A 57,251-nucleotide genomic window follows, 5' to 3' on the forward strand; every position below is an offset into this window, starting at 1 on the left:
GCGAGAATAAAATGCCATGCATTTTATTCTAATTGCTTATGCAATAAGGAAATAACATGACCAATCGGTCATGTTATTTCTGCGCGGGTCCTAAGGTTCTTCCGCCGATTTTTGTCCATAGGAGATAATGATGAAAAAGCTGTTCGTTTTGCTGTATTTTGCGTTGACGGTGTTCACGGCGGCGTCCCTCTTTTTTGGTATTGCTGCCGGTCCTCCCGTCAGAGTTCCGGGTCCGGTTACCACCACCGAGGCTTCCGCCGGGACGGATCAAAGAGAAGCCCAGACAGACCCCGCCGGAACGGCCCGGGAGGAAAAACGGACGACCCCCGCTAGGGTTCCTGCCTGGGTGAATCAGAACGAAGCCCAGGAGGACTCTGCCGGAGGAGCTCAGGAGGAAAAAAAGACAACCACCGCCTCGGTTCCTGCCTGGGTGGATCGGCGGGAAAACCAGGCGGTTGCCGAGGCTGCCGCCGCGAAGGGGTACTATGATCGGGGTAGCGCCTATGCTCACCAAGGGGCTCTGGATCAGGCGATAAGGGATTTTGATGAGGCGATCAGAATCAAGGCCGATTATACCGAGGCCTATGTTGACCGGGGTGTCGCCTACGCTCTCAAAGGAGATCCGGACCGGGCAATAATTGAATTTACCGAAGCGATTAGGATAGCCCCCGATCATTTCACGGCCTACTATAACCGGGCTTATATCTATCTCTACCATAAAAAAGGGGAGCTTGACCAGGCAATAACGGACCTTACCGAGGCGCTCAGGATAAACCCTAATTTCGCCGCAGCCTACTATGACCGGGGTAATGCCCGCCGTGAAAAAGGGCAACCGGAGGAGGCGATAGCGGACTTCACTGAGGCAATCCGGCTCAAATCCGATTATGTGGACGCCTACGTTAACCGGGGTATCGCCTATGCTTCCAAGGGAGAGACGGACGGGGCAATAACGGATTACAATATGGCGATCAGCATCAACCCCAATGACGCTATTGCGTACCATAACCGGGGCCATGCTTACTATGCCAAAAAGGACTATACCCGCGCCCGGGCGGATTGGGAAAAGGCTGTCCAGAAGGGCTATGCCTATGCGCAGCACAACCTTGAAGAATTACGGCAGATGGGGTACTAAACAGGTGTGGGGATCTTCTCAAAAACGGATGTATTTTTGAAATATGCCATGCCGGGATTGAGGAATAAGCCGCAAATGTCCCCGGGTCATTAACACTCCCGGCATCCCATGGTATACTTAGGTAAATGGTAACTATTGCTGGCATCAAGGTTCATTATTTTGACATCGGTTCCGGGGAAACGGTCCTTTTTTTACATGGCTGGGGGACCGATTTTTTGTCCTTCAAACCTTTTTTGGAGGCCCTAACCCCCTATTACCGGGTCTGCACCCTGGATATGCCCGGGTTTGGGCAAAGCGATGAACCTCCGGCGGCCTGGGCGGTGGACGATTATGGGGATTTTATAGTGAATTTTATGGCCCACCGGGGGATAAGCCGGGTGATCCTTATCGGTCATTCCTTTGGGGGAAGGATCATCATCAAACTCGCGGCGAGAAGGGAGCCGCCGGTAACCATTACCAAGATCATCCTGGTAAACAGCGCGGGGATCCGGCCCCGAAAAACCGTCCGGCAAAAGGTCAGGCTCCTCCTCTACCGGGGAGTAAAACGGATTATCTCCCTTGGGGGGATAAAAAAACAATTTCCCGGGCTTTTGGACCGGTGGCGTAAAAAACATAGTTCCCCGGATTATCTGAATGCCAGCCCCCGGATGCGGGAGTGTTTTATCCGGATAATTAACGAAGACCTCACCCCCTGCCTTCCCCGGATATCCTGTCCAACTCTGTTGATATGGGGAACGGAGGATCAGGATACCCCCCTGAGCGACGGGAAGCTCATGGAAGAGCTTATCCCCGAGGCGGGCCTTGTGACCCTGGAAAAGGCGGGGCATTATTCATTTTTGGATCAGCCCTTTATCTTCGGCAGGGTCCTCGACTCGTTTTTAAATATCAAGAGATGATTATGCTGTTTATTGTACGATTAATACCCATCACGGTTTTTTTATGTTGTTATATACCGGCGGTCCTCTATGACTACCACATATTTCAGCTCAACTCCTACGATATAGGTACCCAGCTAAAATGGCTGGCCCGGAATGGGATGCGGGGGTACCTCCTCAGGCATATTTTTGTCCTCTACCATTGTTTTAAGCCCTACAAAGTGAAAAAGCCCCTGGTTTACACCAGCCGTCTTAAACGGATGCTCGTTACCAACGGGATCCTTGTGGTTGCCGGGATTACCCTTTCCTGCTTCCGGAGCTTTGCCGTCGGGGCGCTGCTCCTCGCGGCGATCTTCTTCCTCAGCCCGGTGCTGGTGATGCTTTCCAACATCATCAACGCTCCCCTGGAACGGGCCATTAACCGTTGGTACATCGCCGATGCCCGAAAGATATTACAAAAAATGCCCCGGTTAATCGTCATCGGTATTACCGGCAGCTACGGAAAAACCAGTACCAAATATTTTCTATACCGGCTCCTCTCGCCCAAGTACAATGTACTCATGACCCCCGAAAGTTATAATACCCCCATGGGGGTGGTCAAAACCATCCGGGGACAGCTTAAACCCATCCATGAAATTTTTATCTGCGAAATGGGGGCAAAAAAAACCGGGGAAATAAAAGAACTCTGCGACATCGTTCATCCAAAATACGGTATCATAAGTTCCATCGGTCCCCAGCATCTGGAAACTTTTAAATCCCTGGATAATATTATCAAAACAAAATTTGAACTTGCCCGGGCCCTGGGCGGGGGGGGTGTTATTTTTCTCAATTATGAGAACGAGTATATCCGGAATACTCCCTGCGCCCAAAAAAAAGTTTCCTACGGCAGAACAATGGTGGGCTGCGACTATTTGTCCCGGAACATCAGGGTTTCCGGCGCCGGTTCCGCCTTTGATATCACCCTATCCGACGGCGGGGAATACCATTTTGAAACCAAGCTCATCGGCCTCCACCAGGTGGAAAACATTACCGGCGCCATCGCCGCGGCCGATTACCTGGGGGTGAAGCCCGAAGATCTGGTGGTCGCGGTCCGCCGCCTGCAGAGCGTTCCCCACCGGCTTGAGTTACTAAGCCGAAGGGGGATAACCATCATTGACGATTCCTATAACGCCAATGTCAGCGGGACCAAGGCTGCCCTGCAGGTCCTGGGGATGTTCGACGCCTTTAAAATTCTCGTAACCCCCGGTATGATTGAACTGGGGGATAAGGAGGATGAGTACAACCGGCAGTTCGGCATAGAGGCGGCAGCGGTTTGTGATTATGTGATCCTCGCCGGAGCCCGGCAGGCGAGGAGTATTTTGGCGGGGCTTAAAAGCGTTGGGTATCCGGAGGAAAAAATATACATCGCGGAAAATTTGGAAGAGGTCTTTACAAAAATTGACGCCATTCCGGCGGGGAGAGCATCCAAGGTGGTGCTTTTGGAAAACGATCTGCCGGATAATTATTAGGGGGAACTATGGGAATACGGGTCGGTGTTTTTTTCGGCGGCAGAAGCGTGGAGCACGAAATTTCAATTATTTCCGCCATTCAGGCAATCAACGCCCTGGACAAAACCAAATACGATAGTATACCGGTGTACATCACCCGGGAGGATGCCCTGTATACCGGGGAGGATATCGCTAGGATAGAAGCATACCGGAATATCCCGGAACTTTTAAAAAAAAGCCAACGGGTCCTCTGCGTTCCCCGGGGAGGGGTCTGTGATTTATTGAAGTACCCCTTTAAGCGCTTCGGTAATCCCCGCTACGCTTCTCTGGACATCGCCTTTCCCATTGTCCACGGTACCAATGTCGAAGACGGGGGCTTGCAGGGTTTTCTCAAGACCCTATCCATCCCCTTTGTAGGATGTGACGTTACCGCCTCCGCAGTGGGAATGGACAAGTATATTCAAAAGACGGTTCTTAAAGACAACAACATCCCCGTATTGGACTGCCGCCGGTTTTTTGTAAAAACCTATTTTCAAGATACCCGGAGAATCCTCGCGGAAATTGAAGGGGCCCTCCCCTACCCCCTCATCGTGAAGCCCCTGAATCTAGGTTCCAGCATCGGGATTAGTAAGGCCAATACTACCGGGGAACTGCAAAGCGCCTTGGAGTATACCTTTCAATTTACCAATACCGCCCTGGTTGAAAAAGCGGTTTCCAACTTAAAAGAAATCAACTGCGCGGTCCTGGGGGATGGGGATGCCGCGGAGGCCTCGGAGTGTGAGGAACCCCAAAGCAACGGCGCTATCCTGAGTTACCAAGACAAGTATGTATCAGGACCCAAAGGCGCGGGGGGAACCAAGGGAATGAGCGGGGCCAAGCGGAAACTTCCCGCGGATATCAGCGGGGAACAGCGGGAAACCATCCGGGAACTGGCAAAAAAAACTTTTCAGGTTTTGGGCTGCCACGGGGTGGTCCGGGTTGATTTTCTTTTGGACATGGCGGCCAATCAGATCTGGGTGAACGAGGTAAACACGATCCCCGGCTCCCTGGCCTTTTATCTATGGGAACCCCTGGGCATCCCCTACCGGGAACTCCTGGACCGCCTCATCACCCTGGCCTTTAAACGGGAACGGGAGAACGCGAATCTTTCCTATTCCTATAAAACGGATATTCTGTCGAATTTTATTTCCGGCGGGGCCAAGGGATCAAAAGGGTAACCCCTAACCTAAGGGACTAGAGACTGGGGCCCGGGCCGCCCTACCCTAATCCAGGTGAAACACTTCGACAAGATCCCCGCTTACCGGCGATTCGTCAGGATTGGTGTCCATAAGATCCTTCATCATGTGCCACCATTTCTTTACGATCTCCTGCTGGGCCAGTTCCCCGTCGGTAGCGTCGTCCGCAAGGTATTGAAAGGCAAAAAGGGTATTCGTCTCCCGGTCAAGGAAGATCGAGTAATTGGAAACCCCGGCCTTACGGAGTTCGGCTTTCAGTTCCGGCCAAATCTCGTCGTGCCGTCTCTTGTATTCCGCCTCGCACCCCGGGTGCAGATGCATGACAAAGGCTTTCCGTTTCATATACTCCCCTCCGGTTGTCCCCCGGCAAAGCCGGGGTTATCGAATTAACAAAACCCTCTGAAAACTGAAATTTTCAGAGGGTTTCTTCTCTTAATACACGCTCTTCCAGTCGTTGATGTTGGCAGGTTCAAACTTAAAGGGAGGACCGAGGAGTACTTCGGTGCCGCCGTCGGGGGCCTTTACAATGGTGTATTCGCCCAGCCGTCCCGCGGAGAATTTCTCTCCCTCTTTGCCGGTAATTTTGCCGGAAGTGAGGCCCGTAGCCACATAAGCGCCGAGATAGCCCACGTCAATCGGATTCCACAGGTACATATAGGGGCAGGCGCCATTGTCGATGTATTCGGCCATTTCCGAGGGAAGTCCAAGACCGGTAAGTTTTACCTTACCGACGAGTCCCCTGTCCGTGATCACTTTTCCCGCCGCGGCAATACCAACGGTGGTAGGCGCGATGATTACCTTCAGGTTCGGATAGCTCAGCAGCAACCCTTCCGTCTCGGAAACCGACTTGTCCCGAAGATCGTCGCCATAGGCGATCTTCACCAGGTTCAGGCCGGAATATTTCGGTTTTGCCAACTCCTTCTTCATATAATCGATCCAGAGGTTCTGGTTCGATGCCTGGCTTGTGGCGGAAAGGATGGCGATCTCGCCACTGCCGCCGGCCAGATCGTAGGCCGCTTCCACCAGGGTAACGCCGATCTTCTCGGAGTCCGCCTGGTTAACATGGGTCAGGCGGCTTGCGGGATTTACCGAGGAATCCAGGGAATAGACCTTGATCCCCGCGTTTTTGGCTTTGGTTAGAACCGGTTGAAGGGCGTCAAAGTCATTACCAACAATACAAATTGAGGCGACCTTCTGGGCGATAAGCTGATCGACCATCTGAATCTGGGCTTCCGCGGTGGGAAGATCCGGAGCGCGCAGTATCGACGTCCCGCCCTGTTCCTTGATTCCGGTCTCAAAACCGCTCATCTGCCGTTCACCATAGGGGTTTCCCGTACTCTTGAATACAAAGGCATGGGTATTGCTCCCACCCGCCGCCTGGCTGCCACTCGCGAACAGGGTCCCCGCGAATACCAGCGCCATTACCACCGAAAGTAACAATACTTTCTTTGCACTGTTTTTCATCTCTTGCCTCCTAAAAAAACTACTTTATAAAGCCCGCCATCTAACGGACAGACTTTTCATCCGGATCAACAATTTTGTGAGAAACTTTCGTTTCCCCAAAAATTCCGCTAAAAACACCCCTTTCCATCAGCGCTTTCTCAGGTTCATCACCAGTACCGAAAGCACCAGGAGCAGTCCTAAAATGATCAGTATTACCTGGGCGGATACGTTGATAAGCCCCAGGCCATAGTTTAAAAACCCGATAATAAATATCGCGAGGAGGGGTCCCGCGATCCGGCCGGTTCCACCGGAAGTGCTTACCCCGCCCAGAACCACCATCGCTATCACGTCAAGCTCATAGCCCGTTGCCACATTGGGCCGGGTACTCCCCATCCGGGAGGTGAGGAAGATCGCACAGAGGGCGGACATAAATCCGGTTAAAAGAAAAACTATCATAAGGATCCGGTCGGTTTTTACCCCCGAATAGCGGCAGGCAAGCAGGTTACTCCCCATACCGTAGACCGAACGTCCAAAGGATGTTTTGTGCAGCAACAAGCCGAAGATAACCGCCGCGATAATAAACACTATCAATATGAAGGGAACAGGCCCCACATAACCCCAGGCAAAGAACGAAAACCATGGAGGAAACCCGCCCGAGGCATGGTCTTCCAGGATCACATAGGCAATGCCGCGGTAGATCGTCATGGTTGACAGGGTTACTATCATCGCCGGAAGTTCCTTGAATTTTACCAGCAGTAAACCGTTTATGCCCCCACAGATGGTCCCGATAACCAGGGCAGAGACCATGGCCAGGGGCATGGGAAGACCGACGTTGTAGAGGACCCCCATCATCACCGCGCTGAGGGCCACGTTGGAAGACACGGAAATATCAATGTTTCCCAGGATGATCACCAGCATCATGGGCAGGACGATGAACGCCTTGTCCAGAAAATTCATCGGCCCGCTGAGGAAGGTGTTCGCCGACAGGTACCAGGGGGACAGGAAGCTGTTGATGATATGAATAAGGACAAAGATTACTACCAAGAGCCATTCCCACTGGAAGAAAAACCGTTTCCAGTCCCAGGGCTTTTCAATAGCCAGCGTTCTTTCGCTCATGACGCGCTCCTCGCTTCATTTTCCGTCCCCGCGGCGGACGCCCGGTCCCTGGACCGCAGCACGGCCCGGTCATTGTTCCGTTTTATCAACACATTGCTGATGATCGCCGCGAGGATCACCAAGCCCTGTATGGCCTGCTGCCAGAAGGGGGATACATTTATCAGGGGCAGGGCATTGGCCAGGATGCCGAAGAGGATCACCCCCAGGAGGAGACCCGCTACCTTTCCCCGGCCGCCCGAGACGCTTACGCCGCCAAGCACACAGGCGGCGATAACGTTCATCTCATAGCCCGCGGCGGTGTCCCCCTGGGCCGAGGCGAACTTCGCCACCCAGAGTACCCCGGAAAGGCCGGCCAGGGCGCCCATCAGCACATAGACCAGGGTTACGATCCGTTTCCGGGGAAGCCCCGTAATTTCCGCGGCTTCGGGATTGGAACCGACGGCGTAAATACGCCTGCCCGTGCGGGTATAGGTAATAAAATAGTAGAATAGCAAATAGATGATTATCGCAATCACCACTAAATTATTCACCCCCAGAATCCTGCCCGTCGCCAAAGCCTTAAAGCCCTCCGACATTTGATAGGCGCTGACCCATTGGCCTCCGCTCACCATATAGGTAAGGCCCCGGATCACGTTCATAAGCCCGAGGCTGGCGATGATCGGCAGTATGGAAAAGCGGGCGATGAGGAAGCCGGTGACAAACCCAACGGCCGCTCCTATCACCGTTCCCTCAAGTACCAATATTACCGGCGGAATACCGGGATTACCCCATACCGTCAGGGCCGTAACCATGCCGGAAAAAGCCATGATAGCGCCGATGGAAAGATCGATGCCCCCGGTGAGCAGGACCATCATCATGCCGGCGGACAGAATGCCCAAAATCGCCGTATTGGTGAGGATCTGCCCAATGTTCAAAACCGTGAGGAATTCGTGATTACGGGCCTGTACCGCGGCGCTCACCACCACAATGAATATCACCAGGCCCAGCTCGCGGAATTTTTCGACTACATTGGACGGTGACCCCTTCAAACCTTTTGCGTTCACTGCTTCCATGATCACTCCCCCATAGCCGCTTTGAGGATACTTTCCTGGGTAGCCTCCGCGGTATCCATGATCGCCATTACGGCCCCTTCCCGCATAACCACCACCCGGTCGCTCATGCCCAACACTTCGGGCAGTTCAGAAGAAATCATAATGATCCCGTATCCTGAGGCCGCCAGATCGTTCATAATGGAGTAGATTGCCGTCTTTGCCCCCACATCCACGCCCTTGGTCGGCTCGTCCAGGATGATCACCTTCATATCCGAATTGAGCATCTTGCCCACGATCACCTTCTGCTGGTTTCCGCCGGAAAGGGTAGAAACCAGGTCGTGTACACTTGCCGCCTTTACCGCGAGTTTGTCCGCCACTTCCCCGGCTTTTTCATTTTCCCGCCGGGTGTCAAGCCAGCCAAAACGGGTAAATTTATCCAGCACCGCAAGGCTGATGTTCTTGGCGATTTCCCAGCGGAGTACTAGGCCCTGCTTCAGCCGGTCTTCGGGGAGAAAGCCGATGCCTTCCGCGATGGCCAGGGTAGGGATAAGGCGGTTTAGTTTCCGGCCCTCCAGGGTAACGGTCCCCGAGTCATAAGCCGAAATCCCGTAGATAGCCTCGCAGACTTCGGTACGCCGAGCCCCCACCAGGCCGGTTATCGCCAATACTTCTCCCCGGCGCACGGAAAAACCCACATCCCGGAAGAAACCCAGTCGGGAAAGCCCCTCGACTTTGAGGACCTCCTCCCCGATTTTGACATCCCGCTTGGGGAAGAACTGAACGATTTCCCTGCCCACCATGGCGGTTACCATGGTATGATTATCAACTTCCCCGATATCCCAGGTATTGATATACTTTCCGTCCCGCAGCACCGTTACCCGATCCGCAAGACGATACATATCCTCAAAACGGTGGGATATAAAAATGACGGACACACCTTTTTGTTTTAAATTTCCAGTAATATGGTAGAGATCCTCGCTTTCCCGGTTGGAAAGGGGCGCCGTGGGCTCATCCATGATGATGATCCGGGCATTGGTGGAAAGGGCCTTGGCAATCTCGACAATCTGCTGCTGCGCCACGGAAAGAGTTCCCATGACGGAACGGGCGTCGAATTTCGCGTCAAGCTGGGACAGTAATTCCGACGCTTCCCGGTTCATGGTCTTCCAGTCGATGCGCTTAAAGGGGGACTTGGTCTTTTCGTGGCCCATGAAAATATTTTCGGCCACCGTTATATCCGGAAAGCAGGTAACGTGCTGATAGATCGCCGCGATGCCCAGGGCTTGGGCGTCAAGCGGGCCCCGAACATTCGCCGGCTTGCCGTCAACCAGAAAATCTCCCTGATCGGACAGGTACACCCCGGTGATGATCTTGATAAAGGTGGACTTGCCCGCACCATTTTCCCCCATAAGGGCATGGATCTCTCCCCTTTTTAGGGTAAAATGTACATCATCCAGGGCCTTAACGCCGGGAAAGGTTTTTGAAATATGCCGTAGTTCCAGGATATAATCTGTTTTTTCTTCCGCCACACCTGCCCCCTATGCTATTTTCCTGCATTCTATTCCGAAAAGCCGCGCCAGCTTTTCTATCTTTCCGGCAATATGTCCAACCCCGATGGCACAATGATGGGCCGGTCCGGCTTTTGACCACCGGTTGATAAATTCCCGGGCGGAAACGGAAAAGCGGTAACGGCTGTTGGTATTGCCGATCTCCAAAACCGGACCGGGAACGGACTCCCCTTCGGCGCAGAGCAGGAAAGTTGATCCTTCCGGCCCCTGAACCACCGCAAGAAAAGTGACCGGTCCGTGCTTGACACTCATCTGAATTGAAAGCCCCTTACCGGGTTTACCATGATACACCGGAAGCGGCACCAACGCTACCCTTCCTTCGGCAATCACCGGATGCGCCGGCCCGTCATGTCCCCAGAGAACCACATCATCGTTAAAGTCCATGGCGTATAATTCGGAGAAGGAACCGCCGGCGCTAAAGCAATCCATAATTTTCATGGCGACCACGTTCTTGACTTCGCATTCCCCGGCCACCGGTACCCCGGCAGCGGTAAGCAGGGTGTTCCCGGCAATAACCGAAGTGACGATGTTTTCATGGTCGCTCTCCGGGCTGCCTTCGTAATAGTACGCCATAGCCCCGAGCCGTTTTTCCTCAACGAGCCGGTCCAGGGCAAAAGAGGTCCGGGCGGCACGGTTGAGTTCATACTCATCACATTCGGGCGAAACGGCAAACTGATTTTCAAAACGCTTCCGCTGTTCGGCGATTTCCCCATCTCCCGCGGAATCCCAAATCGTTTTAAGGGTATCCATTTCCAGAAGCTCAAAATGACTCCCAAAAACCGCGGCCAGCCGGGTTACATCGGTATAGACATCAAGCATACCGCAGTAATAGTGTCCCAAAATCCCGATCCGCGTATTTTGCACCAGAGCCTTGACCCGTACCGCTTCGCACCATGCGCCAATCTCATTCCAAGCAGCATCCTCTCCAAGCCAGCCGGTAATGATGTCATAGGAAATGTGCGCATTGTTAAAAACCGAAGCGATCTCCGGCACTGAACAAGCCTGACAATGGGCAAGCCATTCCCCGGTCATGCGGCCCCGATCTCCCAGGGCGTTAAATGTTTTGTAGTCGATGGCGGGAACCGGCTGGAGGTTCAGTATAATAAACGGTACCCCCAGCCCCATCGCCACGGGAAGCACCGTATGGGAAAGGGCATAGGTTGAAATGTAGAGGAAAACTAATTCTACCCGTTTTTCCCGAAACAGTTCCGCTGTCTGCCGCGCCGTGTCCGGCTTATCCACCAGTCCCGCATTGACAATTTCCACACCAAAGGCAGCCATTTTTTCCGCAATCTGCGTTTGGTACCCCAAAAGCCGTTCTTTAAGTCCCGCAAACTGATCCCAATACGTATCAAGCCCTATGCCAAAGAGGCCAACCCTGATACTTTTCCCGAATCCGCTCGTTTCGCCGCTTTTCATTAGATCAGTATCAGGCTAAATTTCCCGGCCGTAAATGGAGAAAACAAGCGAATTCATGGAGAAAATCCCAAATGGCGGTTTTAAGACCCGGTTGGTTTTTTAGCGCTGCTCCCCACTATTGCTGCCAGGGGAACAATGGCGATACCTTCAGCCTTAAAGCGGGCGTTTATTTTTTGCACAAAGGCCAGCGCCTGATTTCCGTCACCGTGGACGCATACCGAATCCGCGGTGAGGGTTATCTCTTTTCCGGTGATGGCCGTGACCCGCCCTTCCTTTACCATTCCCACCACCCGGCGCAGGGCCTCGTCCTCGTCGGTGATCAGGGCCCCCCGTTTGCTCCGGGCAACCAGGGAACCATCCTCTTCGTAGGCCCGGTCGGCAAAGACCTCCCGGGCAACGGCCAGTCCCTGCCGCTCCGCGGCCCGGATCATCTCGCTCCCCGCCAGGGCAAGCAAAATAAGGCCGGGGTCCACTTCCGCAATAGCCCGGCAGATCGCTTCGGCGAGGACCGGGTCCCGGGCGGCCATATTGTACAGGGCCCCGTGGGGCTTAACATGGGCGAGGGGCACCTTCTGGGCGTCGCAAAAGGCCTTGAGGGCGCCGATTTGGTACTGTATATAGGCCTTGGCCTCCTCGCCGCTGACCTTCATGTCCCGCCGGCCAAAGCCGGACAAGTCGGGAAACCCCGGATGGGCCCCCACCGCCACCCCGTGCTCCCGGGCGGCCTTTACGGTCTTCGCCATGACCAGAGGGTCCCCGGCATGGAACCCGCAGGCGATATTGGCGGAGGATATGAGGGGGATAATCTCAGCGTCCAGCCCCATGGTCCAGGGTCCGAAACTCTCACCCAGGTCGCAGTTCAGATCGATTTTCGTGATCTTCATCGTCTTTTCCCTCGTTTACCCCCGGACAAAACCGGTTAATTTTTAAGGGCGGTATTTTTAATGTCCGTAATCAGCATGTGTCCCGGCGCGTGGGTAATGGCGATCCGGGGTTTCGCGGTCATAATTACCGATTGGGGCGTAACCCCGCAGGCCCAAAAGACCGGGATCTCCCCGGCGCGGATGGTAACCCGGTCCCCAAAGTCGGGTTTGTCGATGTCCCGGATGCCGATAAAGGCGGGATCCCCGATATGCACCGGCGCGCCGTGGACCCGGGGCATGGAGGCGGTAATGGTCACCGCCTTTATCACCTGCTCCGGCGGAAGGGGCCGCATGCTGACCACCATCTTTCCGTGAAAAACACCTGCGGGTACGCAATCGATATTGGTGATATACATGGGAACATTCCGGTTTTCCTCAATATGCCGGACGCTCACATCCGCGGCGAGGAGCTCCGATTCAAAGGAGAAACTGCAGCCGATAAGGAAACTCACCAGGTCGTCCTGCCAAAAGGCGGACATGTCGGTGTTCTCTTCCTCCAATACCCCCTCCCGGTAGAGGCGGTATTTGGGAATGTCCCGGGCGATGTCCGCGCCGGGGGCGATCAGGGGAAGCTGCCGGCTTCCCCGGTCACTTACCTCCAAAACCGGGCAGGATTTGGGATTTCGCTGGGTAAAAAGTAGAAAATCGTAGGCGTATTCCGCGGGTAGCACCGCGAGGTTTGCCTGGGCATACCCCGCGCACATCCCCGAGGTCTGATCGGTATAGGCCCCTTCCCGGATCAGCCTTCGGGCTTCCCGGGGGCTCATATGCACATAGTCCATAGGATTTTATATCACCCCCCGATTTTTTTTTTCAAGCCCCTCAATTCCTTAAGCCGCCGAAAATACATCCCCTCGGCCCGGCGGAGGGAGATTCTTTTAAACCGCACCGGCATACCGGGAAAAAGCTGGGCGAGAAAGGCGAGATCCGCCCCGGCAACGGTACCGATCTTCGCGTAGCCCCCGATGGTCTGGCGATCCCGCATGAGGACCAACGGCTGCCCCGAATTGGGAATCTGTACCGCCCCGGCGGCGATACCGTCGGAGACAATATCCGTTCCCCGCTTCGATTCCACCGGCGGACCGGTAAAGCGGATTCCCATCCGGTCCGAATCCGGGGACAGGGTATACACCGAAGTATAAAAGGTCCGGATCCCCCCAGGAGAGAACCGGTCCTCCTGAACGCCGGGGACCACATGCAAAACCAGGGGACCCGGCCCGGCCGCCGGGGGCTCATAGACCCGCCGATCCATGTCCGGCAGCGCGGAACAGGGGGCGCGGAAGGGGAGATAATCCCCATCTTGCAGCTTCCGCCCATCAAGGCCGCCGATTCCCACCTTCAGGTTGGTGGAGCGGCTCCCCAGGACCAGGGGCAGATCCAGGCCCCCGGCCACGGCCAAATAGCTCCGGCAGCCGCCCCGGGCAAAGGCGGAGGAGAAAACACTCCCCTCCCCGACAACCAGGGCCCGGTTCATGGCCGCCGGTTTCCCGTCAATCGCGGGGCTTATATCCGCCCCGGTCAGGGCAATCACCGCAGGACCGTCAAAAACCGCGGAAATACCGGCCATGGTTATCTCCAGGACCGCCTCCCCCTCGTCGTTCCCCGCAAGAATATTGGCCAGGGAAAGGGAAAAATCGTCCATGGCCCCGGAGGGGGAAAAACCCATGGCCATAAACCCCAACCGTCCCCGATCCTGCACCGTGGTCAGGGGACCGGCCCCGATGATCTTCATTCCCATGGGGGACCCTCCTCCTGGGGGGTATAGGCCTCCCGCCTCACCTCATAGCTGCCGGCTTCGACCTGTTTTTCGATTTCCGCGTATTTCTCCCGGTCTATCGGAAAAAAGGCGATAAAATCTCCGGTTTTGTACAACACCGGTTCCTCCCGGTGGCTGTCATAGGGTCTTACCGGGGTCCTGCCGATAAGCTGCCATCCCCCGGGGGAAACCAGGGGATAGATGCCGGTCTGGTTCCCGCCGATTCCCACGGCGCCCCGGGGCACCGCGGTCCGGGGGCTTTTACGCCGGGGGGTTTCCAGCCGGGGATCAAGCCCCCCCAGATAGGGAAAGCCCGGTAAAAACCCCAGCATAAAAATACGGTACCGGGGCGCGGTATGCCGCCGGATGATTTCCTCAGGACTCAGGCCGGTGTGGGAAACCACTTCCCCCAGGTCCTCGGCGAATTCCCCCGCATAACAGACGGGGATAAAAAAAAGGGTTCTGACCGGGACGCTCCCCCCCCCGCCTTGGGCAATCCGGCGCCGGAGCAGTCCCCGGAGTTTACGGTAGCGGACCCGGCAAAGATCAAAATACACGAGGAGGGAGCCATAGGCGGGGACCGTTTCCACGATCCCAGGAACCGGGTCCGCGGCAAGATTTTTCGCCAGGGCGTGAACCCTATCGTTGACCGCGGCGGAAATTACCGGGGCAAATTCCACCAGCAGGGCGCTTTCACCGCAGGGGGTAATCCGGGGGAATTTCCCCGGGGTATAGGGGCTCTCCATGATCATCCCGGGTTTTCAAAAAACCCAAGCGCTATGGTTTTGGCAAACCAGGTTTTACATTTTTCCTCATGGGTCCGGGCGTTGGTAACACATTCGCCCATCAGGGTGATTATGGACTTAATAATGGTACTGTTTAAGCCGTCCACCGCGGGAATGGCTTCGCCGTACATATCCACCAGCCCCCTTTCCGCCGCCACGGCCAGGAGACGGTCCTCAAGCTCCGGGGTATGGAGCAGGTCGGGCCTCCCCAAAAGGTAGCCCAGGGCGGCGGTAATCCCGTAGGCGGCCCAGTTGGAGACCGTGGCGGTGATCACCGCCTCCGCCGAGGTGGAAGCGGCAATGCCCCCGCCGCATCCGCAGGAACATCCCCCGGGCGCCGCATAGGGGACGTACCGGGTAAGGGTATCCCTCAGGGCGCCCATACCGCACTCGTTCCCCAGGTCGCCGATAGCAAGGCTCGGGGTTTCCGCCTTTTGCAGGGCCGCGAAAAGGACGTCGCTTTTTGCCTCCAGGGCGCTCACATCCCGGCCCAGGGCGTTGTGGTATACCCCCCCCTCGTTTGCCCCCGGGGCCTCAATGGCGATGACATAGGAAGGTCTCCCCCGGGCCAGGAGTTTTTCCGCCTCGGAGGCGGCTTTCTGGGGGTCCTTGGTAAAGGTATGGATCGCCGCCCCCGGGGGGGAGTGTTTCAGTTCCTCCACATCCGCCCGATAAGGGATTCCCGCTACTTCGAGAAGCGCCCCCATGGCCGCCGCCGCTTCTTCGGGACAAATGAGCAGGGGCTTGGCGTCAAAGCCCCGGACCAGGGCCCGGGCCAGGACCAGGGCGCCCGGCGGGCCGTCGGTTTCCGCCCGGTTATACGGGTGAAGTACAAACCCGGTGATGATATAAACCAAACTTCCCGGCATTATATGGGTAATCATGTGCCGGGCCCCATAGACGGACAGGGGCATCCCCGCCCGTTTATAGGCCCCGTGATACAGGATATTACACACCCCGTATCCCCGGGGGTCCAGGTGCATCAGGGAGTCCAGACTTTTCCCCAAATTATATTCGGTAAGCTCCTGTTGGGTCATGGCGGGTCAGGCCGTCCAGCCCGTGGCGGCACAGAATTCCCCAAAAACTTCGTCCTGAAGTTTTTTAAGTAATTCTGGCGCCTTACCCCCCGCGGGTTTGCCGTCCACCGCCTCGGCGCTGAGCCCCATGGTACTGGTACTGGAAAGGAAGATCTCATCGGCGTTAACCAACTCCGCCAGGGTAAAGGGCCGCTCCTCCACCGGCACCCCTTGCTTTTTACAGGCCGCGAGCAGATGGGAACGGGCAATGCCCCGAAGGATCAGGTTGTCCGCCGGATGGGTGATAAAGACCCCTCCCTTCAAAATATGCACATTACTATGGGCGCCCTCGGTTACGATGTCCCCCCGGTGGAACACCGCCTCCTTACAGCCCTGCTCCTTGGCCCGCTGGGCTGCCAGTACATTGGGTATTAAATTGAGGGTTTTAATATTACAATGAAGAAAACGGGTGTCTTCACAGGTGATCAAGCGAATTTTCCGGTAAATATCGGGAACGGAAATCGGTTTGAAGGTTATCAAAAGATTCGCCGGCCCTGACGGAAAGGTATGATCCCGCCGGGAAGTACCCCGGGTCCATTGCCAGTAGGCCAGCAGCGGAATATTATCAACCTTTTGAACCAGATCGCAGAGCAGCGCTTTAAGCTCCTCCTTTGAACAGGAGGGTTTAATCTCCAACAGTCCGGCGCTGGTAAAAAACCGGTCGATGTGTTCATCCAGGGTAAAAATGACCCGGTTGACACAAACCGCCGCATCGTATACCCCGTCACCAAAATAGAGCCCCCGATCATTTATCGGCACGGTCATATCATCCAGAGGACCCCATTTTCCGTTATAATATCCTAATGCATCCATAAAAAGTACCTCCGACAAAAAGAGGGTAATAAATTTGGAAAAAAATGTATAGCCGGAATAGGGAAAAAACAGCTGCGCTTGTCCCGGATAGCTTGTCCGTTTTTTTACCGGATCCTTGACAAAATTTTTATGTCGTGTTTACCTGAATTGGCGGTTTTGTGATCGCTTAGCAAGCAATAAAGGAGATGTGCGTATGAGTACCTTAGTACAGGCAAACGATACCTGGGTTTTATGGGCAATATTATTTCTCTTTGCTACCATCTCGATTTTTCTGGAGCAGCGTCATAAGTGGGCCGAAAGATTATCCGGTCCGGTTATAGGCCTTATTCTTGCGATTTTAGCGGTCAATTTTCGGATTATTCCTACCGCTTCGGGGGTTTATGACGCGGTATGGGATTATTTTATTCCCCTTTCGGTGGCGATGCTGCTCTTCCGGGCAAATATTAAAAGCATTATCAAAGATACGGGAAAGATGTTTTTGTGTTTCAACATCAGCGCCATAGGGACCCTGATCGGGGTCATCATCGCCTTTTTCCTGCTCAAGAATTTTATCCCCGAACTGGATAAAATGGCGGGGATCCTTACCGGTTCCTATATCGGCGGCGGGGTAAACCTCTTTGCCGTGGCAAGTTCCACCCAGATCTCCGAGACCATGCTCAGCGCCGAGGTTATTGCCGACAATTTTGTGATGGCCCTGGTTATCTTTGTTTTGTTGTGGATCCCCAGCAGTGCCTTCTTCAAAAAACGGTATAACCATCCTTTCCAGACCCAAATTGAGGAGCGGGGTAAGGATGATACGGCCAAAACCATGTCGGCGGCTTTCTGGGGCAGAAAGGATATTTCCCTGCTGGATATCGCCATCACCGTGGCAACCGCCTTTGTAATTGTGACGGTGGCGACCAAAATCGCCGCCGGATTCAAGGGGGTGCTGACCCCCGGGGAAGGGGCGGGCTTCTGGGCCGGACTTCCCGCCCTGATCTTGGGCAACCAATACGTGATGCTCACCGTGGTATCGGTAGTGGCTACTTCCCTTTTCCCCAAATTTTTTGAAAACCTCAAGGGCGCCCAGGAAATCGGCACCTATCTTATCTATGTGTTTTTTGTGGTCATCGGCTGCCCGGCGGACCTGAAGGACGTTATCTTTAACGCGCCGCTGCTCTTTGTTTTCTGCGGCTTGATTGCCTTTATCAACATCGCCTGGACCCTCCTCATCGGAAAATTGTTTAAGCAAAATATTGAGGAACTGACCATTGCCGCCAACGCCAATATCGGGGGGCCCTCCACCGCGGCGGCCATGGCGGTAGCCAAGGGGTACGATATGCTGGTAGTTTCGGCCATCCTGGTCGGTCTCTGGGGTTACATCATCGGTACTCCCCTGGGGCTTATTATTTCCCGGTGGTTCAGTGCCTTTGTTCCATAAGCCCCCCCAACGAGTATATCAGGGGGTGTAAAAATGAATATCAGTACCAGCGGTATACCTAAAGAGGGGCTTCCCGAAGGATTTGTTTATATTGACGATTTGATCGAGGATTGTATCGTCGATCAAAAGTATGGGGGTACGGATAATTTTGTGGGCTGCCGGATAGACGGTTATGAGCGCCCCCTGGTGGTCATGACCGTTGAAGCCGCCCGGGGTGCGGTAAAAGCCGCGGATATTCTACGGGAACGGGGGTTTTTTGTTAAATTTTTCGACGCCTACCGTCCCCAGCGGGCGGTAAATCACTTTATGCGCTGGGGCGCGGATCCCCAGGATATGCGCCGGAAGCCCATCCACTACCCCTATATTGATAAAGCGCGGGTCTTTGAACTGGGGTATGTGGCGGAAAAGTCCGCCCATACCCGGGGTACCGCGGTGGATCTCACCCTGGTTGATAAACAGACCTATCAGGAACTAGACATGGGGACGATCTTTGATTTTATGGATCCCCGTTCCCACGCGGTAACCCAGGGTTTAAGCCCCCAACAGGAACAAAACCGCGCTATTTTACGGGAAGCCATGGAAAAGTCCGGTTTTACGCAATATCCCTACGAATGGTGGCATTATAATCTCGTCCGGGAACCCTATCCCGATATCTATTTTGATTTTCCCGTCCGTTAATTTGACAGTGATAATTTTTGATTTTATACTATATTGAAGTACCCTTAGATTTAGAGGGAAAAGGCGGCCTGGGGGCCGCTTTTTCCAAAGCCTTTCCATGGACCGGCTTCAAAATTCCGGTGAGTTTTGAAACCGGCCTTGTCTTTCAAAATCCGCCGGTTCTTGCGGATCGGTGGATTTTGAAACAGTCTTACATTATAGTTATTGGAGGTGAGTATGGACGGAAAAAGTTCGGCAAAAAAATGGTATAGTTGGTACTTTGACTTTAACCTATTATACCGGATTTTGATTGGGCTGGTGTTGGGTATTATTCTGGGGCTGATCTTTAAGGAAAAAATCCTATGGATACAGCCTTTGGGGGACCTTTTTGTGCGGCTGCTCAAGATGATTATGATGCCAATCATTGTGTCTACCTTGATTGTCGGCGCCTCGTCGGTCAGTCCGGCTAACCTTGGCAAGGTGGGTATCCGGGTCATCGTCTTTTACCTGGTAACCTCGGCGGTGGCCGTGATCATAGGCCTGGTGATGGGGGGGCTGTTCCGTCCCTCCGCGGAGCTTGCCAATGTGGCGGATGCCGCCGCCCGGGACGTCACGGCCCCCAAGCTTTCGGCGACCCTGCTGGCCATCGTCCCCACCAGTATCATGCAGGCCATCGTCAACGAGACGGTACTGGCGGTGATCTTCGCGGCGCTGCTCGTCGGTATTGCCATCTCTTACCTCCGCATCTCCGGCGACGAACGCAAGCAGAAAATTGCCTCGGTTTTATATAATTTCTTTGACGGCATCGCCGAGGTAATGATGTTGATCATCAAGGGCATTATGCAATACGCCCCTATCGGCGTCCTTTCCCTGGTCGCCGTCGTTTTTGCCACCAACGGCCCCAAGGTGGTGGGCAGCCTCGGCATTGTGACCGCGGCCTGCTTTATCGGTTATGCGCTGCACGTAATCATCGTATATGGCGGTCTGGTAAAATTTTATGCCAGGCTGCCCATTAAACGGTACTTCCGGGACGCCAAGGACCCCTTTATCACGGCCTTTGTTACCCGCAGTTCCAACGGTACCCTGCCGGTAACCATGGAGGCGGCGGAGAACCTGGGGGTCCCCAAGGATATCTATTCCTTCTCCCTCCCCCTGGGAGCCACGATTAACATGGACGGTACCGCCATCTACCAGGGGGTCTGCGCCACCTTTATCGCCCTCTCGGTTTGGGGGCACGGTTTTTCCCTTCCTCAGATGGGTATCATTGTGGTTACCGCCACCCTGGCCAGCATCGGCACCGCCGGCGTTCCCGGAGCGGGGGCCATCATGCTGCTCCTCGTCCTCGATTCGGTGGGCCTGCCCGTCACCGCGGGCAGCATCGTAGCCGGGGCCTACGCGATGATCCTTGGTATCGACGCCCTGCTTGATATGGGCCGTACCGCCCTGAATGTCACCGGCGACCTGGCCTGTACCACCGTCGTAGCCAAAAAAATGAAGGAGCTGGATCTGAATAAATGGGATTAGTCCCCCGATCCCGGCGGTTTGCTGCACCGGCGCAAAACCGCCGTTCGTGAAGGTATTTAGGAGAAAATCGCATGACACTAACCATTTTTTTTAACGCACGAGCGATTTTTGTCTTGAGGAGTAAAAAATATGGAACATGAATTAGCCCAGGAATTAAATAGGGTATTGGAGGACACCACCCCCGGGGCCCTGCTTTCCGCTATGGGAAGACGGCTTTATTTCCCGAAGGGGATAATCGCCCAGGGCGCCGAGGCCAAACAGTTCAGCAGTTTAGCGGACGGTACCCTGGGTATCGCGGTCAAACAAAAAACGCCCCTGATGCTGCCGGCCTTGGGGAAACAACTGCCCGGGATGAATGCCGGTGAAATTGTTGCCTATGCCCCCACGGCGGGGCTCCCGGTCTTGCGGGATATTTGGGCCGCCGAAATACGGCGTAAAAATCCTGCCCTGGGAAATTCCGCCATTTCTTTGCCGGTGGTAACCCCCGGATTAACGGCGGGGGTAAGCATCCTGGGGGATCTGTTTTTAGATGAAGGACAAACCCTTATGGCGGCAAATCCCTCCTGGGATAATTATATACTAATGGCGGAGGCAAGGCACAATGCCCGCCTGCGGCCGGTGGATATGTTTAACGAGGCCGGCATCGATCTGTCCGCCCTCGGGGCGGCCTTATCCGAGGAAGCGCAAAAAACAGGTTTTGTGCGTATCATTTTGAATTTCCCCCATAATCCCACCGGCTATTCCCCTACCGTGGGGGAAGCAAAAGAAATTTGCGGGATCCTCAGGGGTATCGCGGAAAAGGGCGCCAAAGTGCTGGTAATTTGTGATGATGCCTACTTTGGCCTGCGTTTTGAGGAGGACGTAGAGCCCCAGTCCCTGTTTGCCTATCTGGCGGATATCCATGAAAACGTACTGGCCGCGAAAGTCGACGGTGCTACCAAAGAAGATTTTGCCTGGGGTATGCGCTGCGGTTTTGTTACCTTTGGGGGCAAAAACCTATCCGGCGCCCATTACGATGCCCTTATAAAAAAAACCATGGCCGTTATCCGTTCCACCATCTCCTGCTCGTCCACGGTGGTCCAAAATTTATTGCAAAAAATGTACTCCGCGCCGGGGGATACCCTGCAAAAAGAAAAAACCGCCTACCGCGATATCATAGAAGCCCGCTATAAGAAGGTACGGGCCCTGGTAGATGCCAAAAAAACACACCCCCTGTTACAACCCATGCCGTTTAATTCCGGCTATTTCATGAGTTTCAAATGCAAAAATATTGATGCGGAATCGTTGCGGCAGAAATTACTGTACGGTTACGGAGTGGGAACCATTGCGATAAACGAACAAACCTTACGGGTCGCTTTTTCCGCTCTTGACGACGAGGATATCAATGAAGTATACACCGCTATTTACCGGGCGGCCGAAGAACTGGCCGGATGATCAGCGGACTAATTTTCGCAGCAGCGGGCTTTCTCATTTAAATCTAAAGGTACGGTTTCAAGACCATGGTCCTGGCGGACCGGCATTTTGAAACCGCCTCATATATTTTTTAAGGAGAATACTATATGGCAAACAATTACAATCCCTACGACAACATGCTCCAGGTTCTGGAAACGGCCGCTCAAAAACTTGGTTTATCCCGGAATGATTACGAAGCGATAAAATATCCCGAACGGGAATTAAAAGTTTCTATTCCGGTTAAAATGGACAACGGCGACATCAGGGTTTTTGAAGGCTACCGGGTACAGCATTCGAGCAGCCGGGGGCCCTGTAAGGGAGGTATCCGTTACCACGAGGAAGTGGATATCGACGAAGTAAAAGCCCTGGCGGCATGGATGACCTTTAAATGCGCGGTGGTAAACCTGCCCTATGGCGGCGCCAAAGGCGCGGTCAAGGTGGACCCGAAAAAGCTGTCCCGGGGAGAGCTGGAACGTTTGACCCGGCGTTTTACCACGTCGATCCTGCCGATCATCGGTCCGGAAAAGGATATCCCCGCACCGGATGTGAATACCGACGCGGAGATCATGGGCTGGATCATGGATACCTATAGTATGCTGCACGGGTATGCTGTCCCCGGCGTGGTTACCGGTAAGTCCATCGATATCGGCGGCTCCCTGGGACGGGCCGAAGCAACGGGCCGGGGGGTAAGTGTCGTAACCGGGGAGCTCCTGAAACACTTCAATATACCCGAAAAGGGTACCCGGGTCGCGATACAAGGCATGGGAAACGTGGGCGGAGTCACGGCAAGGCTGCTCTATGAACAGGGCTATAAGATCGTCGGAGTCAGCGATGTATCCGGCGGTGTTTATAAGGCCGATGGCCTGGACATCCCCGACATTCAGGCGTACCTGGATGCCCACAAAAAAACGCTGGAAGGGTATAGCGCCGCCGGGGTCAAAAAAATCTCCAATACGGAACTACTGACCAGTGACTGCGACGTATTGATTCCCTGCGCCCTGCAAAACCAAATCACCGAGGACATCGCCGGTTCGGTGAAGGCCAAATACATTGTGGAGGGGGCCAACGGTCCTACCACCGTGGAGGCGGACGCCGTTCTGAGCAAAAAAGGGATAATCATCCTGCCGGACATCCTCGCCAATGCCGGCGGCGTAATCGTATCCTACTTTGAGTGGGTACAAAACATCCAGGAGCTCACCTGGGAAGAAAGCCAGATCAACGATACCCTGAAGAAGATCCTGATCCGCAGTTTCGGTCAGGTCCTGGAGATCGTAAAGGAACACCAGGTCACGTTCCGTATCGCCGCCTATATGCTGGCTATTTCCAAGCTGGCCAAGGCAAAGAAGATCCGGGGGGTGTTCCCGTAGTTTTTAGGGGAGTCCTGACCGCCTGCTGTTCCCCCGCGAACCAATAAACGCTTCTAAATGAAACGCGCTCCGGAGACCCCGCCGGGGTTTCCGGAGCTTCCCTAAGGTTTTGAAACCGCCGCTGCTTTTTTAAAAATCAGGGACGTATTAATACCGCCAAAGGCAAAATTATTGGACATGATGTAGTCGGTCTCCAGTTCCCGGCCTTCCCCGACGATATAGTCCAGGGGTGCGCACTGGGGATCAATTTCCGTTACATTGATGTTGGGAATGAACCAGCCTTCGTTCATCATATTGATGGAAACCCAGGCCTCAATCGACCCGCAGGCGCCCAGGGTATGACCGATGTAATTTTTCAGGGTACTCACGGGAATCGGGCGGCGGAACACGTCAAAGGTCGCCCAGGTTTCGGCGATGTCCCCGGCAGTGGTACCGGTACCGTGGGTGTTCACATAACCGATGTCCTCGGGACAAAGTCCGGCGTCCTTTAGGGCCAGGGTCATAGCGCCCCCCATGGTAGCCCGATTGGGATTGGTAATGTGGGTTCCGTCGGTATTGGTACCAAAACCCACCAGTTCGGCGTATATCCGCGCCCCCCGGTTTATGGCATGTTCATACTCCTCCAGTATCATCGTGCCCGCCCCTTCCCCAATAACCAGACCGTCCCGTTTGGCATCGTAGGCGGTGGGAGTCAGGCCGGGGGTGTCGTTTTTTACGGAGGCCGCGAAGAGGGTATCGAAAATCGCGGCGTCCGCGGCGCTTAGTTCATCCGCCCCCCCGGCGATCATCAGGTCCTGGATGCCGTTTTGTATGGTTTCGTAGGAGTAACCCAGGGACATGCTGCCGGAGGTACAGGCAGTGTTGGTGGTGATAAGCCGGCCTGTTAATCCGTAAAAAACTTCGATATTCGCCGCGCAGGTCTGGGGCATGGATTTAATATAGGTGGTGGCGTTCATATCCTTTACCTTGTTGGAGATGAGCATACTGTAAAAACCAAGCAGAGAATCAATGCTGCCCATGGAAGAACCGTAGGCAACGCCGCAGCGTCCCTGGGAGAGCTCCGGGGAATCGGCAAAGGACGCCACGGACAGGGCGTTTTCAGTGGCCGCCAGGGCAAGGAGGGCTACCCTGCCCATACTCCGGATTTTTTTTCGGGGATATTCGGGGAACTCAAAATCCACCGGCGCCGCGAGGCGGGTATTCATCCGTTGATATTTATCCCATTCGTCCATCCGGCGGACACAGTTTTTCCCCGCTTTGAGTTTTGCCAAAATAGTCTGCCAATCCGAACCCAGGGCGCTTATCACGCCGCCCCCGGTAACAACCACCCGTTTTTTCATTCCTTCCCCCTTATGGTATTTACACAATCCCGCCATTCACCGAAATAACCTGCCGGGTAATATAGGAAGCGGATTCCGAGAGGAGAAATACCGCCAACGCCGCCACTTCTTCGGGCCTGCCTATACGCCCCAGGGGAATGGCGGGGATGATCATATCCAGGGGCGCGTCCCGGATCATATCGGTTTCGATAATCCCCGGGGCAATACAGTTTACCGTGATGGACCGGCTCGCCAGTTCCATTGCCAGAGCCTTGGTGGCGCCGATAATACCCGCCTTGGATGCGCTGTAATTAACCTGCCCCCGGTTCCCGATGATCCCCGACACCGATGCGAGGGTAATGATCCGTCCCCGCTTTTTTCGGCACAGGGGCATGATCAGGGGATGGAGGACATTAAAAAACCCGTCCAAGTTGGTATGGAGCACCCGATCCCATTCTTCCCCGGACATGGCGGGGAAGGCATTATCCGCATTGATCCCCGCGTTACAGACAATCCCCCAGGGCACGCCTTCGGCTTCGATATACGCCTCGATTTTTTCCCGGCATTCCTCCCGGCGGGCAATATCAAAGGACAATAGGGTTACTTCTCCGCCCCGGGAACGGATTTCCCCGGCCAGGGTTTCCGCGGCCCCCTCGTTTTGGTGATAATGGGCTATCACCCGGTACCCCGCGCCGGAAACCGCCAGGGCGATTGCCCGTCCTATGCCCCGACCGGCGCCGGTGATCAATACAGACTTTTTATTTTCCATCGTAACCATATTATAAATTTTCCCAGCGGGAACTATCACCCGCGTCCATCACCATCATGTTCGCCCTCCCTACGGGATAAGAACCCGAACGGTCCTCTCCGGACATTTCGCACATATACGAAAACACCGCATCCAGCCGGTAATCTTCCCGGACATAGGTCCGCAGGACAGTACCGGAAGACAAAAAAGGAACGGCCAGTTCCAAATTAGAAATACTCATAATAAAACCGGGTTTTGGATTTTTCCCCTCATCCCGGCGGATGATCCCGGACAGGGCGGAAATACTCTGGGCCATACACTCAATACCGACCCAGGAGGGGATTCCCCCGAATTTCGGATCGTAAAAGAGGCAATCAGGACCGATGTCATATTCGGCGGAAAGATGGTGTTTCTTTTTGTCATAGGTTCTGATCCGGCTTAATAAAAACATTTTCCCCCGGTGGGGAAGCAGGGAACAAAGTTCTTCCCCTTCGATAATTCCGGCTATATCCATATCCTGGGACATACCCTAATCCTCCCTTCCGATAATTAAACTGATATTACACCCTCCAAAGGCAAAGGAATTGCTCATACAGATCCGTAAATCCTCCACCATGGTACCCCTGCCGGCAAAACGAAGAAGGGGCAGATCCTCATCGTATACCCCGTCCCAAACATGGACCGGTATCGGCAGCCACTCCCCGGCGGTGGACAAGGCCAGCCAACAGAGGGCCAGCTCCAGGGCCCCCGCCGCGCCGAGGGTGTGCCCGGTGATGGACTTGGTAGAGCTTACCGGGGGACCCGCGGCGGCATCGGGAAAAACCGCCGCCACCGCCAGGGCTTCCATGGCGTCATTGAGGGGTGTTCCGGTACCGTGGAGATTGAGGTACCCCACATCCCCAGGCCCGATACCGGCATCGGCCAGGGCATCCTTCATGGCCCGGATCGCCCCCCCGCCGTCCGGCCGGGGAGCGGTTATGTGAAAGGCGTCGGCGCTTTCCCCGACCCCCAAGAGGGTGATGGGAACCCCCCGGAACTCCCGGGAAAGTACAAAAAAAGCGGCCCCCTCCCCCAGGGTAATCCCGTTCCGGTTCTTGCTAAAGGGATTACAGGGGGCGTCCGATACCGCCTCCAGGGAATCAAAACCAAGCAGCACGGTCTGGGAAACGATGTCGACTCCCCCGGCAATCACCGCGTCGCAAAACCCTCCCCGGATAAGGACCGCCCCCTGGCTGATCGCCCCGGCGCCGGAAGCACAGGCCACGGAAACCGTCAAAACAGGACCGGCCAGGCCGAAGCGGCGGGCAATATACTCCGCGGGATAAGCCGCCCCCTGATAACGAAGTGCATAGTTTTCCGGAAAACGGCCGGTGGTAAAATAGGCCCGGTGAGCCTCCAAGGATAACGCGGAACCGTTATCGCAGGAACCGATACAAACCCCCACCCGGTCCGGACCATAGGCCGCCACAACCTGTTCCACCTCGGGACGGATCTGTTCCAGGGCGGTGTCGGCGATACGGAAGATCCGGGACTCCTCCCGGACATTTCCGGCGGGAGGAAAAAACTCATCGGGGATACGCCCCGCCCAAAAGGACCGTTCCCCGGAGGAATCGGAACCGCCGAAAAGGGGAAAGGGGACCATCCCCCGCCGATCCCCCTGTTGGGCGGCGGCAAAGAACCGGTCCCCCCGGTCACCGGCGCAGCAGAGTAGTCCCGGGGCGGAAAGATACACCGGCGCCTGTTTGGGCATCACCGCACCTCTTCCAGGGTATAGGCGTAACGGCGGAAGTAATTGGTATAGACCACCGTGGAAATCCCCTTTTCTATCCTGATGATACGGGTATTCCCCTCATATATGGTTCGGACTTCTCCGGTCCCGTCCACGGCTTTTTCCACCGTAAAGGTCAATCCCGCCCGTTTCAGGGCCTTTGCCACCGCCTCGGCCCGGTAAAAACAAAACTGAAAATCCGCCAAAATATATTCGGCGCTGATCTGGGGGGGGAGGAAGGCCGATGAAAAAAAAAGCCCCCCTTCATTAAAGGAAAGATCCCCCATGCTGACCCCCAGGGTATTAAAAAAGGCCATGGTTACCCGGTTCTCGTCCGCTTCGGTCCACGCGTCCAGGATGAATTCCTGCTCCCCATAAGTTCCGGTAATATGCTGACCCAGGTCCATGGGGACCTCGATATCACCAGGGGGAAGCAGGGTATACCAGGCCTTTTTGGTGAGGTATACCGGCGCATAGGGAGATTCAGGGGGGGGAGTAACACAGGAAACCAATAAAAATACCAACAAAAGCAAACCGATGCGCATACCATACTACCCCAAAACCAGTATTTGTGAGGTTGTTTCCAGCCTAGGGCAAAACCATACCAGGATATAGAAAAAGCGAGCGGAACCTGGTAAGATAGAATAACCATGACCAAAGCAGGATGCGCTCATTATGGAAACTATAACAGAAATCATCCCCGGAGCGCAAGCACAGTCAACAAAGGTGAATTATCCCAAGGCCGGGATGTCTATTCATCACATGAAAATCTGGTATGAGCTTCATGGCTAAGAAAAGATAGTGGGTTATTTAGTATAAAAATTATGGCTATATTTTACCTGGGATTATCCTATGGGTCAAACCAAAACCCGGAATATAGGGGGCAGAAAGGCCGCCGAATCCTCCGGGAACTTGACCTGCGGGCCGGAAAAAGCAAGGCCCCGGGGCTTGGACAGGAGGAGGTAACCAAGGGAGCGGAAAGCCTTATTTTGACCGAAACCGGGGGCAGGCCCTATTTTGCCGATCGCCACGCGGATTTTAGCATAAGCCACTCGAAACGGGCGGTGGCGGTTTCCTACCTCGGTTCCTTCCCGGGCAGGCGGTTTCGTACCGGCTGCGACATTCAGTACCAACAGCCTAAAAAGGCATACCGTGAAATAGGGGCCCATTTTTTTCATCCCCCGGAACAAGAGGTTCTTGCCGCGGCCGGGGCCGACGGGCTCTGTTTTTTTTACCGGCTCTGGGTATTAAAAGAAGCGTACCTTAAGCTCCGGGGGCTTTCTGTTTTTGATCTATGCCGCTCTCCGGTTTTTAGTTTTGACGGGGAAAGCGGGGGGGAAATCCTGCCGGAAGCGTCCCAAGACCGGGGAGAACCGGGGGAAGCGTATTTTTTCTCCGGAGCATCCGGGGACGGCCGGGACCTGGAGTTTTTTTTATACGAAACCGGGGATCCGGCCGGGAACACCTATTCCCTGGCGGTATGCCGGGAACGAGACGAACTTGACCCCGCTACGGAGCCTGAACTGCGGTGGTTTTCTCGGGAAAAATTGCCGCTCAAAAGCATCGCCAAAATAAAGGCCGCGGAAAGGCCGATAAAAACCGTCAGGCCAAAGATATGAACCGGCGTAAAGGAGCTGAGGCTGAGGGCGCCGAAGGATAGGGCGGTGGTTACAAAGGAGAGGAGAACCGCCAGCGCCGTCAAGGGCCGGCTTGGGGAAGCGGGAGACCCCCGCATATAGAACATATAATCCAGGCCCAGACCGAATACCAAAATTAGGCCGGTCACGGAAAAAAAGCTTAAGGGAATATCCGCCATGGCCAGGAAGCTTACGGTAACCAGGACCACCAGGGCCGCGACCACGCAGATCCGCGCCGTATCCCGGGGGGAATAAAAAACCCGGATCACCAGGGCGACAATAAAAAACGCCGCGGTGAAAAGCAGCAGCATGGTCCGGGTCAGCGCGTCCAGATCCCGGCTGATGTCCTCAACTTTGTTTACCAAAAAAACAAAATCCATCTCCGCGGCGATTGCCCTAAAGCGGTCCTCGTTTTTTATATGCCGGGGCAAAACACAGGAATAATACCGCCCCTCCACCGGGCCTATCCACAAATTGGCGATAAGGTCCGCGAGATAGGGGAGCAGGTCCCCTTCGGGAAAAACAAATTGATCCCGGGCCCGATCAAATTCCTCCCGGAAACCAATCACCGTCTCCGGGGGAAAACCCAGGTACTCAAACTGACGCTCCGCCCAGGGAAGCAAAGCCGCTGCCGCGGCATAGTTTTGCTGTTGGGTCTTGACGGACGGAATAAAGAGGGAGGTAGCCAGATAAGAAGAAAGATTCCCCCCGGCGATTTCCCCGGCAAGGGCGGCGGCAAGGGTTTCTTCATGTTCCAGCACTTCCTCGGGACTTTCCCCGGAAACGATAAAGTACCAGGGGGCCGAACCGTAGTTCAAAACCGAAGCGGCGGTTCTTTCGGATTCCGCCAGATAATCCGGCATGGTATACAATCCGCCGATGTTGTTTTCTACCCGCAGCTTCTCCCGATTGCTCAAGAGCATGGTAAGCGCCGTAAGGGTTATTCCCGCAAGCAGCACTACCCTGGTCAGGGGGGTGATACCGGGGACCCGTAAAAACCGGAAGATAAAACGCTTTTCCCGGGGAGGGTTTTTTAACAAAGGATACAAACAAAAAACCGATAAAAACGAACTGAACAAACCGGTTATCGAAAATACCGCAAACTGCCGGAGTATGGCAAAAGGAGCAAATAGGAGCAGGGCAAAACATATTTCCGAAGAAACCAAACTCATGGTAATACTCCGCCGTATGTGGGAACGGATTAAGGGGCCTGTTTTCAGGGCAAGATTTCCCTTCCGGTGAATAAAATAATGGACCGAATAATCCACCCCCATGCCGATAAGGGTAGTGCCAAATACGAAGGTCAGCACATGGATCTCCCGGAAGAAAAGTAACACCGCCCCGGTGGCGGCCAATAGTGAAAGGCCCACGGACGACAGGGTTACCGCCATGGGCAGAAGGGAGCGGAAGACAAGGGCAAACAGGATAAGAATGATAAGGGAGGTGATGGTACTGATCAGGGATATCTCCCGCTGCGCCCCGGAGGAACTGGCGTAACTATGGAAGGGTACCCCGGAATAGACGAATTCCACAGCGGGATTTTGCCGCCGGATCGCGGCGGCGGCGGCGTATATTTGCTCCACCCCGCTCTTCTCGTTGGTCAGGGATATCCCCCCGGAGGAAAGGCTGCCCCGGATCAGCACATACCAGGTATCCCCCGCTCGGGCGGCAAGCACCTCATCCCGGAGAGAAAGGCCGCCGCTTGAAACCAGGGCCGAGGCGAGGAAGTTTTTCATCCCCCGATCAGCCAAAAGAAAGGGATCCCGGTCAATGGTGTCCAGGCTCGTCAAGGTAAAGGACCCAAAAGCCGAAGCCAGGGCCTCTTCGGCGACGGTTTGGGCCTGGCCGTTCTCCAGAAGCTCCCGGGTCTCCCGGTCCAGGAGAACATAGCGGTACCGGTGGAGGTAGTCTGAAAACTGCGTTAAAAGGGTATCGTCCACATAGAAGGCGATAGTTTCAAAAACCGGGGAATCCGCCAGGTCCTGATACAAACGACGGGCGGCGTCCCTGGCCTCTGCAAAATCCCCGCTCCCCACGAGGATGTAGACCCCCCGGCCGGTCCTGGAGCCCAGGACTTTATCCGCGGCGGCCACAGATTTTAAGGAGGCGGAACCGGGGAGGATGGCAAAAAGATCGGTGTTGACCCCTACCGGCGCGCCTGAAACAAGGGATAGCAGCAGGGCAAGGGCGATACCCAGGTGCAGCAGAAGCCAAAGGCCGGGGAAAAAGGAATGGTTCCCCTTAAAGGGAAAAGAGGGCAATTTCACGGGGATCTAAGGCTCCGGGAAAAATATGACCGGATAACTCATAGTGAATGGTATCTCCGTTTTGTTCGTAGAGGGTGATTTGCCGGATAACCGAATCCCCTTGGAGGATGATCCGCCGGGCAAAGGAACGGAGGTTCTTTTCTCCGGGTACCAATCCCACTGTCCAGGTTCCGTCTGCCTCAATAAAATAATTATCAAACTTATCCAGCAGCTTTTCCGTACTCCCGGAAAAAACAGCGCTGATGGTTTCGGCAAGCTGTAAAAAGGTTTCGTTTCCCCGGGCATCGAGTTTTGTTTTCCTTCCCCCGGGACTCCACTGGATAAGATAATCCCGGCCCACCGCCATGGTGGAGGGAAAGGGCCTGAGGGTTTCCCAGACCATACCCCGTTCCGCGTCAATGATAAAGGTCCCCCCCGATTCCAGGGAACGTTTTAGCCGGTTCAGGGTCTTTTTTTGGGTAAACTCCCCCTTTATCAGGGGATGGGCCGAAAGGATCGTATTTATCTCCCGGTACCGGGACAGGGCCGCCGGGGAAAGGGGATGCCGGAAAACCTCTTCGGAAAACTCCTGGGCGCCAAGGGAACTCCCCGCGAAGCCGATGAACAGGAAGATGCCGGAGAGGATCCTGCAAAGGGGACGGAAGCATAGACGGCTCATGGGGAACCCTCCGGCTCAAGCTGCGCCAATAGGGTTTCTACCTTATCGGTAAAAAACCGGGGACAGACAAAGCAGGAATCCTGGGTGGCGATATGGTAGGCCATTTGGGTACTTATTCCCTTGGTGGTGATTTCCCCGGTTTCAGGGCGGGAAAGCTCGTATTTTATTCTAATACGGTTTTCATATTCATCCAGGATCGCTTTGATCCGTACCCGGTCGCCAAAACGAAGGGGTTTTATAAACTTGAGGGAAATATCAGTCACCGGAAAAACATATCCCGAAGCCTTCATTTCCCGGTAACCGTAACCGATCCTATTCAACAGGACGCAACGGGCCTTTTCAAAATACTTTACATAATTACCATGCCAGACGACATCCATGGGGTCCACGTCATAAAATTCTACGGTACATTCCACTTCGGCGGTCAGATTCCGGGAATTCATAGGATACACCTCACGAAAAATTTATTCGGAAGGGGACTGCTGCCCCGCTAAACACCGGTATGGTCCTCCGGTTTCGCCCAAAAATCATAAAAATTATACCACTGATAGGGGTATTTTTTACAGTACTCCTCCAGGGTTGCCGCGAAATTCCGGGCAAGTTCCCGGATCCTATCCTCCCGTTCTTTTCGGGGCCCGTCGAAGGAGACGGTACTTTTACGAACCAGCATATCGTATTCCGATTTCAGGGACAGGTCCTTCCGCCGCAGGGCAAACACAAAATAAACGGGAGCGTTCAGCAGGGCGGCGAGAAAAAAGGGGCCATAGGCAAAAGGCGCGGCTTCCCCTAAAAAAGGAAAAAGAAAATGTTTGTTCCGGGTGTTAATTGAGGTCCGGTCCCCGGCGATCACCACAAGCTCCCCCGCTGCCAGCCGATCCTGGAGCAAAACCGCCGTATCCGGGCCGAAATTTCGCGCATCAACGGTACGGATCTCCGATTGGGGATTCAGTTCCCGTAACATCCGGTTGAAATGGGCGGTTACGGATCCCTCCATCACGGAAGTTACGGGGATCTCCCGGGAGACTCCGGTACGGTTAAAACCCGCCAGGGCCCGCAGGAGTTCGGCGTTTCCCAGGTGGGAACAGATGAGGAAGGCCCCCTCCCCGCTTTCAAGCCGGTTTTTCAGATCCCGAATATCATCATCATGGAAATGGACCCGATCCAAAAAAAATTTTCCCCCCCAGGACTCAACCTTTTCCACCAGGGTTATTGAAAAGGCGAGAATATGCCGCAGCGGGCTCCGGGGCGGTTTTTTATCCCCCCTTTTAAAGGCGGCGACTTTTTTAAGGTACCGGCGGGACTCATCCCGGCCTTTTTTGGAGAAAATATAATAAAAAAAACCCACCGGAAAGGCGAGGAACCGTAAAAAATAAACCGGCAACAGCCTGAAAAGGAGGAGGAGGAGCCGTACCTGCCAATAACCCACGGCCTGTTCCTTATGCTCCGACCAATGCCGGGGCAGGGACGCGGATTCTCCGGAGTAATTTACCGAAAATACCGGGGCCTTCATGGGCTCCCCCCAGGGGCCCGGAAGCGGCGGTAAATCAGCATCGGCAGCCTGAGGAGCATCCCCCAAAAAAGTCTGAAAAATACCAGGCTAATCCGGATATTATCCCGAACCAGGTGAAAATGGGAAATTCCATCCGGGGGATACACTACCCGGACGGGATGGAAAAAAAGGGGAACCCCCCACCAGACCAGGCGGACCAGGATTTCAATATCCGCCCCCATCCGGGGATCCATGTGGTACCGGCGGCTAAGACGCCACAGGGTCTCCACCGGATATACCCGGAACCCGCACATGGCATCGGGAATATTCCCGGAAAGGGTCGTTATCCGGGTCCAGACATTGGCAATATTCCGGCCTTTGACCCGGCTTAGGGGAGCGGATCCATCGAATACGGGGAAACCGCAGATCGCCGCCTCCGGATGTTTCGCGGACTCCTCCAGGAAAAAGGCCGCCTGCCCCGGATCATGCTGGCCGTCGGCGTCGATCTGCAAAAGATGGGTAAGCCCCAGTTCCCGGGCCCGGTCGATACCCGCATACAGGGCCGCCCCCTTCCCCTGGTTTTTATCCAATGTCACCAGCACCACCGAGGAAAAGGCCCCGGCAATATCCGCGAGGTATGCCTTCGTTTCCCCATCACTGCCGTCATCTACCAGGATCACCGGAAGGTCCCACTGCTGCAACAATGCTTCCACCAGCGGCCCCGTTGTTTTACCATGGTTGTATACCGGGATAAGATAACCCTGTCTCATGGGACCGTTTCCCGGGAATCGGCCTTGGAAAACAGTAGGAGGCCGGTGGAATAAATTGTGTCATCAGGACCGGTAAAGGTAAAATGCAAGGTTCCTTTTTTAGGATCCTGCCGCAATTTCAGGAAGACTCGGGAACCGGGACGGATCATAGCGGAAAATTTGAGCCGCTTGGTCCCGGCCAAGGTTATCCCGGTGGCAAAATACCGGTCGGCAAAGCGCACGGCCAATTCAAGCTGGGCCACCGCGGGGAGTAATTTAAATTCCGGAAAGTGACCGTCAAAATAATCAAGCTCCAAAGAAAACTCAAACTCCAATGTCACCGAGGTATCGGTCTGATCCAGTACCCGCAGACAGGACAGCCCATGGATGGACGGCAAAGCCCCAGGCTCCGTTGCAGGCTCCACCGCTTCCGCGGACTCCGCCGATTCCTGCCGTGCGAACAGGGCCTGGATTTCGTCCCGTTTCTTCTTCCCCTGGGGATCCATGGGGAAGGCATCGAGATACCGCCAGCGCCGGGGAATCACCACCGGCTCAAAAAATCGTGAAAGATACTCCCGAAAATAGTGGTTGATTAGATATTTTTCAGTGTTACGGAACTTTTCGATCCCCGCCGGGTTTAGGACCAGGGCCGCCGCCAGATACTGCCGCTTATCCGCCATGGCCAGCACCGAGGCATCGGCCACAAGACCGGATTGCAAGAGGCGGTTTTCCACCTCCGGCAGGGAGATCCGTTTTTCCTCAATTTTAACGATTGAGTCGGCCCGTCCCTGGAGGAAAAAACAGCCGTCGGGAAGGATCTCCGCCAAATCCCCGGTGGTAAACCCTGCAGGGTCCTTGATATAGGGGGACCGGATCACAAGGCAACCCGATTCATTAAGGGTTATATGGGCGTTATCAAAGGGGGTCCAGGCAAGGCCGTTCTTGGACTGCCGAAAGGCGATACCGCTGGTTTCGGTACTGCCGTACACTTCCAGGGGCCAAAATCCCAGAACCTCGTCGGTTTTCCGCGCCGTATCCGGGTCCAGGACGCCGCCGGAGGTAAAGATCCAGGGGGAACGAAGCCGGAAACTCCGCTTTGTTTCCGGTTCCGCGGCCTCCACGGCGCGTTTCAAAAACGCGGGAACCGTGATGATCATATACGTATCGTCGGTTAATGTTTCCAGCTCCTCAGGATACTTTATCCGGAAACGGCGGAAGGGTACGCCGGCGGTAAAGGGCAAAAGAATAGAAAAAAGAAGCCCGTAAATATGGTGCTGACTGACGGTGGAACAGACCTTGCGGCTCAAAAATTCCTCCCCCCATTTTGAGAGGATAAAGGCGTTGTCGATTTCAAATTCCGTCAGCCGCTGCTGCACGACCTTGGGCTTCCCGGTGGTCCCCGAGGTGTACATCATGAGCACTGTTTCGTCCCGGTTGATGGCCGGGGGTGATTCCGGCGGGACCGGATCGCCGACGGAGGCCAGCAAGGTGGGAAGGGAAAAGGAATCGGCCATATCCTGATCCGTCAAAACCCCGGTTCCGGATAAGCGGATCTCGGCGATGTACTCCTCCGAAATATTGGCCGTGAGGAGAATCTGTTTTTTGCATTGGAGCAGGGCGGTAAAGGCGGCCAGAAAAAACCAGCAGTCCTCGGCGTGGAGGATCCACTTTTCCACCCCCTGGGTACCGATAAACCGCCGCAGCCGGGCGGTATCTGCAAGAAAATCTCCCCAGGTTTTATAGCTCCCCCCGGTAAAGGTTCCGTCATAGCATAGTATCGTATCAACGGGACGGGAATCGGGGCTCATCCGCGATAGGGGAACAGCCCGGGGCATTTTTTTATCGACCCTTTTACGAACCATCAATTCACCCCCAAATAATATACCGATAAATATATAGGAAATTCCACCATTATATAAAGACCACAGGACATCGGAGGCAAAAAAAACAGTAGCCGCCGCGATTCCCCCGTTTATGATAAAAAAAAGGCACCAGACCAGAGTTACCTTCCGGCAATAAGCTTCCACCCGTTTTTCCGCCAGGGCCCCCCGGAGGGTCTTATCCCACAAAACCGCAAACCGGAAGATCATGGACGGCGGGAGCCGGAGTGTAAGGGAAAAGGCAATAAAAAGGGCGCCGTTAATAAATACGGGGTAAAGTTTTAAAAAAAGCGCGGAATTGGTTACAAAACAGAGGATACCCAGGAGGAGCAGCAGGAGGGAAGCGCCCAGGGACGGTAAGCTCCCGGGCGGTAAGAGAACCCCCGGAGACTTTTTTTTTTCGCCGAAACCGATAAAAAATAACCCAGGGCGATGAAACCCACAAACAGCGCCACGACCCGCGGAGGGAGTTTAAAGAAGACCAAACAACAAAACATCACCAGGGGATACAGTACCGCCTGGATATACAAAAAAATTTTGGCGCCCTTAACCATGATTATGAAACCTTGATCAGGGGGAAGAGAACATCCACCACATCCTGCAAGGTTTTAACATTTTTAAACTGGGCCGGCTCGATCTTATCGGTGGTATAATCTTTCATTTTGACAATCAGATCCACCGCATCAATGGAATCAAGGTCAAGATCCGCTGCCAAAGATGCTTCGGGGGTGATCACGGCGGGTTCAAGATAAAATTCTTGAACCAAAATATCCTTTATGATAACGAAAAGATCGTCCTTGCTCATAAGGCCGGACTCCCGGAGCTTGCCTCGCTTATATAGGCGGCCAGCGCATCCACCGATGCGAAATGTTTTTTATTATCCGCGCTTTCCGCGGAAAATTTTACCCCAAAACGTTTTTTCAGGGCTACCCCCAACTCCAGGGCATCGATGGAATCCAATCCCAATCCCTCACCAAAAATCGGCGCCGAATTGTTGATGTTTTCAGGCTTTATATCCTCAAGTTCCAGGGCATTGATTATCAATTCTTTTATCTGTAACTTAAGATCGCTCACTGCTACTCCTCCACAAAATCAGTATGAATGGATAAAGCCCGTTTCAAAACTCAAGCGGATCTTGAAACAGCCTCAATATATATAAAATCTCAATATACCTAAAAAAAGAAACAATGTCAAATGACTTCCTCAAAAATTTGACCTGGGGAACGGGTTTTACCGGAAAGGCCTTGGCCGGGGACTTGACCGTATTCGGTACCTTGAATTGACAAAAAAAGGGGACAAATCTATAGTATTGTTCGGTAAGCGTATGCCAAAACGCAAATTTTTTGTACCAGCTTCATAAAGGCGGTTCCATGGATATACAAAACTATACAATGGATACTATTCGGGCGGTAGATGCGAAATTTGAGGCCCAAAAAATATGTTTTGCCCCCATAAGTTTTCAGGCGGTCAGAGCCCTGCGGGAATTAGGGGTTTTGCGGAAAATATCCGATGCCGGGGATACCGGCTTGACCCGGGAGGAAGCGGCGGCGGCAAGCGGCCTGCCGATATACGGCGTGGGGGTTTTGATTGAAATGGCCCTGGCCCTGGGGGTGCTTAAACTCCGCGCCGATACCGCCGACGGACCGCCTGAGGAGGAGAAATTTATCCTGGGGAAGATCGGTTGGTTCCTTCTGGAAGACGATATGACCATCGCCAATTTTAATTTTGTAAATGATGTGTGTTACCAGGGGGCCTTTAAGCTCAAGGAATCGGTACAGGAGGGTAAGCCCCGGGGGCTTTCCATATTCGGCGACCGGTGGGCCACGATTTACGATGCCCTCGCTTCCCTCCCCCATCGGGCCCGGGAAAGCTGGTTCAACTTTGATCATTTTTATTCGGATATCGCCTTCCCCGAAGCCCTCCCGCTGGTATTTGAAACCAAACCCCGCCGTCTCTTTGATATCGGCGGAAATACCGCCAAATGGGCCATTGCCTGCTGTGCTTATGACCAGGACGTGGCAGTTACCATCATAGACCTGCCGGAGCAAATCGCGGTGGCCCAAAAAAACGCCGCCGCTTTTGGGACACGGATCTCCTGCTATCCCGGTAATATCCTGGACGCCGGAACCGTCCTTCCCCCGGGGGCCGAGGTGATCTGGATGAGCCAGTTTTTGGATTGTTTCTCCCCGGAGCAAATAGGTATCATCATGGGGAAGATTCGGGCCGCCGTGTCGCCGGATACGGATGTCTACGTATTGGAACCCCTCTTGGATAAGCAGCGGTTCGAGGCCTCCGCCTATTCCCTCCGGGCGATATCCCTCTATTTTACCTGCATGGCTAATGGTTCAAGCAAAATGTACTCCTTCGCGGTACTCAATTCGGCGGTGGAAAACGCGGGGTTCAAACTGCAATCCGCCCGGCACGATCTGGGTTCCAATAACTATTCTCTGCTCCGTTACCGGAAGATCCCATGAGCCCGGTATCCCCCCTCTATGTCTCCCGGTTCAGCGCCTGGGCTCCCGGGCTGGACCGCCTGGAGCTTTGGCAGGAGTGGGCGGCGGACAACCGGGAGATCCCCGGTGCGGGGGAAGGTCCTGCCCTGGAGTTCACCGATCCCCTATTCCGCCGCCGCCTGAGCCTGGTAAGCCGGATGACCATTCAGGTACTCCACGATCTCCTTCTCCCGGGGGAAGATCCGAAGATCCTGTTTTTTTCATTCCGGGGAGAAATTACCCAGCAACTGCGGATCAATCAAGGGCTGATAGAGGAACATACGGTGCGGCCCGCGGTTTTTTCCCTGTCGGTGTTCAACACCCCGGTGGCCCTGGCCACCATCGCCCTGAACCTGCGGGCAGGCTACACCGCCATATATCCCGGGGAGGGGCGGTTTACGACGGGGCTTTGGGCCGCGGCGGCCCCGGTATCTGCCGGTGACACGGAACGCATGGTCCTGGTTTATGCCGATGAATCGGCGCCGGAAGAATACGGACCCCTCCGTCCCCGGGAGAACGGCTCCCTGGCCCTGGGGGCCATCCTCTCCTCCCGAAACTCGGAGGGCGCCCTTCCCCTGGAAGCGGCGGACGGGACATCCCCGGAGAATTTTTTGCGGTCCCTGCTACAGCGGGAGGCGCCCTATGGCTCCCCCTGACATGCCCCCAATTGTTAACCGGCCCCTCTACATCTACCGGGTGGCGGCAAAATGGTTTTCCTTTTTTATATTCGGTTTAGGTACGCTCTTTCTTGTGGTGGTGGTCTTTCCGGTGTTACGGCTCTGGGTACACCCCCGGGAAAAATTCCGGACCCATGCACGGTCTTTTGTTTCCCGATCCTTTCGTTTTTTTACGAAGCTCATGGATCTGTTGGGGATCGTAAAACTGGTAGTGGATGACCGGGAATTTTTCAGGCGGCTTAATGCAAAAATCGTCGTCGCCAATCATCCATCCCTCCTGGATGTGGTGATGCTCATCTCCCTTATTCCCAACGCGGATTGTATTGTCCGGGGGGCCCTGTCCCATACCATTGTTCGGGGGGTTATCCGGCAGCTCTACATCCCCAATTCCCTTGATTTTGAGGACCTGATGGCAGCCTGTATCAATTCCCTTAACCAGGGAAATACCATTATCTTTTTCCCCGAGGGGACCCGTACCCCCCGAACCGGTGAGATTGTTCTAAAAAAAGGGGCTTCCCGTTTGGCCCTGCGTTCCGGGCGGGGTATTATCCCGATTTATATCGGGGGAAATGACAAATATGGCTTGGGGAAGCGGGACCCCTGGACGGCCTTCAATCACCGGGACAAATACCGGTACCACATCCGGAGGGGAGCGGAACTACTTCCCGAAACCTATGGGGCCATGCCCGCGCCCCGGGCGGTACGGCAATTAACCGAGGATATACGGAATTTTTTTCTAGCCACCCGTAACCTGCCGGATCAGGGGGATTGACCGTGATGATAGGCCGGGGCAGGACTTTGTCGTATCCGGAAAAAACGGTCAAAATAGGTTAAAAGGGTCTTGACGGATCAATGACTTTTTTGTATGGTGTATAAACAGTACCGAGTTTCAAAACCCGGTTGGTTTTGAAACAGCCTTACTAGTCCGAATATCGGCTAGATACTAGTTAACGGCAGCCGGTTTCGAATCCGTAAGCCGCAGGTTTGAACTCTGCCGGCCTTGAGGGTTGATAGCGGCGCGGCAGTCTCCGGACGGTGTTTTGGGCCGCTAGCTCAGCTGGTAGAGCAGCAGACTCTTAATCTGCGGGTCGCAGGTTCGATCCCTGCGCGGCTCAAAGTTAAAAGTAATTATGTTTGTATACGGTGCGCAGGGATCGAAGGGTTCGGCCCGCCGACCTGCGGGAGGAAAAGGCGCCAAGGATGGCGCCATCAGGGTCGAACCCCGGCCCGTAGTGAGCAAAAAGGATGTTTGCGAACGAAGGGCGCTCCCTGCGCGGCTCAAAGTTAATTCCTTATCTGTAAAGAATTAGCAAAAGGTTGACCGTAGCATTTTGAATGGTTATACTTAAGTGTAGCACTCACTGTAGCATGAAGGTGAGAGGTGTTCAAAATGCAGGAAATTACGCGTAATTCTTACAGTATTTACAAGCGGGAAACCGGTTCCCGGACCATCTGGTATGTCCGTTTTTGGGATGATGAGACTCAATCCTACACCAGTGGTCGTTCTACCGGTCAAACAACCAAAGCCGCCGCAAACCGCCTTGTATAAAAATGGCTTGCCGAAGGTGTGTCGGTAGCTCAAAAAAAGGACCTGCGAGCAACGAAAAACCGCCTCATCGGGGCTATCGGCAAATACTTGAAGATTGTGAAGTTATCAGGAAAGGTGAAGCCCACGACGATGGGAAAATCATCAAACTCTTTTATTCCCAGGTAACCAATGCGCAAATGTCATCCGGGGAAGGTTTTGTCGCCTATCTTTACCGTTTTTGGGATTGGAACGGCCACTACGTTCAGGACAGGCTTGAGCGGGGAGAACGTATCGGCAGGCGGTATGTAGACTGTTGTAAAACCAGAATAAAGCTCCACATAGAGCCTTATTTTAAGGACATCCTGCTCTGCGATGTGACAACCGTTTTACTGGAACAATTCATGCGTTCTTTTCCCCGCCGAGATATTGACCCCAAAAATGGCTTTTCAAAAAGTACCATCAACCAGGTAATGAAGGTGATAAAAAAACCACTTAAGGAAGCGGTACGTTTAAGAATACTCCCCCGGAATCCCGCTGACGGTATTACGATGCTTCGTGAAGACACCCAGGAACGGGGTATTCTTACACCTGCTGAACTGGAAGGATTATTCCGAATTGAATGGCTTGACGAGCGCAGCAAAATCGCCTCAATTTTGGTCTCCATCTCCGGTTTACGGATAAGCGAAGTTACGGCATTACGGCTTGATGACATAGATACCCGGCGAAACACCATTTTTATACGGAATCTGTCTTTCCATGGTTTCCGGCATTTCTTCAACAGCACCATCCGGGGAACGGTATCTGACGACATCCTGCGGCTCCAGACCGGTCATTTGGATGAGAAGATGACCGACCACTACGACCACATGACCGATGACCGGGGAGAACAACTGCGGAAAGCAGTACAGGCCAAGATATTGTCATTCATACCGATGGCGACGGGAGAAAAGAAATATAAACTCTGAAGTGCAACACTTAGCCCTGTAGCCCTTGTATGGGGTAGCTATAGCCGCCCCATACAAGGGCTGCAAAAAACGGCAAAAACCTTATGATGGTGTTTACCCCAACCTCATCAAAAAGGAGTAATGCCGTTATGGTTAAGTCTAGCGCAAATCAGGAAAAATGTTATACCCATCTGTCCCTCGCCGAGCGGGAGGAGATCGCTATCGCCCGGGAACAAGGTCAAATATCGGGGAAATAGAGCCCAACGACGGGCCGAAGACCGCTCCCGCCGCAGCCACGCGAAGGACCGTCTGGCTAATCCCTTGGTCAAAGCCTATGTGGGATCCCATCTGATTCACGACGGTGGGATCTCATAAAATACCTGGTCAAAGGCCATAAAAAACGGCATAAACGGCCTTTCGGAAAGCAATCCCGGGGTTCCAAAATACCCAACCGCATCGACATAACCGAGTACCCGGCCAAGGTTGATCTAAGGAAATGTTACTAAATAACATTTCCACTTTGGTTATTGGGAGAAATGGTATAGTTCCACTCTCCGTGAAAGGCTGCGGCGGAAATGTTTATCTTGCCAAAGTCATCATCCGCGACTTTCAAACCGGTTTCATATTCGTTTTCGTCAAGAACACACCTGACCGTCAATCCTGTTTCCGTCCTCGTTGAACCGATAAGCGCTATAACAACAGCGGTACTCGTCAAAGGAACACCCTGCCAATTTTTAGAAATCTCCTTGGTATAAACAAAGCGACAGTCCGGAATATTCATGTTTTCGAGGCGGTCATCTACCATCGTTTTGGTCTGTCGCTGTAACCGCTCCTGAACGATACGAATTTCTTTTACACTTTTCTTGCCGAAGTTCTCGATGGCCCTTAACGCATCTTCGTCTAGAGTGAGAAGCAGGGCGACAGTATTGTAACCGCTTTTGGTGAGGGCATTAAGAGAACGTTGGGAAAAACCAAGTCTCGATATAGGCGTCTCTGGCGAAAAGATAGTAATGGTGGCTGAGTCATCTTCTTGGGCATTGGAAACAATGGGGACTTCTTCCATAAATTTATAGCCAGAAAGCCTCTCCTTAAACCTACTAAAATGTAGGAATATGGGGTACAAAGACACCGTAGCGTTTCTTATACGTCTTGTTATTATACCCTGAATTTGATTTTTGTGCTACATTACGCATTACGTATTGACTCTTTTTTAAATAATAATGGCGATTTCATTAATACCTGCACTATTACCTACAATGTATTGACATTTGAATCAATAGGCAGTACCTTATAGTGAGGAGGGCCAAACCATGCCGACCATACAGTTCAGAACCGATGACCAGACCAAAGCCGCGTCTACGGCGCTTTTTAGTCAACTCGGTATTACCATGTCGGAGGCAATCAATCTGTTCCTCCGTCAGTCGATAATGCGCGGCGGAATTCCTTTTGCGCTGACCGTGCCGAGGGAAAAACCGACCGGAAATGAGATTACGGAGGATGACGCCCTTATTGACGCCTTGCGGCGGTACAAGGCCGTCAACGACCATGCCGATCTTGCCATAGCCAAGGTAGAGCCATTCCTACAAGCACTGCGGGGACTAGGTCCGCTTACAGAACCGCATATAACCTTTTATGAGAATGCGGTTAAGGTCCGGCTCAACATTAAGGGCGAGAAGTATGTCATTGACTATAATTTTGAAGAACCGGAAACGGTGTTTATCCTGTCCCGACAGAAGGGTAAACTTTTTGTCAAAGATTGTGATCTTGCCGGGATAGCCGAAACACTGGAGCTTTTTTAATGATCCGATACCCTGAAAGTTTGCTCCCTCAACGGACCTATCCTATTCTGATGAATGAGGATATACCAGACTGCACCTTGGTCCGGGAAACGATTACCGATTTGTATGCTCTCCTTGATAAACCGGGATATTCACCGGATGATATTCTGCAGTACATCATCGCTCCCCAGCCTTCCCTGCGGGAGGTCTTTGAACTTTTAAAGGATTTTGAAACTGGCTCAATAGTAATAATATATAACTTATTGCTTATATCAAGTTGGCATATAAGCATAGGAGACGACAAATTATTATTACTCTTTACTTATAAATGCTTATCTGAACCAGTGAATAGTGATGTTTTCAGCCTTTTCAAGAGCGGAAATCTCGTGATGGTCTGAGGTCACCAGCGGGTTTTCGCTGGCCGATGCAAGTCCAAGCGCCACAGCATCCGCAAGCGAAATATCGTAAGAGGCTTTGAGCCGGCCTGCCTCCCGAAAGACGGTATCGTCTAATTCCTCAATAATTTGAATAGGTAAATTTGCCGTTATTTCAAGGACCTGTTCGGCTCGATTTTTTCCGGATTCTCTATAAAAACCATAGTAAACCTCTAATAGATTATATTTACTCATTAAAAGGGCTGCCTCGTTTTGCCCGGCGCGTTCCAGTAGATCCTGTACCGCTTCCCAACCCTCCTCGTCTTTGAGGTAGGCAATCAGGGCACAAGCGTCAAGAACGTAGCCATTACGCATTTTCACGTTCCTTATCGCGTCGTCGCTCTTCAAAAAGCTGATCGCTGGAAAATTTGCAATCTTTAAATTTTCCGTGCATACTGCGGATATAGGCAATGCGTTCCTCAACGATTTCCGCTTTGCTTCCGCTAAAGGATTGCTGGTTTAAGCGGACCTCAAAGGGAAACCCCTGATGAATCTGAACCTGCCGGAGAAAGATGTTGATACCGTCAGACATGGTTATCCCCAGCCGGTTAAAAATGGAATCCGCCGCTTCCTTAACTTCGGCATCGGTGCGGATCTGAATCGTAGCGTTTGTCATAAAATCCTCCTAAAATAAGGATAACCATAAATCCTGCTATTGTCAATACAATAGCAATAGTATTTGCCTAAAATAGTGTTATCCTGTTAGAGCCTGTCTGAACCTACGTAGCACAAAACTGTAGCATTTTGGTGTTTTTCCCTGATTTTCTTCGCTTGGTATGGCTTAAGTTCTATTGATATTCTTCTATAAAGACCGATTTACTTTTAGACTTTATTCGAAAGTCTGGTTTAATACCCCGTACCCTGAAGACATAGAGGGTGATAGGAAATACCGTATAATTATGACCGTTTTATATTGACAAAATCGCACGTTTTTGATAGGATTAAAGCGTCCGGTATAGGGAGATTATAATGGTTATAACTGCTACCGAATTAAAGACGAATATAGGACGCTATCTGAACGTCGCATCCGAAGATGATGTGTTCATCACCAAAAATGGGAAAATCGTTGCCAAACTATCCAGTCCGATCCGGGACAAACAAGCTATTCTTGACAGCCTCGTGGGGATTACCGCCCATAACCCCGTGAGCCTTGAGGAAGCCAAAAAAGAGCGGCTGTCCCGTCAATGAAGGTTCTCATCGATACCAACGTTATTATAGATGTTCTGGAACAGCGGGAAGGGTTTTTCCGGGATTCATACCGACTTATACAACTTGCCGGACAGGAAAGGCTGGAAGCGTTTATGAGCGCCGGAGCGGTTACCGATGTGTATTACATCATCAGCCGAAGTCTCCATGACGCCCAAAAAGTCAAGGAGAAGATAATAGGGCTTACCGCACTTATAAGTATTTGCGACACTACCGCTGGCGATATTACTACCGCTCTGACGTTCCCCATTGCTGACTTTGAGGATGCGGTGATTGCCGCTATCGCCAAACGGGAAAAGGCGGATTATATCGTTACCCAAAATGAAACAGACTTTACCCATTCACCGGTCCCGGTTATAAGTCCGACCCGGTTTCTCCGGCAATTTATGGGGAATGAGGCGGAAAATGGATAATATTATTGGACTATTTCTGTCCAATAATAGACAAAAATCATGGTATTTTGAAAAAAAATCACTTTTCCGATCAATTTCCTCTTGACAGATGAATATACTCCTTAATATAGTATAGACGAATGTAATTTACGGTTTTGTAAGGAATGAGCAAAAAAGAGATTTTTGCGGGAATAGCTCAGTGGTAGAGCGCGACCTTGCCAAGGTCGATGTCGCGGGTCCAACTCCCGTTTCCCGCTTTATACAGCAAAAGCCCGGAATATAACGGTTTCGGTTTTTTTTATGCCCCGGTGGTTACCGGTAACTATCAAGGGTCATATTGTCCTTGACAGATTCGTGGGGGATCAAAAGATATTTCCAGGGTTTCCTGTTGTTTTGAGCATTGTGTTCCGATGCGTAGATGCACCATGCTTCGGCGGCCTTTTTCTTGCTTTGTACTTCCGGGGAATTCATTTGGTTTTCCGCTTTTGTCTCTATCATATAGATGGTATCAGGGGTTTCCGCGACAAAGTCCGGGACGTATTCGGAAACATCGCTCCCGGTTTGGTAAAAAATCCGAAACTGACCTTTGGCGGGCTTGAACCATTTGAGGCTTTCCTGCTCAAGGATAACGGAGAAACGACGTTCCGTGTCGGAATCGAATTTCACCATGGGATACAGACATTTTGAGAATCCGGTAAATATCATCCTGCCGATTTTTGACTTGTCAAAATTTGAGGCGCGGAAATTCACCGGCTCGGCGCCGTCATCGGCGGTAAAGGCGATCTCCTTTAGGGCGGTAAAACCTCTGCTTATGGTAACTTCAAAATCAGAATCTATTTTGGTTTGATGTTCCAACATCTGGGCATGAATAAAATCGGCCAGTTGCTTTTGGTGATAAATCACCACATTGCGGATATCCTCATCGGTTTTGAGATAGGTCCCAAGATGGGCGATTAGCTGTTTGCTCAGGCCGTAGAGCAGATCGCTTTGGTCATCGTAAGAAATATCTTCAAAATCAACAAGGTTTTTAACAAGATAATCCTCCAGCCGTTCTTCGGAACTGTTCTTGCTCATTGCCGACAGGGTTTCCCGCTCATTGGTTCGCAGGTATTGAACAAGCAAATCCCGGCTGACCGGCTGATACTTGATGGAATCGCATTGAAGGGCAAAGCCCTTATACTCAATATTCGTGTTTCCCTTTGGAACGATCACTATCCGGGGAATGTCTATAATTCCATCGATCATGGCGCGGGTTATTTCTTCGGTAATTTTCCGGCAATCAATTGCTTCGACAATGCCCGGCAAGTCATCCTGATCGGGAGCATATAGCTCTTGTGCTTCATGCGCCAGCATATCAATTACATCGTTCTTTAGCAGATACGCTGATGACGGAGCGTCCTCATGGTTCTGTATCGCCGTTGCCACCGCCTGGGCAAATTTTTGCTCCGCGGGTTTGGCATAGAGCGGTTTGATCGCATCCGCCGCTGTGCCGAAAGCGGGAGAAGCGGGGTGTATTCTCATGGAAAAAATGGAGGAAGCGACAACAGTTTTTGTTTTCTGCTGGCCATGCTCCGGATCAATATATATAGCCTGGAGATGGATTTTCGAACTTGGGCTGTTGGCTTCGTCAATGATCTCCTGAAATTTATCGTGGGCTATGATGTTCAAACGGTCCACCGCGGAGACGCCGGTCTTTTGGCCATAGGGCAGACGAAGACCCCGGCCTATGGACTGCTCCACCAGGGTGCGGGCATTGGCGGCCCGGAGGGGAATGATTGTATACAAATTGGTAACATCCCAGCCCTCTTTGAGCATATTGACGTGGATCACTATTTCGGTGGGCTCGTCGTTTTTCTCCACCGCAAGGAGCCGCTCCACATTTTCCTCTTTTTCTTCGCCGCTCTGGCTTGAATCAACCTGTATTGCCCTGCCTTTATAGGCGCCGTTGAAAAAATTATCCGATTCTATCAGCTTCTTTAATTCCGCCGCATGGGTAGTGTCCCTGGCGATAACCAGCACAAAGGGTTTGACGATTTCCTTTCCGTTCTGGCGGGCGTAGGTTTCAAGTTCAACCTTGACCGCTTCGTGGATACGGATGCCGTCCTCAAGTTTAATCCGCTCCAACTGCTCCGCGGTAAATTGCGCGGGGTTAAAATTCTTTTGGGTAACCACCGCCGGTTCTTTGACATAGCCGTCTTCCATGGCCTTTGAAAGGGGATATTCGTAAATGATGTTTTTGAAAAACACCGGCCCCTTGTTTGATTCGATAAAAGGAGTGGCGGTTAATTCAAGCCCCAGGACAGGCTTGAGCTCGTTGATAGCCCTTAGACCGGCGGAAGCGCGGTAACGGTGGGACTCGTCCATGAGGAGCGCCAGGTCCGGCAGCCCCGCAAGATATTCAAAGTAACTCCGGCCTATATATTCTGAAAGCCGTTTGATCCGCGGCGCCTTTCCTCCCCGGACTTCTGAATTGATTTTGGAAATATTAAAGATGTTGATATGAATTCCGCTGAAAAAAGCATCGGTCTGCCCCGCCTGAACATTGATGCCGGAATCGTAATTATCCCCAGTGATGATCAGGGGCGGCTCCTGGGCGAATTCGGCGATGCCCTTGAACACATACTTGGGGGTGTTGGGGGTAAAATCGTCGATGAGTTTTTTATAAATAGTAAGGTTCGGCGCAAGGACAAAGAAGTTGTTTATTCCCTTATTCAGGTGCAGGTAGGTGATAAAAGCGCCCATGAGCCGGGTTTTGCCAACGCCGGTGGCAATGGCAAAACACAGGGAAGGAAAGTCCCGTTCAAAGTCCGTTACCGAAGGGTATTCGCTCTGAATAATTGAACAGCGCCGCTGTAAATCTTCGTTTTTATCCAAAGAGATAATATCAATCACCCGCGCCAGTATGCCGAGGCTTTCGGTCAGGGGGCGGCGCAGGCTCAGGCGGCCGGCAATGGAATTGACCGGTTTTTCAGCCATTTGCGTCACCCCTCCGGTCAACTTTTGCCAAAAATCTCCGGACAATGGCCACAGGCAAGGCTTTATGCTCACCGTTGGAACAAATATTTTCATTATTCAACAACTCAATGGATGCTTTATGTGTTTTTAAAGAGAGTATTTTTGGCGTTTCCTGTCCCTTGGGATAAAATTTCTTATCTCTGACGAATTGAAATGCCCGTTCATCTTCGCTGCAAAATATTTTTGCCTTCGATACGCATAACAGGGCCACTATATGCGGATCGTCAAAATCAGACTTACCTTCCAGGCTCTTGATATGGATGGTCAATTCGTCTACAGCTTTATCAGGGAACCAGTGAGTCTTATTCAAACGGCTTAACTCGGTCAGTACCGGTAAATATGATGCAAGGTGCTCTTTTATTTCGTTTCGATAATATCTACCGCCGCCGATGACGATCTTTGCCCTTCCCATAACAAACCATTCCAATACCGGTTTATATACGATATGTTTTTCATTGTTATTATTAAAAATGACGGGGATAAGGTTTGCGTCAATCAGCATACACATTTTATATCTCCATCACCCGGAATGATTCATCAATAAAGAAGGATCTAAAATCTTCAAAGGCTTCGCTTTCGGTATCATATTTGCCATCATTCTTTATTTCTATGGGGGTGATAATATTATGCGCTCCGTCATTCTTAAAAAACAAAACCTGTGCCGGGACCTTGTTTTCCGACTCCTTCATCTGATAACGGAAGCGATCGATAATGTAGTCACTGTGGGTTTCAACAACAAAAAATGTTTCTGCTTCGCGCCGGGCTGCCTTATACAAAAATCCGCCAAACGCAGACTGCGCTTTGGGATGGAGATGAACCTCCGGTTGTTGAATAGAAAATAATCCGCTTTTTAGCTGTAACATTTCCATGATTATGGGTAAAATTTGTGAAACCCCATAACCCACAAGCGAAATTTTATAATTACTTTTGTCTTTTTTGATTAACAATTCAAAAGGATCTGTTTTATTGTCTCCGAACCGTTTTACGTCAAGGGAATCGAACAAACCGCTTTCCTTGCCATAATCATTAAGCATTTCTTTTATATGAACCGGATAAAATTCTTTGTCAGACAACAATTCCTTGATTGTAAATGGAATATGGTTGCCTTCAGCCGAAAAGCTTTTTTTTCCGCCGGAATAAATTGCCTGTGGCTTTGCCCTAATTGGCGCTAAAAATGTCGAACTTTCAATAGAAAATGTATCCATACCAGCCTTAGTAAAAAAGTCAACAGGGAATGAGCCTTCTTTCTTTGATCTTAATACGGTCCTAATTTCATAAAAAGGAACAAGTACATCCGAGCCATAATACAAACCATCAACATTCCATTCGTTTTTTTTATCTATAGAGTCTGCATAGTCAAGAAGTTCTGAAAGCGATTTATCATTCATCTTGACAATAAAGGAGGTATCAAAATACGCGAGGATTTTTTTTGGCTTTCTGGCCATAATGCACAATTCATGATCACCGGTATAAATTATTTCCCTAAATCCGTTTGCAAGACCATCATCATTGGTAAACGAATATACATGTATCGTTTTGTCATTATTAATTGAACCAAGCGTAAAATAGTCCCTTGTCGCATTTACGGAATGGAGATCGCTAAATGATTTAAATTCAATTTCGTCTGTTATAACAGCCTCGGTCCAAAATCTATAGTACGACATTATCGTCAAAGCATTTATCAGCGATGTCTTGCCGCTGGAATTTTCACCAACAAGGAAATTTACATCCCTTAAATCAACACAGGTATCCTGGAATCCGCGAAAATTATCGAGATAGTATTTCAATTTTTCCCCCCATACCAAACAATATTATAGCACATATTCAATCATCTTCCTCAAACAAGTCTCCCTGTTTCTTTATCGGCTTTTTCGCCATGGGGAGATTTTCTACCTGTAAACTGTAATCATCATGTCCCCATTCGCATTTTGCAAGGACCGTGTTGGGTATCTTTTTGATGGTCAGGTTGGGAAAGCCGCCGGAACGGGAACGGAACGCGGTGCACATGACCAGGAGGGTCCGCCTGCTCCCCACGTCTTCGGACAGGAGGGCAAGCTGTTCGTGGGTAAGGTGGGCGGTGGTAACGTAGATAAAATCGTTTTCCGTGGACCTGCCGTGGATCCAATAGACCGAATCTGAGGGCTCGTAGCTAAAGCCTTCCAGTTTGCAGACCGCCTCGGCAAGCATGGGTGCGTTGTACTCCTTGTTGATAATCCAGTTGCCCCATTTGTCCTTTTTCAGCAGGGACGGCGCAAGCCGGTAATACCGGAACCCGCCGCCGCCCTTCCAGTCCGCAGCTTCGGTAACGCCCCCCGGATCTTCGCCGTCGATGACCTTTTTCAGCCGGGGAATAATGTGGGTGTGGCAGTGTTCGCCCAGCTCCACCATGATCCAGCGCCGTCCCATCTTATGGGCCACCGCGCCGGTAGTGCCGGAACCGGCGAAGGAGTCGAGGACGAGGTCGCCTTTTCCAGTACACATATCAATTATCCTTGATACAAGTACTTCCGGTTTTTTGCCATTTGGAAATTGAACCCCGCCTTCTTTTGTGAGATTGTTATACTGTATATCATCCCAGAGATTACCCATGTTATCCAATTTGATGTAATTATTGCCGTTTTTAACAACAACATCTTTTAACCATGCTATAAGGTTATCGTTTTTATAATAAAACCTTGTTAATCTGCCGGCATTTTTTCCTTTGGTGGGTATATATTCAATACTAAAATAATCATTTTTTATATTTTTAGTCGCCTCTATTACCTTGGTACGAATAGAAGTCTGAGCGTTTGTGGTTCTAAAAATTTTGTTTATATATTTATAATATGTATCTCTTATATTACCTTTGCAATACTTATCCGCTATATGCTTTATGGATGATACAATTACATCTTTATGCTTGTATAGTCTTATAATATCTCCGTTGCCAGCAATAATATCAGAGATATATTCACCAGAATCCATGCTTTCCATTACACTGGTATATTTCCAGCTTTTACCATCATCTTCCATGTCCTGTATATATTTCATTAATTCCTGTTGCTTTTGAGGAATGACATTTAGTTTAAATTGATATGCGTCTTTAGCATAAAACAAAATATACTCAACATTATCCTGTAAACTGTTTCCCAAATGACTGCCGCTTACCCCTGCTATTTTTGTTTTACAATTGATAACATTGATCAAATTTGGGCGTCCAAATATTTCATCCATAATTAATTTTAAATATGCCATTTCATTGGCATCAATTTGAACTAAAATACATCCATCTTTTGATAAAAGTTTTTTTAGCAATTCCAACCTGTCCCGCATAAGCCCAAGCCAGATTGAATGTTCTATCCCGTCATCGTAATGCTCAAAGGCACTGCCGGTGTTGTAGGGCGGGTCAATGTAGACGCATTTTACCTTGCCGGTAAATTCCTGTTCCAGGGCTTTGAGGGCCAGGAGGTTGTCACCAAAGATGAGGCGATTATCGAAGATATCTTTTTTGCCGGTGCGGTGCTTGGCGTGGTAGCTTTTGGATGGGTCTTCCAGCAAAATGCGCGGTTCGAGACGGGGGCGGTTTTCCTTGCCGATCCAGGTTAGTTCAAGACGGGGGTTAGATGTCATCATCAATCCTTGGATCCACTCCAGGTTGCGTTAATGGGTGTAACTCTAAATGATTGTCTTTACACCCACAAATCCAAAAACTACCTGAATTCTTCTTCGGCAGATTCATACATTTAGGGCAGATTAACAATTCTGCAATTTCAATAACCGATAAAGCAAAATTCCGCACCTCGCTATCGGTAATATCACTCCCAGACAGATTAAAATGACAGCCTACCTGATTTCTTATCCATTGACTTGCTATTGCCGCATCTAATAATGGCTTCAACGCGATTTCTTTTCCATCTTTTTTTATTGTGAGCAGTTTCGCCAACTTGGAATCAATCCCTCCAACAAGTTCTCCAAGTGTGTATTCGTTACGTCCGTTGCGCGGGAGGGAGCATCTATATCTGAGTGTAATAAAATCCAGCATTGATTCTAATATAATACCTGCCTTTGATGCTACAACCTGCCTGTCAAAGGTTTTCTGAATTAAAATTTCTTTTAATTCAGAAAGAGCTTCCTTAAATTCAGAAATTTGTATACCGTTATTTAATGACCATGGGCCCAATTCAATCACATCAATATTTGAAACCGCACTTCTTGTAAATTTATACCTATCCTTCCATGGTCTATAGTGGGTGGTAACTATTATTTGGTTAAATATTTTTGACTGTTCATGAAGCATCGTCATGAACCTATCCATATGTTGAGCATCCACGGAAGTCAAAACATCATCGAGTAATAAGATTGAAGAGTCGGTTTTATAATATTTCGCCAAGGCAATGAATACGCATATCCCAAGTGTGTCCAAATGTGATTCGGAATAATAAGCCTGCGGGGGTATTTGATTTGCGCCATAAAAAGATGCGTCAAATTCTAACGAATTCTTCACATTAGGCTTCAGGTAAAACCTTGGGTTTCCTATCTTTTCGTCAGGGTGAAGTTCTGCATATAATCGTGAAACCTCATGGGATATGTCTTCAAGAATATTTTCAATATAATCTTTCCGTTCCTTTTCTACAATGGATAAAATAGCAGTTAGTTTTGAAAGCGAATTTTCTTTAATTTTTGCCATTTCCTTTTTTTCATTTACAACATTTAGCTGATTTTGAATAGCTCCGTATAAATCAACGGATTTCTGCAACATATCTTTTTTCTCTTCTAATTGTTTTTTATAAATGTCATAAAAGACATCATGCCATTCTAAATAAGCAATAAAAATAGCAGAAGAAAAACCTGAAGAAAGCAATATGCTGTCAACGAATTCTGGTTTTAAATGTAATATTGCTTTAATTTCTTCGGCCAATATATCAACAGATCCTATTAGCTTCTTTAATCCATTGAGAAAATCATTTTCCCTTTGAGATTTTAATGCTTGCTTTTCTTTAAGCGCAGCTTCTGCTTTCTTTATTTCAAGAGATAGGATTTCAGTTTCTTTCATGCCTTGAATTCTTGCTGTTATACTTCGAGAAAGCTGATCAATATTTTGAGCCGATCCGCACACTGGACAGCTATCCAAGTTTTTATTATCCCCCAAGTATTTTCCTGCTTCTTGTAGCAATGTAAGCAATGCAATATCTTGCCCCTTCTGCTCTTCTTCAAATACTTGTTTCTTTGATAATGCATTTTCAAGATCTATTAATGCAGATGCTTCAGTTTTTTGAGCAGTATCCAAAGAAAGCGATATATTTTCGATATTTGAAAAAAGAGATAAAAAAGAACTAATGGTATCAACTATGGTTTTATTGAGAGTAATATCTGTTTTGATTTGTGATTCGGCCCACTCTGTAGATGATTTTCCCATTTTCCCATTTTCTTTCCAAAGGTTTTCTAAAGCATCATTGGCTTGTAACAACGCACGAGAATACTCATCAAATAACCTTTCGGTATCTCTAATAGCATCTCGCAAAGAATTTTCTGTTTTCTCAGTAAATGGGACACTAATAAACGTTTTAAGTTCTTCAAATCGTTTGCTGGGCGGCTGTTCTATAAGTTTAAGTATTGCAGGTCTTCTGAGAATATTGGCATCGGGAACATCCGAGGGACTGGTAACAATAGAACCACCAGATAAAATCGCCTGCCATTTTCCTGTATCACATTCTAACTCAACAAGACTTTCTGCGGCTTTTTTTCCATAGGCTACAATATATTTATTTGCTGATTTATTAATTGAAAAATTATCCAATGATCCGAACTTTTTTTTGCATATAAAATCAAATGCGTCAATTATAGTTGACTTTCCAGTTCCATTTTCACCAAATATCAATGACAACGACTTGGATTTGTCAAAATTTACCACCGTTTTGTTTGATGATCCCCGAAAATTAGAGAGTGTGATTTTTTGCACTTTCATTTTTTTGTTTCCTTGTTTTCACAATTCTCATCCCTCTGAGTTTCAACAAGGAAAATTATATCACTGGAAGAAACCTTGCCATCTTTTATAAAAGATGCAAACTTATTTATAAAATTATTTGACCACTGGCCAGTTTCCTGCAATTTATTAGTTACCTTAATAGCTATTTCTTCATCGGCTGACTTCATACTACCCTCCATTCCACCTCAAACAACGTCTCCCTATTATACTCCACCTTGAGTTTCGCTTCAATATCCTCAATCAGCCTGTCCCGGTGGCGGTCTATGTCGTCCTGGGTATCGAAAAGGGCCTTTCGCTTGGTATTGCGGGCGGCTTCAAGGTTTCTTATCTCTTTTTGATGACGCAGTTTCTCCTCAAGGGTCAGGGCGGATACCGAGAGGCGGCGGGTTTCTTTTATTTGCTTGTCAATATCCTTTATCTCCCGCTCAAGGCCGAGTTTCAGGTCCTCCGCCCAGCCGTCCAGTTTGTCGGCTTCTTTTTCAAAGTAGTCGGCGTTGCGCCGGGATACGCGGTCAAGAACGGCTTTTTCCTTTTGGTCGAGGAGGCCGGCGATACCGGTTTCCTCCGGGGCCGGGGGTTCGCTTAGAACTTTTCCGTAAAGGGTAAAGAGGCGTTTAATGGCTTCGTCATCAAGGGCTTTTCCGCTCCGGGTAGTACCGGCAAAGAGAAAGTATTCTTCGTCTTGTTCCAGGGCCTTTACCGTAAGCATTGCGGCGATCAAGAACCCGGATTGGCCCTGGTATTCCTCAAGGATCGAGATTCTTCCCTCGTGGTTGGTCAGGTCAAATTCGATTACCGCAGGCTGCAACTCCCGCGTTTTGGCGGAGTTGATAACCGCCATTGCCAGGGGATGCCCCAGACGGTAGAGGTGGGCTTCGCCGCTGCGCCGGGGGAGTTCGTAGAGGCCCAGGGGATAATCGCCTTCAAAGGGCCGGCGGCGGAGGGTAAAAGAATAGTCGGACAGAAATTCTGCGTCCCCGGCCAATTCATGGCGGGTTATGTCCATGAGCAGATTTTCGAAACGGCTGCGGTAATCCTGGGCTGAGGAGGAGTAGAGCCGCAGTTTTTCACGAACTTCGTCATCAAAGTTTTCGATAAGCTCTGTCCGGGCTTTTTTTAGGGAACTGTCAATATCCTCACTCATTTCTAATTGAAGGGCATCAAAGGCGGCCTGGATGTCTTCGGTTTTCCGGCAGTTCTGATATATATCGGCTATGCGTTTTTCGAAGTCAACGCCGGATTCAATGGAACCAAGTATTTCATCGCTGGAACCGAACACGCCGTCAAAAAGGCGGAACTTTTCGGACAACAGTTGATAAACCCGCTGATCCGCTTCATTTTTTTCATTCAGAAAATTGACCACCACCACATCGTGCTCTTGCCCGTAACGGTGGCAGCGGCCTATGCGCTGTTCGATACGCTGGGGATTCCAGGGGAGGTCGTAATTGACCACCAGGGAACAGAATTGCAGGTTGATGCCTTCGGCCCCGGCTTCGGTGGCGATCATAATCATCCCCTCGTGCCTAAAATAATCAACCAGGGCGCTCCGCATATCAGCGGATTTTGAGCCGGTTATCCGGTCGGTTCCCTCGTGCTTTACAGCCCAGGCTTCGTAAATGACCTTTGACCGTTCATCGGTGTTGGAACCATTAAAGAGGAGAAGTTTGTCGCCCCAGGGGCTGGTGGAGAGTATCCGCAACAGGTACTCCTGGGTCCGCCGGGATTCGGTGAATATGACTGCCTTCCGGGCAGCCCCCAGCCGTTCTGCTTCGGCAAAGCCTTTTTCAAGCGCAATGAGCAGGGCCTTGCCCTTGGCGTTTTCCGTGATACCCACCGCCAGTTCTTTGTAGGATTGAAGATCGGCAATTTCCTGTTTGATGGCTTCTATTTGATCGTTGTCCAGGGGTTCCTCGTTTATTTGATCGTCCCATTCCTCGCTTGACCTTTCGTCAAAGGTTTCTTCGAACCCTTCATAATCGGCTTCCACATCGGCGGCCATGGCCGCGTCATCATATTCATGATCGCTATGGGCAATCTTTGCTTCCAGCCGCCGGATCATGACTTCCAAAGTTCCCGCTATGGCAAAGCTGGAGGAAGCCAACAATTTTCTGACAATCAGCGTTATGAGGGTGCGCTGTCCCGTCGGAAGGGCCTGCAAGTTAGGACGCTGCAAATATGTGGACACCAGATTGTAGAGCCGGTCTTCGCTTTCTTCCGGTGTAAAGGGCTCAAGCAGGGGAAGGCGGCGGGTATAACGGATATAAGGCAGCACCTGTTTTCGCAGAGTCCGTTTGCAAAAGGGAGCGATTCTGTTTTTCAAAGTATGTAATGCTGCTGGTCCCGGAGCATTGACGAACTGTTCTTTAAAACTTTTGATGTCTCCAAAAACGTGTTCATCAATAATGCTCACGAGGCCAAAAAATTCCAGCAGGGAATTCTGCAGAGGCGTTGCGGTGAGGAGTATTTTGGGGTAGTCGTTTAAAGTCTGTTTTAAGGTATTGGCAATAATATTGCTCGGCTTGTACACATTCCGCAGCCGGTGGGCTTCGTCAAATACCACGAGGTCCCAATCAACGGATTTGATTTCATTGGCCTTGTTCCGGGCAAACTGATAGGAACAGAGAACAATGGAATTGGAAACAAAGGGCCGTGCGATTCCCGCTTTTTTCAGCTCCTTCCAGGTTTTAGTTTCAAGAATGATTGAGGGGAGGAAAAATTTTTCCGCCAGTTCTTCCTGCCACTGTTTACGCAGGTTTGAGGGAAGGATGATGAGGATTTTCCGTTTCCGTTCCGCCCATTTCTGGGAAATGATGATGCCCGCTTCTATGGTTTTTCCCAGGCCGACTTCATCGGCAAGAATGGCTCCTTTATTAAAGGGCGAATTAAAGGCAAAAAGGGCTGCGTCTATCTGGTGGGGATTGAGATCGACTTGGGCATCCACCAGAACCGAGGCAAGCCGGTTTTCGCTGTCTATGGGGAATTTCCGGGTCAATTCATAGGCGGCAAGTTTTGCGTGATAATCGGTCCAGGACACCTTTTTGTGACTCCTTCATTCGTAATGATATCATAGCATACTATCCATGTATATAGTGTTTCCCGGCATAATATACGCTAGTAATGGGGCTCTATACATAGTGGCAACCGGCGCCTAGACGGTTATGCGGACTTATCGTTATCATGAGGTGTATGTTAATGGGCTGGTGAGAGAACCCGGCTGGGATCTCTCAAG

At 51.5% G+C, this 57,251-nt stretch carries 53 protein-coding genes, 2 tRNA genes and 1 pseudogene; 20 read left to right on the forward strand and 36 right to left on the reverse strand.

What is annotated here, in order from left to right:
* The first annotated feature begins 130 nt into the window (after positions 1-130).
* The 4 genes from LQZ21_RS03240 to LQZ21_RS03255 all read left to right on the forward strand — a co-directional run bounded on the left by LQZ21_RS03240 (position 131) and on the right by LQZ21_RS03255 (position 4,711).
* Positions 131-1,132, forward strand: coding sequence for a tetratricopeptide repeat protein (locus LQZ21_RS03240; protein WP_411042730.1), 1,002 nt, complete (start codon positions 131-133; stop codon positions 1,130-1,132).
* A gap of 125 nt (positions 1,133-1,257) precedes the next feature.
* Positions 1,258-2,028, forward strand: coding sequence for an alpha/beta fold hydrolase (locus LQZ21_RS03245; protein ID WP_411042731.1), 771 nt, complete (start codon positions 1,258-1,260; stop codon positions 2,026-2,028).
* A 2-nt stretch (positions 2,029-2,030) separates the two neighbouring features.
* The gene (locus LQZ21_RS03250; protein ID WP_411042732.1) at positions 2,031-3,515 is read left to right on the forward strand and encodes a UDP-N-acetylmuramoyl-tripeptide--D-alanyl-D-alanine ligase; all 1,485 of its coding nucleotides are present in this window, start codon (positions 2,031-2,033) and stop codon (positions 3,513-3,515) included.
* Between the two features lie 8 nt (positions 3,516-3,523).
* On the forward strand, positions 3,524-4,711 hold the full coding sequence (locus tag LQZ21_RS03255; RefSeq protein WP_411042733.1) for a D-alanine--D-alanine ligase family protein: 1,188 nt from the start codon (positions 3,524-3,526) through the stop codon (positions 4,709-4,711).
* A gap of 45 nt (positions 4,712-4,756) precedes the next feature.
* Here the strand turns inward: LQZ21_RS03255 and rhaM are convergent, their stop codons facing one another.
* The 12 genes from rhaM to LQZ21_RS03315 form a co-directional block, all read right to left on the reverse strand.
* A complete protein-coding gene (gene rhaM, locus LQZ21_RS03260; protein ID WP_411042734.1) occupies positions 4,757-5,071 on the reverse strand; it encodes an L-rhamnose mutarotase in 315 nt (104 codons plus the stop codon).
* A gap of 90 nt (positions 5,072-5,161) precedes the next feature.
* Entirely contained in the window at positions 5,162-6,193 is a 1,032-nt protein-coding gene (rhaS, locus tag LQZ21_RS03265) for a rhamnose ABC transporter substrate-binding protein (RefSeq protein ID WP_411042735.1), read from the reverse strand.
* Positions 6,194-6,319: 126 nt separating this feature from the next.
* Positions 6,320-7,288 (reverse strand): ABC transporter permease, encoded by a 969-nt coding sequence (locus LQZ21_RS03270; protein ID WP_411042736.1) that lies wholly within the window; start codon positions 7,286-7,288, stop codon positions 6,320-6,322.
* A complete protein-coding gene (locus LQZ21_RS03275) occupies positions 7,285-8,340 on the reverse strand; it encodes an ABC transporter permease (RefSeq protein ID WP_411042737.1) in 1,056 nt (351 codons plus the stop codon). The genes LQZ21_RS03270 and LQZ21_RS03275 overlap by 4 nt, the downstream gene beginning before the upstream one ends.
* 2 nt (positions 8,341-8,342) lie before the next feature.
* On the reverse strand, positions 8,343-9,845 hold the full coding sequence (locus tag LQZ21_RS03280) for a sugar ABC transporter ATP-binding protein (RefSeq protein ID WP_411042738.1): 1,503 nt from the start codon (positions 9,843-9,845) through the stop codon (positions 8,343-8,345).
* 9 nt (positions 9,846-9,854) lie between these two features.
* Entirely contained in the window at positions 9,855-11,303 is a 1,449-nt protein-coding gene (locus LQZ21_RS03285; protein WP_411042739.1) for an arabinose isomerase, read from the reverse strand.
* A gap of 80 nt (positions 11,304-11,383) precedes the next feature.
* The gene (locus tag LQZ21_RS03290) at positions 11,384-12,187 is read right to left on the reverse strand and encodes a LamB/YcsF family protein (RefSeq protein WP_411042740.1); all 804 of its coding nucleotides are present in this window, start codon (positions 12,185-12,187) and stop codon (positions 11,384-11,386) included.
* A 35-nt stretch (positions 12,188-12,222) separates the two neighbouring features.
* Positions 12,223-13,008 (reverse strand): putative hydro-lyase, encoded by a 786-nt coding sequence (locus LQZ21_RS03295; RefSeq protein ID WP_411042741.1) that lies wholly within the window; start codon positions 13,006-13,008, stop codon positions 12,223-12,225.
* An 11-nt stretch (positions 13,009-13,019) separates the two neighbouring features.
* Positions 13,020-13,964: a 5-oxoprolinase subunit C family protein gene (locus LQZ21_RS03300; protein WP_411042742.1), complete on the reverse strand. Its 945-nt coding sequence runs from the start codon at positions 13,962-13,964 to the stop codon at positions 13,020-13,022.
* Positions 13,955-14,734, reverse strand: a complete 780-nt coding sequence (pxpB, locus tag LQZ21_RS03305; RefSeq protein WP_411042743.1) for a 5-oxoprolinase subunit PxpB — start codon at positions 14,732-14,734, stop codon at positions 13,955-13,957. The genes LQZ21_RS03300 and pxpB overlap by 10 nt, the downstream gene beginning before the upstream one ends.
* Positions 14,731-15,804, reverse strand: a complete 1,074-nt coding sequence (locus LQZ21_RS03310; protein ID WP_411042744.1) for a DUF4392 domain-containing protein — start codon at positions 15,802-15,804, stop codon at positions 14,731-14,733. Before LQZ21_RS03310 ends, pxpB begins: the two co-directional genes overlap by 4 nt.
* Positions 15,805-15,810: 6 nt before the next feature.
* Positions 15,811-16,656 (reverse strand): aminotransferase class IV, encoded by an 846-nt coding sequence (locus LQZ21_RS03315; RefSeq protein ID WP_411042746.1) that lies wholly within the window; start codon positions 16,654-16,656, stop codon positions 15,811-15,813.
* Between the two features lie 193 nt (positions 16,657-16,849).
* Here LQZ21_RS03315 and LQZ21_RS03320 point away from each other — a divergent pair, with 193 nt between their 5' ends.
* The 5 genes from LQZ21_RS03320 to LQZ21_RS03340 all read left to right on the forward strand — a co-directional run bounded on the left by LQZ21_RS03320 (position 16,850) and on the right by LQZ21_RS03340 (position 23,076).
* Entirely contained in the window at positions 16,850-18,076 is a 1,227-nt protein-coding gene (locus LQZ21_RS03320; protein ID WP_411042747.1) for a DUF819 family protein, read from the forward strand.
* A gap of 33 nt (positions 18,077-18,109) precedes the next feature.
* A complete protein-coding gene (locus tag LQZ21_RS03325) occupies positions 18,110-18,754 on the forward strand; it encodes a M15 family metallopeptidase (RefSeq protein ID WP_411042748.1) in 645 nt (214 codons plus the stop codon).
* 216 nt (positions 18,755-18,970) lie between these two features.
* On the forward strand, positions 18,971-20,257 hold the full coding sequence (locus LQZ21_RS03330; RefSeq protein ID WP_411042749.1) for a dicarboxylate/amino acid:cation symporter: 1,287 nt from the start codon (positions 18,971-18,973) through the stop codon (positions 20,255-20,257).
* Between the two features lie 129 nt (positions 20,258-20,386).
* Positions 20,387-21,691: an aminotransferase class I/II-fold pyridoxal phosphate-dependent enzyme gene (locus LQZ21_RS03335; RefSeq protein ID WP_411042750.1), complete on the forward strand. Its 1,305-nt coding sequence runs from the start codon at positions 20,387-20,389 to the stop codon at positions 21,689-21,691.
* 125 nt (positions 21,692-21,816) lie between these two features.
* Positions 21,817-23,076, forward strand: a complete 1,260-nt coding sequence (locus LQZ21_RS03340) for a Glu/Leu/Phe/Val family dehydrogenase (RefSeq protein WP_411042751.1) — start codon at positions 21,817-21,819, stop codon at positions 23,074-23,076.
* Between the two features lie 101 nt (positions 23,077-23,177).
* Here the strand turns inward: LQZ21_RS03340 and LQZ21_RS03345 are convergent, their stop codons facing one another.
* Genes LQZ21_RS03345 through LQZ21_RS03365 form a run of 5 tightly spaced genes read right to left on the reverse strand, consistent with a single transcriptional unit; the run spans position 23,178 to position 27,456 of the window.
* Positions 23,178-24,416 (reverse strand): beta-ketoacyl-ACP synthase, encoded by a 1,239-nt coding sequence (locus LQZ21_RS03345; protein ID WP_411042752.1) that lies wholly within the window; start codon positions 24,414-24,416, stop codon positions 23,178-23,180.
* Between the two features lie 19 nt (positions 24,417-24,435).
* A complete protein-coding gene (gene fabG, locus LQZ21_RS03350; RefSeq protein ID WP_411042753.1) occupies positions 24,436-25,164 on the reverse strand; it encodes a 3-oxoacyl-ACP reductase FabG in 729 nt (242 codons plus the stop codon).
* A gap of 10 nt (positions 25,165-25,174) precedes the next feature.
* Positions 25,175-25,669 (reverse strand): hotdog family protein, encoded by a 495-nt coding sequence (locus LQZ21_RS03355; RefSeq protein WP_411042754.1) that lies wholly within the window; start codon positions 25,667-25,669, stop codon positions 25,175-25,177.
* Between the two features lie 3 nt (positions 25,670-25,672).
* Positions 25,673-26,893: a beta-ketoacyl synthase N-terminal-like domain-containing protein gene (locus tag LQZ21_RS03360; protein ID WP_411042755.1), complete on the reverse strand. Its 1,221-nt coding sequence runs from the start codon at positions 26,891-26,893 to the stop codon at positions 25,673-25,675.
* The gene (locus LQZ21_RS03365) at positions 26,893-27,456 is read right to left on the reverse strand and encodes a DUF3261 domain-containing protein (protein ID WP_411042756.1); all 564 of its coding nucleotides are present in this window, start codon (positions 27,454-27,456) and stop codon (positions 26,893-26,895) included. Before LQZ21_RS03365 ends, LQZ21_RS03360 begins: the two co-directional genes overlap by 1 nt.
* Before the next feature lie 279 nt (positions 27,457-27,735).
* Between LQZ21_RS03365 and LQZ21_RS03370 the strand changes: the two genes are divergently transcribed.
* Positions 27,736-28,530 carry a 4'-phosphopantetheinyl transferase family protein gene (locus LQZ21_RS03370; protein ID WP_411042757.1) on the forward strand — a complete coding sequence of 265 codons (795 nt, stop codon included), beginning with the start codon at positions 27,736-27,738 and terminating at the stop codon, positions 28,528-28,530.
* 1,067 nt (positions 28,531-29,597) lie between these two features.
* Here LQZ21_RS03370 and LQZ21_RS03375 read toward each other — a convergent pair.
* The 9 genes and pseudogenes from LQZ21_RS03375 to LQZ21_RS03415 all read right to left on the reverse strand — a co-directional run.
* Positions 29,598-30,284 (reverse strand): annotated as a pseudogene (locus LQZ21_RS03375) (MMPL family transporter); the annotation flags it as partial.
* Positions 30,285-30,789: 505 nt separating this feature from the next.
* On the reverse strand, positions 30,790-31,473 hold the full coding sequence (locus tag LQZ21_RS03380; protein WP_411042758.1) for an outer membrane lipoprotein carrier protein LolA: 684 nt from the start codon (positions 31,471-31,473) through the stop codon (positions 30,790-30,792).
* Positions 31,470-31,916 (reverse strand): acyl-CoA thioesterase, encoded by a 447-nt coding sequence (locus LQZ21_RS03385; protein WP_411042759.1) that lies wholly within the window; start codon positions 31,914-31,916, stop codon positions 31,470-31,472. Before LQZ21_RS03385 ends, LQZ21_RS03380 begins: the two co-directional genes overlap by 4 nt.
* Before the next feature lie 47 nt (positions 31,917-31,963).
* The gene (locus LQZ21_RS03390; RefSeq protein WP_411042760.1) at positions 31,964-32,983 is read right to left on the reverse strand and encodes a lysophospholipid acyltransferase family protein; all 1,020 of its coding nucleotides are present in this window, start codon (positions 32,981-32,983) and stop codon (positions 31,964-31,966) included.
* A complete protein-coding gene (locus LQZ21_RS03395; protein WP_411042761.1) occupies positions 32,980-33,732 on the reverse strand; it encodes a glycosyltransferase family 2 protein in 753 nt (250 codons plus the stop codon). The genes LQZ21_RS03390 and LQZ21_RS03395 overlap by 4 nt, the downstream gene beginning before the upstream one ends.
* The gene (locus LQZ21_RS03400) at positions 33,729-35,801 is read right to left on the reverse strand and encodes an ApeI family dehydratase (protein ID WP_411042762.1); all 2,073 of its coding nucleotides are present in this window, start codon (positions 35,799-35,801) and stop codon (positions 33,729-33,731) included. Before LQZ21_RS03400 ends, LQZ21_RS03395 begins: the two co-directional genes overlap by 4 nt.
* Positions 35,802-35,893: 92 nt before the next feature.
* Positions 35,894-36,145, reverse strand: a complete 252-nt coding sequence (locus LQZ21_RS03405; protein WP_411042763.1) for a hypothetical protein — start codon at positions 36,143-36,145, stop codon at positions 35,894-35,896.
* A 2-nt stretch (positions 36,146-36,147) separates the two neighbouring features.
* Entirely contained in the window at positions 36,148-36,396 is a 249-nt protein-coding gene (locus LQZ21_RS03410; protein ID WP_411042764.1) for an acyl carrier protein, read from the reverse strand.
* The gene (locus LQZ21_RS03415) at positions 36,393-36,665 is read right to left on the reverse strand and encodes a phosphopantetheine-binding protein (protein WP_411042765.1); all 273 of its coding nucleotides are present in this window, start codon (positions 36,663-36,665) and stop codon (positions 36,393-36,395) included. Before LQZ21_RS03415 ends, LQZ21_RS03410 begins: the two co-directional genes overlap by 4 nt.
* A gap of 317 nt (positions 36,666-36,982) precedes the next feature.
* Between LQZ21_RS03415 and LQZ21_RS03420 the strand changes: the two genes are divergently transcribed.
* From LQZ21_RS03420 to LQZ21_RS03445, 6 genes are all read left to right on the forward strand, one after another.
* On the forward strand, positions 36,983-38,065 hold the full coding sequence (locus LQZ21_RS03420) for a methyltransferase (RefSeq protein WP_411042766.1): 1,083 nt from the start codon (positions 36,983-36,985) through the stop codon (positions 38,063-38,065).
* Entirely contained in the window at positions 38,062-38,739 is a 678-nt protein-coding gene (locus tag LQZ21_RS03425) for a beta-ketoacyl synthase chain length factor (RefSeq protein ID WP_411042767.1), read from the forward strand. The genes LQZ21_RS03420 and LQZ21_RS03425 overlap by 4 nt, the downstream gene beginning before the upstream one ends.
* A complete protein-coding gene (locus tag LQZ21_RS03430) occupies positions 38,726-39,532 on the forward strand; it encodes a lysophospholipid acyltransferase family protein (RefSeq protein ID WP_411042768.1) in 807 nt (268 codons plus the stop codon). Before LQZ21_RS03425 ends, LQZ21_RS03430 begins: the two co-directional genes overlap by 14 nt.
* A gap of 270 nt (positions 39,533-39,802) precedes the next feature.
* A tRNA-Lys gene (locus LQZ21_RS03435) sits at positions 39,803-39,875 on the forward strand.
* 275 nt (positions 39,876-40,150) lie between these two features.
* Entirely contained in the window at positions 40,151-40,309 is a 159-nt protein-coding gene (locus tag LQZ21_RS03440; RefSeq protein ID WP_411042769.1) for a hypothetical protein, read from the forward strand.
* 176 nt (positions 40,310-40,485) lie between these two features.
* Positions 40,486-41,253: a tyrosine-type recombinase/integrase gene (locus tag LQZ21_RS03445; RefSeq protein WP_411042770.1), complete on the forward strand. Its 768-nt coding sequence runs from the start codon at positions 40,486-40,488 to the stop codon at positions 41,251-41,253.
* 481 nt (positions 41,254-41,734) lie between these two features.
* On the opposite strand, the gene LQZ21_RS03450 is transcribed toward LQZ21_RS03445, so the two are convergent.
* Complete coding sequence (locus tag LQZ21_RS03450) at positions 41,735-42,295, reverse strand: DNA-directed RNA polymerase subunit alpha C-terminal domain-containing protein (protein WP_411042771.1); 561 nt, start codon at positions 42,293-42,295, stop codon at positions 41,735-41,737.
* Between the two features lie 247 nt (positions 42,296-42,542).
* On the opposite strand from LQZ21_RS03450, the gene LQZ21_RS03455 reads away from it, so the two are divergent.
* Positions 42,543-43,031, forward strand: coding sequence for a type II toxin-antitoxin system RelB/DinJ family antitoxin (locus LQZ21_RS03455; RefSeq protein WP_411042772.1), 489 nt, complete (start codon positions 42,543-42,545; stop codon positions 43,029-43,031).
* 311 nt (positions 43,032-43,342) lie between these two features.
* Here LQZ21_RS03455 and LQZ21_RS03460 read toward each other — a convergent pair whose 3' ends face one another.
* Positions 43,343-43,759 (reverse strand): type II toxin-antitoxin system VapC family toxin, encoded by a 417-nt coding sequence (locus tag LQZ21_RS03460; protein ID WP_411042773.1) that lies wholly within the window; start codon positions 43,757-43,759, stop codon positions 43,343-43,345.
* The gene (locus LQZ21_RS03465; RefSeq protein WP_411042774.1) at positions 43,752-44,060 is read right to left on the reverse strand and encodes a type II toxin-antitoxin system RelB/DinJ family antitoxin; all 309 of its coding nucleotides are present in this window, start codon (positions 44,058-44,060) and stop codon (positions 43,752-43,754) included. Before LQZ21_RS03465 ends, LQZ21_RS03460 begins: the two co-directional genes overlap by 8 nt.
* A gap of 353 nt (positions 44,061-44,413) precedes the next feature.
* Between LQZ21_RS03465 and LQZ21_RS03470 the strand changes: the two genes are divergently transcribed.
* The 3 genes from LQZ21_RS03470 to LQZ21_RS03480 all read left to right on the forward strand — a co-directional run bounded on the left by LQZ21_RS03470 (position 44,414) and on the right by LQZ21_RS03480 (position 45,299).
* The gene (locus LQZ21_RS03470; protein ID WP_411042775.1) at positions 44,414-44,632 is read left to right on the forward strand and encodes a type II toxin-antitoxin system Phd/YefM family antitoxin; all 219 of its coding nucleotides are present in this window, start codon (positions 44,414-44,416) and stop codon (positions 44,630-44,632) included.
* Positions 44,629-45,063: a PIN domain-containing protein gene (locus LQZ21_RS03475; RefSeq protein ID WP_411042776.1), complete on the forward strand. Its 435-nt coding sequence runs from the start codon at positions 44,629-44,631 to the stop codon at positions 45,061-45,063. Before LQZ21_RS03470 ends, LQZ21_RS03475 begins: the two co-directional genes overlap by 4 nt.
* 164 nt (positions 45,064-45,227) lie before the next feature.
* A tRNA-Gly gene (locus tag LQZ21_RS03480) sits at positions 45,228-45,299 on the forward strand.
* A gap of 55 nt (positions 45,300-45,354) precedes the next feature.
* Here LQZ21_RS03480 and LQZ21_RS03485 read toward each other — a convergent pair.
* From LQZ21_RS03485 to LQZ21_RS03515, 7 genes are all read right to left on the reverse strand, one after another.
* Entirely contained in the window at positions 45,355-48,018 is a 2,664-nt protein-coding gene (locus LQZ21_RS03485; protein ID WP_411042777.1) for a DEAD/DEAH box helicase, read from the reverse strand.
* Positions 48,011-48,559: a hypothetical protein gene (locus tag LQZ21_RS03490; RefSeq protein WP_411042778.1), complete on the reverse strand. Its 549-nt coding sequence runs from the start codon at positions 48,557-48,559 to the stop codon at positions 48,011-48,013. Before LQZ21_RS03490 ends, LQZ21_RS03485 begins: the two co-directional genes overlap by 8 nt.
* 7 nt (positions 48,560-48,566) lie before the next feature.
* Positions 48,567-49,844, reverse strand: a complete 1,278-nt coding sequence (locus tag LQZ21_RS03495) for an AAA family ATPase (RefSeq protein ID WP_411042779.1) — start codon at positions 49,842-49,844, stop codon at positions 48,567-48,569.
* A 37-nt stretch (positions 49,845-49,881) separates the two neighbouring features.
* Positions 49,882-51,594 (reverse strand): site-specific DNA-methyltransferase, encoded by a 1,713-nt coding sequence (locus LQZ21_RS03500; protein WP_486401686.1) that lies wholly within the window; start codon positions 51,592-51,594, stop codon positions 49,882-49,884.
* Between the two features lie 61 nt (positions 51,595-51,655).
* The gene (locus LQZ21_RS03505) at positions 51,656-54,001 is read right to left on the reverse strand and encodes an ATP-binding protein (RefSeq protein ID WP_411042780.1); all 2,346 of its coding nucleotides are present in this window, start codon (positions 53,999-54,001) and stop codon (positions 51,656-51,658) included.
* Positions 53,998-54,189, reverse strand: coding sequence for a hypothetical protein (locus LQZ21_RS03510; RefSeq protein ID WP_411042781.1), 192 nt, complete (start codon positions 54,187-54,189; stop codon positions 53,998-54,000). The genes LQZ21_RS03505 and LQZ21_RS03510 overlap by 4 nt, the downstream gene beginning before the upstream one ends.
* Positions 54,186-57,056 carry an SNF2-related protein gene (locus LQZ21_RS03515; RefSeq protein WP_411042782.1) on the reverse strand — a complete coding sequence of 957 codons (2,871 nt, stop codon included), beginning with the start codon at positions 57,054-57,056 and terminating at the stop codon, positions 54,186-54,188. The genes LQZ21_RS03510 and LQZ21_RS03515 overlap by 4 nt, the downstream gene beginning before the upstream one ends.
* Positions 57,057-57,251 lie beyond the last annotated feature (195 nt).

Origin of the sequence: Treponema sp. TIM-1, assembly GCF_046533115.1 — a bacterium.
Lineage (GTDB): Bacteria > Spirochaetota > Spirochaetia > Treponematales > Breznakiellaceae > JAIRMO01.

What these genes read in the sequence shown, in the direction of transcription:
- LQZ21_RS03315 (WP_411042746.1), bottom strand. Translation starts at nt 16,656, where the DNA reads ATGGATGCATTAGGATATTATAACGGAAAATGGGGTCCTCTGGATGAT.
- LQZ21_RS03385 (WP_411042759.1), bottom strand. Translation starts at nt 31,916, where the DNA reads ATGAATTCCCGGAATCTGACCGCCGAAGTGGAATGTACCGTAGAATTT.
- LQZ21_RS03380 (WP_411042758.1), bottom strand. Translation starts at nt 31,473, where the DNA reads ATGAGCCGTCTATGCTTCCGTCCCCTTTGCAGGATCCTCTCCGGCATC.
- LQZ21_RS03310 (WP_411042744.1), bottom strand. Translation starts at nt 15,804, where the DNA reads ATGACCCAACAGGAGCTTACCGAATATAATTTGGGGAAAAGTCTGGAC.
- LQZ21_RS03420 (WP_411042766.1), top strand. Translation starts at nt 36,983, where the DNA reads ATGGATACTATTCGGGCGGTAGATGCGAAATTTGAGGCCCAAAAAATA.
- LQZ21_RS03430 (WP_411042768.1), top strand. Translation starts at nt 38,726, where the DNA reads ATGGCTCCCCCTGACATGCCCCCAATTGTTAACCGGCCCCTCTACATC.
- LQZ21_RS03395 (WP_411042761.1), bottom strand. Translation starts at nt 33,732, where the DNA reads ATGAGACAGGGTTATCTTATCCCGGTATACAACCATGGTAAAACAACG.
- LQZ21_RS03275 (WP_411042737.1), bottom strand. Translation starts at nt 8,340, where the DNA reads ATGGAAGCAGTGAACGCAAAAGGTTTGAAGGGGTCACCGTCCAATGTA.
- rhaS (WP_411042735.1), bottom strand. Translation starts at nt 6,193, where the DNA reads ATGAAAAACAGTGCAAAGAAAGTATTGTTACTTTCGGTGGTAATGGCG.
- pxpB (WP_411042743.1), bottom strand. Translation starts at nt 14,734, where the DNA reads ATGATCATGGAGAGCCCCTATACCCCGGGGAAATTCCCCCGGATTACC.
- LQZ21_RS03445 (WP_411042770.1), top strand. Translation starts at nt 40,486, where the DNA reads ATGTCATCCGGGGAAGGTTTTGTCGCCTATCTTTACCGTTTTTGGGAT.
- LQZ21_RS03440 (WP_411042769.1), top strand. Translation starts at nt 40,151, where the DNA reads ATGCAGGAAATTACGCGTAATTCTTACAGTATTTACAAGCGGGAAACC.
- LQZ21_RS03250 (WP_411042732.1), top strand. Translation starts at nt 2,031, where the DNA reads ATGCTGTTTATTGTACGATTAATACCCATCACGGTTTTTTTATGTTGT.
- LQZ21_RS03320 (WP_411042747.1), top strand. Translation starts at nt 16,850, where the DNA reads ATGAGTACCTTAGTACAGGCAAACGATACCTGGGTTTTATGGGCAATA.
- LQZ21_RS03290 (WP_411042740.1), bottom strand. Translation starts at nt 12,187, where the DNA reads ATGAAGATCACGAAAATCGATCTGAACTGCGACCTGGGTGAGAGTTTC.
- fabG (WP_411042753.1), bottom strand. Translation starts at nt 25,164, where the DNA reads ATGGAAAATAAAAAGTCTGTATTGATCACCGGCGCCGGTCGGGGCATA.
- LQZ21_RS03485 (WP_411042777.1), bottom strand. Translation starts at nt 48,018, where the DNA reads ATGGCTGAAAAACCGGTCAATTCCATTGCCGGCCGCCTGAGCCTGCGC.
- LQZ21_RS03325 (WP_411042748.1), top strand. Translation starts at nt 18,110, where the DNA reads ATGAATATCAGTACCAGCGGTATACCTAAAGAGGGGCTTCCCGAAGGA.
- LQZ21_RS03390 (WP_411042760.1), bottom strand. Translation starts at nt 32,983, where the DNA reads ATGAAGGCCCCGGTATTTTCGGTAAATTACTCCGGAGAATCCGCGTCC.
- LQZ21_RS03510 (WP_411042781.1), bottom strand. Translation starts at nt 54,189, where the DNA reads ATGAAGTCAGCCGATGAAGAAATAGCTATTAAGGTAACTAATAAATTG.
- LQZ21_RS03245 (WP_411042731.1), top strand. Translation starts at nt 1,258, where the DNA reads ATGGTAACTATTGCTGGCATCAAGGTTCATTATTTTGACATCGGTTCC.
- LQZ21_RS03330 (WP_411042749.1), top strand. Translation starts at nt 18,971, where the DNA reads ATGGACGGAAAAAGTTCGGCAAAAAAATGGTATAGTTGGTACTTTGAC.
- LQZ21_RS03360 (WP_411042755.1), bottom strand. Translation starts at nt 26,893, where the DNA reads ATGCCCAAACAGGCGCCGGTGTATCTTTCCGCCCCGGGACTACTCTGC.
- LQZ21_RS03475 (WP_411042776.1), top strand. Translation starts at nt 44,629, where the DNA reads ATGAAGGTTCTCATCGATACCAACGTTATTATAGATGTTCTGGAACAG.
- LQZ21_RS03410 (WP_411042764.1), bottom strand. Translation starts at nt 36,396, where the DNA reads ATGAGCAAGGACGATCTTTTCGTTATCATAAAGGATATTTTGGTTCAA.
- rhaM (WP_411042734.1), bottom strand. Translation starts at nt 5,071, where the DNA reads ATGAAACGGAAAGCCTTTGTCATGCATCTGCACCCGGGGTGCGAGGCG.
- LQZ21_RS03345 (WP_411042752.1), bottom strand. Translation starts at nt 24,416, where the DNA reads ATGAAAAAACGGGTGGTTGTTACCGGGGGCGGCGTGATAAGCGCCCTG.
- LQZ21_RS03365 (WP_411042756.1), bottom strand. Translation starts at nt 27,456, where the DNA reads ATGCGCATCGGTTTGCTTTTGTTGGTATTTTTATTGGTTTCCTGTGTT.
- LQZ21_RS03270 (WP_411042736.1), bottom strand. Translation starts at nt 7,288, where the DNA reads ATGAGCGAAAGAACGCTGGCTATTGAAAAGCCCTGGGACTGGAAACGG.
- LQZ21_RS03340 (WP_411042751.1), top strand. Translation starts at nt 21,817, where the DNA reads ATGGCAAACAATTACAATCCCTACGACAACATGCTCCAGGTTCTGGAA.
- LQZ21_RS03255 (WP_411042733.1), top strand. Translation starts at nt 3,524, where the DNA reads ATGGGAATACGGGTCGGTGTTTTTTTCGGCGGCAGAAGCGTGGAGCAC.
- LQZ21_RS03460 (WP_411042773.1), bottom strand. Translation starts at nt 43,759, where the DNA reads ATGCGTAATGGCTACGTTCTTGACGCTTGTGCCCTGATTGCCTACCTC.
- LQZ21_RS03505 (WP_411042780.1), bottom strand. Translation starts at nt 54,001, where the DNA reads ATGAAAGTGCAAAAAATCACACTCTCTAATTTTCGGGGATCATCAAAC.
- LQZ21_RS03450 (WP_411042771.1), bottom strand. Translation starts at nt 42,295, where the DNA reads ATGGAAGAAGTCCCCATTGTTTCCAATGCCCAAGAAGATGACTCAGCC.
- LQZ21_RS03335 (WP_411042750.1), top strand. Translation starts at nt 20,387, where the DNA reads ATGGAACATGAATTAGCCCAGGAATTAAATAGGGTATTGGAGGACACC.
- LQZ21_RS03465 (WP_411042774.1), bottom strand. Translation starts at nt 44,060, where the DNA reads ATGACAAACGCTACGATTCAGATCCGCACCGATGCCGAAGTTAAGGAA.
- LQZ21_RS03240 (WP_411042730.1), top strand. Translation starts at nt 131, where the DNA reads ATGAAAAAGCTGTTCGTTTTGCTGTATTTTGCGTTGACGGTGTTCACG.
- LQZ21_RS03285 (WP_411042739.1), bottom strand. Translation starts at nt 11,303, where the DNA reads ATGAAAAGCGGCGAAACGAGCGGATTCGGGAAAAGTATCAGGGTTGGC.
- LQZ21_RS03425 (WP_411042767.1), top strand. Translation starts at nt 38,062, where the DNA reads ATGAGCCCGGTATCCCCCCTCTATGTCTCCCGGTTCAGCGCCTGGGCT.
- LQZ21_RS03490 (WP_411042778.1), bottom strand. Translation starts at nt 48,559, where the DNA reads ATGCTGATTGACGCAAACCTTATCCCCGTCATTTTTAATAATAACAAT.
- LQZ21_RS03300 (WP_411042742.1), bottom strand. Translation starts at nt 13,964, where the DNA reads ATGGGAATGAAGATCATCGGGGCCGGTCCCCTGACCACGGTGCAGGAT.
- LQZ21_RS03400 (WP_411042762.1), bottom strand. Translation starts at nt 35,801, where the DNA reads ATGATCTTCCGGTTTGCGGTTTTGTGGGATAAGACCCTCCGGGGGGCC.
- LQZ21_RS03370 (WP_411042757.1), top strand. Translation starts at nt 27,736, where the DNA reads ATGGCTATATTTTACCTGGGATTATCCTATGGGTCAAACCAAAACCCG.
- LQZ21_RS03470 (WP_411042775.1), top strand. Translation starts at nt 44,414, where the DNA reads ATGGTTATAACTGCTACCGAATTAAAGACGAATATAGGACGCTATCTG.
- LQZ21_RS03355 (WP_411042754.1), bottom strand. Translation starts at nt 25,669, where the DNA reads ATGTCCCAGGATATGGATATAGCCGGAATTATCGAAGGGGAAGAACTT.
- LQZ21_RS03295 (WP_411042741.1), bottom strand. Translation starts at nt 13,008, where the DNA reads ATGGACTATGTGCATATGAGCCCCCGGGAAGCCCGAAGGCTGATCCGG.
- LQZ21_RS03455 (WP_411042772.1), top strand. Translation starts at nt 42,543, where the DNA reads ATGCCGACCATACAGTTCAGAACCGATGACCAGACCAAAGCCGCGTCT.
- LQZ21_RS03405 (WP_411042763.1), bottom strand. Translation starts at nt 36,145, where the DNA reads ATGGTTAAGGGCGCCAAAATTTTTTTGTATATCCAGGCGGTACTGTAT.